This window comes from Streptomyces kanasensis (assembly GCF_043077165.1).
Classification (GTDB): domain Bacteria; phylum Actinomycetota; class Actinomycetes; order Streptomycetales; family Streptomycetaceae; genus Streptomyces; species Streptomyces changanensis.
Window position 1 is genome coordinate 1 of record NZ_JBIBSF010000017.1, and the last position, 56,786, is coordinate 56,786.

48 protein-coding genes (1 of these 48 running past the window's edge) are annotated in these 56,786 nt (G+C 74.0%); 23 read left to right on the forward strand and 25 right to left on the reverse strand.

Annotation, left to right across the window (positions count from 1 at the left end; genetic code table 11):
* Window positions 1-183: 183 nt before the first annotated feature.
* Window positions 184-1,062: a class I SAM-dependent methyltransferase gene (locus tag ACF053_RS28955; protein ID WP_391956705.1), complete on the reverse strand. Its 879-nt coding sequence runs from the start codon at window positions 1,060-1,062 to the stop codon at window positions 184-186.
* Between the two features lie 244 nt (window positions 1,063-1,306).
* Window positions 1,307-2,236 (reverse strand): RNA polymerase sigma factor SigF, encoded by a 930-nt coding sequence (locus ACF053_RS28960; RefSeq protein ID WP_391956706.1) that lies wholly within the window; start codon window positions 2,234-2,236, stop codon window positions 1,307-1,309.
* Window positions 2,237-2,460: 224 nt separating this feature from the next.
* Between ACF053_RS28960 and ACF053_RS28965 the strand changes: the two genes are divergently transcribed.
* From ACF053_RS28965 to ACF053_RS28975, 3 genes are all read left to right on the forward strand, one after another.
* Window positions 2,461-2,826, forward strand: coding sequence for an STAS domain-containing protein (locus ACF053_RS28965; protein ID WP_391956707.1), 366 nt, complete (start codon window positions 2,461-2,463; stop codon window positions 2,824-2,826).
* A gap of 188 nt (window positions 2,827-3,014) precedes the next feature.
* The gene (locus tag ACF053_RS28970) at window positions 3,015-3,539 is read left to right on the forward strand and encodes an ATP-binding protein (protein ID WP_391956708.1); all 525 of its coding nucleotides are present in this window, start codon (window positions 3,015-3,017) and stop codon (window positions 3,537-3,539) included.
* A 278-nt stretch (window positions 3,540-3,817) separates the two neighbouring features.
* A complete protein-coding gene (locus tag ACF053_RS28975; RefSeq protein WP_391956709.1) occupies window positions 3,818-5,317 on the forward strand; it encodes a sugar transferase in 1,500 nt (499 codons plus the stop codon).
* A 37-nt stretch (window positions 5,318-5,354) separates the two neighbouring features.
* Here ACF053_RS28975 and ACF053_RS28980 read toward each other — a convergent pair whose 3' ends face one another.
* Window positions 5,355-6,356 carry a GDP-L-fucose synthase family protein gene (locus ACF053_RS28980; protein ID WP_391956710.1) on the reverse strand — a complete coding sequence of 334 codons (1,002 nt, stop codon included), beginning with the start codon at window positions 6,354-6,356 and terminating at the stop codon, window positions 5,355-5,357.
* 122 nt (window positions 6,357-6,478) lie between these two features.
* On the opposite strand from ACF053_RS28980, the gene gmd reads away from it, so the two are divergent.
* The 3 genes from gmd (at window position 6,479) to ACF053_RS28995 (ending at window position 11,161) form a co-directional block, all read left to right on the forward strand.
* Window positions 6,479-7,492 (forward strand): GDP-mannose 4,6-dehydratase, encoded by a 1,014-nt coding sequence (gene gmd / locus ACF053_RS28985; protein ID WP_391956711.1) that lies wholly within the window; start codon window positions 6,479-6,481, stop codon window positions 7,490-7,492.
* A gap of 152 nt (window positions 7,493-7,644) precedes the next feature.
* Entirely contained in the window at window positions 7,645-10,359 is a 2,715-nt protein-coding gene (locus tag ACF053_RS28990; RefSeq protein ID WP_391956712.1) for a CBM96 family carbohydrate-binding protein, read from the forward strand.
* 70 nt (window positions 10,360-10,429) lie between these two features.
* Window positions 10,430-11,161, forward strand: a complete 732-nt coding sequence (locus ACF053_RS28995) for a hypothetical protein (RefSeq protein WP_391956713.1) — start codon at window positions 10,430-10,432, stop codon at window positions 11,159-11,161.
* Here the strand turns inward: ACF053_RS28995 and ACF053_RS29000 are convergent.
* Together ACF053_RS29000 and ACF053_RS29005 are read right to left on the reverse strand one after the other, a co-directional pair.
* Window positions 11,140-12,282: a glycosyltransferase gene (locus tag ACF053_RS29000; protein WP_391956759.1), complete on the reverse strand. Its 1,143-nt coding sequence runs from the start codon at window positions 12,280-12,282 to the stop codon at window positions 11,140-11,142. The two genes, ACF053_RS28995 and ACF053_RS29000, sit on opposite strands and share 22 nt — an antisense overlap.
* Window positions 12,283-12,293: 11 nt before the next feature.
* Window positions 12,294-12,833: a WcaF family extracellular polysaccharide biosynthesis acetyltransferase gene (locus ACF053_RS29005; RefSeq protein ID WP_058945161.1), complete on the reverse strand. Its 540-nt coding sequence runs from the start codon at window positions 12,831-12,833 to the stop codon at window positions 12,294-12,296.
* 175 nt (window positions 12,834-13,008) lie between these two features.
* On the opposite strand from ACF053_RS29005, the gene ACF053_RS29010 reads away from it, so the two are divergent.
* Window positions 13,009-14,538 (forward strand): hypothetical protein, encoded by a 1,530-nt coding sequence (locus tag ACF053_RS29010; protein ID WP_391956714.1) that lies wholly within the window; start codon window positions 13,009-13,011, stop codon window positions 14,536-14,538.
* Here the strand turns inward: ACF053_RS29010 and ACF053_RS29015 are convergent.
* From ACF053_RS29015 to ACF053_RS29025, 3 genes are read right to left on the reverse strand one after another with little or no spacing between them, the layout of a single operon-like run.
* Window positions 14,505-15,920, reverse strand: coding sequence for a hypothetical protein (locus tag ACF053_RS29015; protein ID WP_391956760.1), 1,416 nt, complete (start codon window positions 15,918-15,920; stop codon window positions 14,505-14,507). The genes ACF053_RS29010 and ACF053_RS29015 overlap by 34 nt on opposite strands.
* 20 nt (window positions 15,921-15,940) lie before the next feature.
* Window positions 15,941-17,701 (reverse strand): lipopolysaccharide biosynthesis protein, encoded by a 1,761-nt coding sequence (locus ACF053_RS29020; RefSeq protein ID WP_391956715.1) that lies wholly within the window; start codon window positions 17,699-17,701, stop codon window positions 15,941-15,943.
* Window positions 17,698-18,984 (reverse strand): glycosyltransferase, encoded by a 1,287-nt coding sequence (locus ACF053_RS29025; protein WP_391956716.1) that lies wholly within the window; start codon window positions 18,982-18,984, stop codon window positions 17,698-17,700. Before ACF053_RS29025 ends, ACF053_RS29020 begins: the two co-directional genes overlap by 4 nt.
* A 130-nt stretch (window positions 18,985-19,114) precedes the next feature.
* On the opposite strand from ACF053_RS29025, the gene ACF053_RS29030 reads away from it, so the two are divergent.
* Window positions 19,115-19,651, forward strand: a complete 537-nt coding sequence (locus ACF053_RS29030; RefSeq protein WP_391956717.1) for an adenylyltransferase/cytidyltransferase family protein — start codon at window positions 19,115-19,117, stop codon at window positions 19,649-19,651.
* On the opposite strand, the gene ACF053_RS29035 is transcribed toward ACF053_RS29030, so the two are convergent.
* From ACF053_RS29035 to ACF053_RS29045, 3 genes are all read right to left on the reverse strand, one after another.
* The gene (locus ACF053_RS29035) at window positions 19,584-20,354 is read right to left on the reverse strand and encodes a CDP-alcohol phosphatidyltransferase family protein (RefSeq protein ID WP_391956761.1); all 771 of its coding nucleotides are present in this window, start codon (window positions 20,352-20,354) and stop codon (window positions 19,584-19,586) included. The two genes, ACF053_RS29030 and ACF053_RS29035, sit on opposite strands and share 68 nt — an antisense overlap.
* Window positions 20,355-20,582: 228 nt before the next feature.
* Complete coding sequence (locus tag ACF053_RS29040; RefSeq protein WP_391956718.1) at window positions 20,583-21,725, reverse strand: LCP family protein; 1,143 nt, start codon at window positions 21,723-21,725, stop codon at window positions 20,583-20,585.
* A 196-nt stretch (window positions 21,726-21,921) separates the two neighbouring features.
* A complete protein-coding gene (locus ACF053_RS29045) occupies window positions 21,922-23,421 on the reverse strand; it encodes a peptide MFS transporter (protein ID WP_391956719.1) in 1,500 nt (499 codons plus the stop codon).
* Between the two features lie 412 nt (window positions 23,422-23,833).
* Between ACF053_RS29045 and ACF053_RS29050 the strand changes: the two genes are divergently transcribed.
* Together ACF053_RS29050 and ACF053_RS29055 are read left to right on the forward strand one after the other, a co-directional pair.
* Window positions 23,834-24,514: a response regulator transcription factor gene (locus ACF053_RS29050; RefSeq protein ID WP_391956720.1), complete on the forward strand. Its 681-nt coding sequence runs from the start codon at window positions 23,834-23,836 to the stop codon at window positions 24,512-24,514.
* A 12-nt stretch (window positions 24,515-24,526) separates the two neighbouring features.
* Window positions 24,527-25,798, forward strand: coding sequence for an ATP-binding protein (locus ACF053_RS29055; protein ID WP_391956721.1), 1,272 nt, complete (start codon window positions 24,527-24,529; stop codon window positions 25,796-25,798).
* Between the two features lie 109 nt (window positions 25,799-25,907).
* On the opposite strand, the gene ACF053_RS29060 is transcribed toward ACF053_RS29055, so the two are convergent.
* Complete coding sequence (locus ACF053_RS29060; protein WP_391956722.1) at window positions 25,908-26,462, reverse strand: GtrA family protein; 555 nt, start codon at window positions 26,460-26,462, stop codon at window positions 25,908-25,910.
* 208 nt (window positions 26,463-26,670) lie between these two features.
* Between ACF053_RS29060 and ACF053_RS29065 the strand changes: the two genes are divergently transcribed.
* From ACF053_RS29065 to ACF053_RS29075, 3 genes are read left to right on the forward strand one after another with little or no spacing between them, the layout of a single operon-like run.
* Complete coding sequence (locus ACF053_RS29065; protein WP_391956723.1) at window positions 26,671-27,810, forward strand: 5-(carboxyamino)imidazole ribonucleotide synthase; 1,140 nt, start codon at window positions 26,671-26,673, stop codon at window positions 27,808-27,810.
* A 28-nt stretch (window positions 27,811-27,838) separates the two neighbouring features.
* The gene (gene purE / locus ACF053_RS29070; protein WP_391956762.1) at window positions 27,839-28,336 is read left to right on the forward strand and encodes a 5-(carboxyamino)imidazole ribonucleotide mutase; all 498 of its coding nucleotides are present in this window, start codon (window positions 27,839-27,841) and stop codon (window positions 28,334-28,336) included.
* Window positions 28,333-29,526, forward strand: coding sequence for a dipeptidase (locus tag ACF053_RS29075; protein WP_391956724.1), 1,194 nt, complete (start codon window positions 28,333-28,335; stop codon window positions 29,524-29,526). Before purE ends, ACF053_RS29075 begins: the two co-directional genes overlap by 4 nt.
* A 315-nt stretch (window positions 29,527-29,841) precedes the next feature.
* Here the strand turns inward: ACF053_RS29075 and ACF053_RS29080 are convergent, their stop codons facing one another.
* The gene (locus ACF053_RS29080) at window positions 29,842-31,185 is read right to left on the reverse strand and encodes a UDP-glucose dehydrogenase family protein (protein ID WP_391956725.1); all 1,344 of its coding nucleotides are present in this window, start codon (window positions 31,183-31,185) and stop codon (window positions 29,842-29,844) included.
* Between the two features lie 197 nt (window positions 31,186-31,382).
* Between ACF053_RS29080 and ACF053_RS29085 the strand changes: the two genes are divergently transcribed.
* Window positions 31,383-32,540: an acyl-CoA dehydrogenase gene (locus ACF053_RS29085; protein WP_058944833.1), complete on the forward strand. Its 1,158-nt coding sequence runs from the start codon at window positions 31,383-31,385 to the stop codon at window positions 32,538-32,540.
* A gap of 246 nt (window positions 32,541-32,786) precedes the next feature.
* On the opposite strand, the gene ACF053_RS29090 is transcribed toward ACF053_RS29085, so the two are convergent.
* A complete protein-coding gene (locus ACF053_RS29090) occupies window positions 32,787-33,932 on the reverse strand; it encodes an SMI1/KNR4 family protein (RefSeq protein WP_391956726.1) in 1,146 nt (381 codons plus the stop codon).
* A gap of 417 nt (window positions 33,933-34,349) precedes the next feature.
* Here ACF053_RS29090 and ACF053_RS29095 point away from each other — a divergent pair, with 417 nt between their 5' ends.
* The gene (locus ACF053_RS29095; RefSeq protein ID WP_391956727.1) at window positions 34,350-34,997 is read left to right on the forward strand and encodes a hypothetical protein; all 648 of its coding nucleotides are present in this window, start codon (window positions 34,350-34,352) and stop codon (window positions 34,995-34,997) included.
* Window positions 34,998-35,046: 49 nt separating this feature from the next.
* On the opposite strand, the gene ACF053_RS29100 is transcribed toward ACF053_RS29095, so the two are convergent.
* From ACF053_RS29100 to ACF053_RS29110, 3 genes are all read right to left on the reverse strand, one after another.
* The gene (locus ACF053_RS29100; RefSeq protein ID WP_391956728.1) at window positions 35,047-35,643 is read right to left on the reverse strand and encodes a Uma2 family endonuclease; all 597 of its coding nucleotides are present in this window, start codon (window positions 35,641-35,643) and stop codon (window positions 35,047-35,049) included.
* A gap of 52 nt (window positions 35,644-35,695) precedes the next feature.
* Entirely contained in the window at window positions 35,696-36,580 is an 885-nt protein-coding gene (locus ACF053_RS29105; protein WP_391956729.1) for a helix-turn-helix domain-containing protein, read from the reverse strand.
* A 278-nt stretch (window positions 36,581-36,858) separates the two neighbouring features.
* A complete protein-coding gene (locus ACF053_RS29110; protein ID WP_391956730.1) occupies window positions 36,859-37,299 on the reverse strand; it encodes an ATP-binding protein in 441 nt (146 codons plus the stop codon).
* Window positions 37,300-37,433: 134 nt separating this feature from the next.
* Here ACF053_RS29110 and ACF053_RS29115 point away from each other — a divergent pair, with 134 nt between their 5' ends.
* The 3 genes from ACF053_RS29115 to ACF053_RS29125 are packed head-to-tail and all read left to right on the forward strand — an operon-like array spanning window position 37,434 to window position 38,627.
* A complete protein-coding gene (locus tag ACF053_RS29115; protein WP_391956731.1) occupies window positions 37,434-38,270 on the forward strand; it encodes a helix-turn-helix domain-containing protein in 837 nt (278 codons plus the stop codon).
* Window positions 38,267-38,449: a DUF397 domain-containing protein gene (locus ACF053_RS29120; protein WP_391956732.1), complete on the forward strand. Its 183-nt coding sequence runs from the start codon at window positions 38,267-38,269 to the stop codon at window positions 38,447-38,449. Before ACF053_RS29115 ends, ACF053_RS29120 begins: the two co-directional genes overlap by 4 nt.
* 1 nt (window position 38,450) lies before the next feature.
* Window positions 38,451-38,627, forward strand: a complete 177-nt coding sequence (locus ACF053_RS29125) for a DUF397 domain-containing protein (RefSeq protein WP_391956733.1) — start codon at window positions 38,451-38,453, stop codon at window positions 38,625-38,627.
* A gap of 63 nt (window positions 38,628-38,690) precedes the next feature.
* On the opposite strand, the gene ACF053_RS29130 is transcribed toward ACF053_RS29125, so the two are convergent.
* Together ACF053_RS29130 and ACF053_RS29135 are read right to left on the reverse strand one after the other, a co-directional pair.
* The gene (locus ACF053_RS29130; RefSeq protein ID WP_391956734.1) at window positions 38,691-40,205 is read right to left on the reverse strand and encodes a hypothetical protein; all 1,515 of its coding nucleotides are present in this window, start codon (window positions 40,203-40,205) and stop codon (window positions 38,691-38,693) included.
* 207 nt (window positions 40,206-40,412) lie between these two features.
* Window positions 40,413-41,423, reverse strand: a complete 1,011-nt coding sequence (locus tag ACF053_RS29135; protein WP_391956735.1) for a glycosyltransferase family 2 protein — start codon at window positions 41,421-41,423, stop codon at window positions 40,413-40,415.
* A gap of 201 nt (window positions 41,424-41,624) precedes the next feature.
* On the opposite strand from ACF053_RS29135, the gene ACF053_RS29140 reads away from it, so the two are divergent.
* Entirely contained in the window at window positions 41,625-43,172 is a 1,548-nt protein-coding gene (locus ACF053_RS29140) for an LCP family protein (protein ID WP_449336545.1), read from the forward strand.
* Between the two features lie 38 nt (window positions 43,173-43,210).
* Here ACF053_RS29140 and ACF053_RS29145 read toward each other — a convergent pair whose 3' ends face one another.
* On the reverse strand, window positions 43,211-43,744 hold the full coding sequence (locus tag ACF053_RS29145; RefSeq protein ID WP_058943326.1) for an acyl-CoA thioesterase: 534 nt from the start codon (window positions 43,742-43,744) through the stop codon (window positions 43,211-43,213).
* 119 nt (window positions 43,745-43,863) lie between these two features.
* Between ACF053_RS29145 and ACF053_RS29150 the strand changes: the two genes are divergently transcribed.
* On the forward strand, window positions 43,864-45,150 hold the full coding sequence (locus ACF053_RS29150; protein ID WP_391956737.1) for an LCP family protein: 1,287 nt from the start codon (window positions 43,864-43,866) through the stop codon (window positions 45,148-45,150).
* 377 nt (window positions 45,151-45,527) lie between these two features.
* Here ACF053_RS29150 and ACF053_RS29155 read toward each other — a convergent pair whose 3' ends face one another.
* The 4 genes from ACF053_RS29155 to ACF053_RS29170 form a co-directional block, all read right to left on the reverse strand.
* Entirely contained in the window at window positions 45,528-47,369 is a 1,842-nt protein-coding gene (locus tag ACF053_RS29155) for an LCP family protein (RefSeq protein WP_391956738.1), read from the reverse strand.
* Window positions 47,370-47,399: 30 nt separating this feature from the next.
* Complete coding sequence (locus ACF053_RS29160; RefSeq protein WP_391956739.1) at window positions 47,400-49,328, reverse strand: LCP family protein; 1,929 nt, start codon at window positions 49,326-49,328, stop codon at window positions 47,400-47,402.
* Between the two features lie 258 nt (window positions 49,329-49,586).
* Window positions 49,587-50,792 (reverse strand): LCP family protein, encoded by a 1,206-nt coding sequence (locus ACF053_RS29165; protein WP_391956740.1) that lies wholly within the window; start codon window positions 50,790-50,792, stop codon window positions 49,587-49,589.
* A gap of 206 nt (window positions 50,793-50,998) precedes the next feature.
* On the reverse strand, window positions 50,999-51,763 hold the full coding sequence (locus tag ACF053_RS29170; RefSeq protein WP_391956741.1) for a TIGR03089 family protein: 765 nt from the start codon (window positions 51,761-51,763) through the stop codon (window positions 50,999-51,001).
* A gap of 128 nt (window positions 51,764-51,891) precedes the next feature.
* Between ACF053_RS29170 and ACF053_RS29175 the strand changes: the two genes are divergently transcribed.
* The 3 genes from ACF053_RS29175 (at window position 51,892) to ACF053_RS29185 (ending at window position 56,417) form a co-directional block, all read left to right on the forward strand.
* Window positions 51,892-53,616 carry an N-acetylmuramoyl-L-alanine amidase gene (locus tag ACF053_RS29175; protein ID WP_391956742.1) on the forward strand — a complete coding sequence of 575 codons (1,725 nt, stop codon included), beginning with the start codon at window positions 51,892-51,894 and terminating at the stop codon, window positions 53,614-53,616.
* A 159-nt stretch (window positions 53,617-53,775) separates the two neighbouring features.
* Window positions 53,776-54,858: a sugar phosphate nucleotidyltransferase gene (locus tag ACF053_RS29180; RefSeq protein ID WP_391956743.1), complete on the forward strand. Its 1,083-nt coding sequence runs from the start codon at window positions 53,776-53,778 to the stop codon at window positions 54,856-54,858.
* 437 nt (window positions 54,859-55,295) lie between these two features.
* Window positions 55,296-56,417: a DNA-3-methyladenine glycosylase family protein gene (locus ACF053_RS29185; protein WP_391956744.1), complete on the forward strand. Its 1,122-nt coding sequence runs from the start codon at window positions 55,296-55,298 to the stop codon at window positions 56,415-56,417.
* A 165-nt stretch (window positions 56,418-56,582) separates the two neighbouring features.
* Here ACF053_RS29185 and ACF053_RS29190 read toward each other — a convergent pair whose 3' ends face one another.
* Window positions 56,583-56,786, reverse strand: partial view of a coenzyme F420-0:L-glutamate ligase gene (locus ACF053_RS29190; protein ID WP_391956745.1) — the 3' portion only. Its footprint extends 1,101 nt past the window's final position; the window shows 204 of its 1,305 coding nt (coding positions 1,102-1,305); the start codon falls outside the window, past its right edge; the stop codon is at window positions 56,583-56,585.

Consider the following 56,786-nt stretch of genomic DNA (forward strand, 5'->3'; position numbering starts at 1 on the left):
CAGCGGCTCGATCCGGTCCCACATGGCATCAGTGATCACTAATCGGACACACACATCCGATCAACTGATCAACCCATCAAAGAGACACGCGCTAGGGGCCACCCCGCCGCCCGGGTCGGCGAGGCACCCCGGTGCCGGGCCGCCCCCTCAGGCCGGGGCGGCCCCTCACGCCGGGGCGGCCCCTCACGCCGGGGCGGCCCCGGCGTGGGCGGGCGGGGCCGGTGGCCGGGTCTCCGGCGGCAGGAGGGCCGTGCGGGCCAGGTGGAGCCGCACGGCGCACGGGACGTTTCCGTCCGGTCCCGCGATCCGCTCCGCCTCCGCGAGGAACGCCGTCCGCAGGGCTTCGACCTCCGGCGGCCGCAGCGGCCCCAGGTCGTAGTAGCCCGACACGGACGCCCACACGGCCGCCACGGGCCCGTCGAGCCGCAGCGGGACGGTCTCCCACACCAGCGGCCCGAAGCCGGCGGCCCGCAGCAGCGCGCCCAGCGCCCCGGCGTCGCGCGTCCTCGGGTCGCCGATCCGCGGGAGGCGCCGCTCGGGCGGGAGCGCGTCGACGGCCGGCCGCAGCAGGCGCAGGAACGTCCCGTACGCGTCGTCGTCGGCGACGGCCCCGCCGCCCACCACGCAGGCCAGCGTCCCGCCGGGCGCGAGGACCCGCGCCACCTCGGCGAGGACCTGCTCGACCTCGCCCATCAGCATCAGCGCCAGGTGCGACAGGCACGCGTCGAACGTCCCGGACGCGAAGGGCAGCCGCTGCGCGCGCCCCCGCACCAGCGCGGCGCCCGCGGGCACCCCCGCCCGGCGCCGCGCCAGGGCGAGCGCCTCGGGCGAGAGGTCCACCCCGGCGAGGGTCGGCACCCCCGCGCGGGCCAGCAGCTCCAGCAGGACGCCGTCCCCGCAGCCCAGGTCCAGGACGGAGCGCGCCCCGGTGGCCCGCTCGCAGAGCAACTCGTAACTGGACAGGCCGTCGGGGGTGCGTCCGCGCCCCATCGTCTCCGCCGTGACGGCGGGCCACCGGGCGTGGAAGGCCCGCAGGAAGTCCTCGGGGTGAGTGGTCGTCATGCCCCCACCCAACCAGCGTCCGGCGCGCCGCGCCCGGCTATCGCACGGGACGCGCGGAGCCCCCGACACCCACCCACCCACACGCCCCCCGCACCCACCCACCCACACGCCCCCCCCGCAGCCGTCCGCCGCGGGATGTCCGCGCCGGGTGGTCCGGCCGGGTCTCCTCACGCCGGCAGGCCGCGAGGGCCCGTCCCCATCGGGGACGGGCCCTCGCGGCCTGCCGGTGCGGTGCGCGGCGGGGTCACTCCTCCAGGGTGAGGCCCTTGCGGAGCTTGCCGAGCGTGCGGGAGAGCAGCCGGGACACGTGCATCTGCGAGATGTTCAGCTCCTCGCCGATCTCCGACTGGGTGAGCCCGCCGACGAAGCGCAGGGACAGGATGCGGCGGTCCCGCGCCGGCAGGGAGGCGATGAGCGGCTTGAGGGACTCGATGTACTCGATGCCCTCCAGGCCGTGGTCCTCGTAGCCGATCCGGTCGGCCAGGGCGCCCTCGCCGTCGTCCTCGTCGGGCTGGGCGTCCAGCGAACTGGCGGTGTAGGCGTTGCTCGCGGCCATGCCCTCGACGACCTCGTCGCTGCTGATGCCGAGCCGGTCGGCCAGCTCGGCCACGGTCGGCGAGCGGTCCAGCTCCTGGGCCAGCTCGTCACCGGCCCTGGCCAGGTCGAGGCGGAGTTCCTGGAGCCGCCGCGGGACGCGGACCGACCAGGAGGTGTCGCGGAAGAAGCGCTTGATCTCACCGACGATGGTCGGCATCGCGAAGGTGGGGAACTCCACCTCCCGCCCGACCTCGAACCGGTCGATCGCCTTGATCAGGCCGACCGTGCCGACCTGGACGATGTCCTCCATCGGCTCGCTGCGGGAGCGGAAGCGGGAGGCGGCGAACTTCACCAGGGCGAGGTTCAGCTCGACCAGGGTGTTGCGGACGTACGCGTACTCGTGGGTGCCCTCTTCGAGGGTCTCGAGCCGCGCGAAGAGCGTCTTGGAGAGCGCTCGCGCGTCCGGGGGCGCCACCTCGTCGAACGGGGGGATCTCGGGGAGGTCCGCGAGCCCGTCGGGGTGCGCCGCGCCCGGGGCGCAGGACGTGGGGGGGAAAAGGATCTCTTGCGGGGATGTTGCCGACGCCGCGTCGTGGGTACGCGTTCCGTCGAGCCGGGGTGACATGGTCTCCTCCATCGTTCTCGGCATAAGGCCGCCGATGCCCATACGTCAGCCTGCGGTGTGCGGCGCCTCCAAAGCCGGCCGTGTCGGTGTTCCCTACTAGCCCTACCGGGTCCGCACGCACCGGTGCAAGTGTCTTTTGTTCCGTATATACCCTTTACGGCAACCTTCGACTACCCGACTGCGCAGATTCGTCGTAGGGTTCTACCGACCCGTAGGCATCGGCGAAGAGGGGCGGAATGGGCCGCGAGACGGTCGGCAGCGCGAATCAGGGCCGACTTCAGGTCGAGGTCCGGACGGAAGGTCCCAGCGAGGTCCTCACGCCGGCCGGTGAACTCGATCACCACACGGCGGACCTCCTGCGGGAGCCCCTGGAGGCGGCCATCGCCCGGGGACGGACCCGCCTGGTGGTCGACTGCTCGGAGCTGGAGTTCTGCGACTCGACGGGGTTGAACGTGCTCCTCGGGGCGCGGTTGAGAGCGGAGGAGGCGGGCGGCGCGGTACACCTCGCCGCGATGCGCCCCGCCGTCGCCCGGGTGTTCGAGATCACGGGCGCGGGCGCCGTCTTCCCCGTCCACGAGTCGCTGGACGACGCCCTGGAGTGAGGGGTGCCGGCGGCCCGCAGGGGCCGGTGAGCGCTCCGATCCGAGGGGTGTCGCCCGCGGACGGCCGGGCAGAAGAACGCAGAAGGCACCCCCGGTGGCCCGTCGAGGGGCCACACTTTTTGTGACGAAGCAAACGAAGCAGACGTCGACGTAATGACGACCTGGTGAATCGGTGAGGTGACGCGCTGATGGGTGCCACCCAGCAGCAACCGCCGAGCGGTCTCGGCCCCGAGCCGGACGGCTCCGGCGCCCCGTCCACGCGCGAGGGGGCACCTTCCGGCGCGTCCGACGAGCGGGGGCCGCACCGCGAGACGCGCCGGCTCGCGCTGGACGGCGCCAGCGGGGTCGTCCCGCTCGCCCGCGACTTCACCCGCCAGGCCTTGTACGACTGGGGCTGGCTCCCGGCCGCCACCGCCGACCGGCGCGCGGCGGCCGAGGACGTCCTGCTGGTCGTGTCGGAACTCGTCACCAACGCCTGCCTCCACGCCGACGGACCGGACGAGTTGAGGGTCTCCCTGCACGCCAAGGCGCTGCGGCTGGAGGTCACCGACCGGGGCAGTGGCCAGCCCGCGCCCCGCACTCCGCACCGGGCCGGCCGGCCCGGCGGGCACGGCATGTTCATCGTGCAGCGGCTGTGCCTCGACTGGGGCGTCCAGCGGCCGCAGGAGGCGTCCGGCAAGACCGTCTGGGCGGAACTGGCCGCGCCCGCGTAGGCCGTTCCGCGCACCCTCGGCGCACTCGGACGCTTAGCGCGCCCCCCGTGCACCCCTGCGCTCCCCGCGTACACCGACCGGCACCGCACCCGGCAATCGCTTTCCGGGTGCCGCTGACCTGTGTCCGGAAACGGTGCGTATACGAAAGCTTACGAAAGAACGTGTTCTGTAGGACGTGCGTGTGCCGTAGTGTGCCCTCGCGTGAAGGAATTGTGTGAACCGCTCACGCCTTCGGAGCGGGGCGCGCGGTTCTCGGGGCCTGGGGGGGCGTACGAATCTTGGGAGACACGGGAACTTACGGGGTCCGCGCGGCACGGCTGACCGGCGTCCGCGCCGCCGTGCCCGGACACCGCCACACCGCCGCGGCCGGCCGCCGCGCCAAACCGCGCTGGTACCTGCCGGCCGTCCTCGGCGTGGACGCCGGGGTCACGGCCGCGTCCGCCGCGCTGGTGCTGTCCCGGACCGGGCAGCCGCACCCGGGGCTGTCGGCCCTCGTCGCCATGGCGACGTGGGTCGCGGTACGGGCCTTACGGCACCGCTACCGGCAGGACGAACTGGGCGAGTCGCGCGGCGCGCTGCCCGTCCTGCACGACTGGTTGATACTCGTCGCCGCGCTGGCGGTGCTCAGCGTCGGCACGGCGCAGACTCCCGAGCCGTACCCCGCGCTCGCCGCGCTGGCACCCGGCCTGGTCTGCACGCTGGTCTGCCGCCGCTGGATCCACCGCCACCTGACCTCCGCCCGGCGCGTCGCGCAGGCCGTCGACCGCGTCCTCGTGGTCGGCGAGCCCGGCGTGCTGGACGCCGCCGTCCAGCGGCTGGCCTCCCGCACCGACCACCCGTACGCCGTCGTCGGCACGGTCGTCATCGGCACCGGTACGGCCGGTGCCGCCGCGGCGCCCACGGGCGCCGGCGACCGCCTCGACCCGGAGCTCGACGGCCGCGGCGCCGGCCACCGCGTCGTCGACGCCGCCCGGCGCCACCACGCCGCACTGGTGCTCCTCGCGCCCGGCGCCCGTCTCACCGGCGACCGGCTGCGCGAACTGTGCTGGGCGCTGCACGACGCCGGGCTCGACGTCGCGCTCACGCCCGGCCTGGTCGAGACCTCGGTCAAGCGGCTCGCCGCCACCTCCGTCGCCGGTCTCACCGTGCTGCGGGTCGAACCTCCGCTCGGCCGCGGCGCGCAGGCCGCCCTGAAGTCCGCCGTCGACCGCTGCGGCGCCGCCCTCGGGCTGCTCCTGCTCGCCCCGGTGCTGCTCCTGCTGGTCGTGTTGATACGGCTCGACTCGCCCGGCCCCGCCCTCTACCGGCAGGTGCGCGTGGGCCGGGACCAGGCGGCGTTCACCATGTGGAAGTTCCGCAGCATGGTCACGGACGCCGACCGGCGCAAGGAGGACCTCGCCGGGCGCAACGAGTGCGACGGGCTGATGTTCAAGATGCGCCGCGACCCCCGGGTGACCCGGGTGGGCCGCTTCCTGCGCCGCACGTCCCTGGACGAGCTGCCCCAGCTCGTCAACGTCCTGAAGGGTGACATGTCCCTGGTAGGACCGCGCCCGCCGCTCCCCGACGAGGTCGCCGCCTACGACGCCACGGCGCTGCGCCGGCTGCGCGTGCGGCCCGGCATGACGGGGTTGTGGCAGGTCAGCGGACGCTCGGACCTCTCTTGGGACGAAACGATTCAGCTTGATCTGCAGTACGTGGACAACTGGTCGTTCAGCAGCGACCTCGATGTGATGAGCCGTACGCTCCGCGCCGTCGTCGACGGCCGCGGAGCGTACTGAGGCACGGATGGCGCGACCAGTGGCGCCGGCACCGGCCCTACCCGCGGTCCGCCGAGCCCTCGCCCGCCCGCCGGGCCAGCCACCACGCGTACGTCGCGGCGATGCCGTCGCGCAGCGGGACGCGGGGCCGCCAGCCGAGCGCGGTGAGCTTCGAGACGTCCAGCAGCTTGCGGGGGGTCCCGTCCGGCTTGCCCTTGTCCCAGGCGATCCGGCCGGTGAACCCCGTCACGTCGGCGACCGTTTCGGCCAGCTCGCGGATCGTGAGGTCCTCGCCGCAGCCGACGTTGACCGGCGCGTCCCCGTCGTACCCGGCGAGCAGCGTCAGACAGGCGTCCGCCAGGTCGTCGACGTGCAGGAACTCGCGGCGCGGGGTGCCCGAGCCCCACAGGGTCACCTCGTCGCGGCCGGCCTCGCGCGCCTCGTGGAACCGGCGGACCAGCGCGGGCAGGACGTGGGAGGTCGCCAGGTCGAAGTTGTCGCCGGGACCGTAGAGGTTGGTCGGCATCGCCGAGATGTACGCGGCGCCGTACTGCCGGCGGTACGACTGGACCTGGCAGATGCCGGCGATCTTCGCGAGCGCGTACGGCTCGTTGGTGGGCTCCAGCGGGCCCGTCAGCAGCGCCTCCTCCCGGATGGGCTGCGGCGCGTGCTTGGGGTAGATGCACGACGAGCCGAGGAACAGCAGCCGCGCCACGCCGGCCGCGTGCGCGCCCGCGATGACGCTGAGCTGGATCCGGAGGTTGTCCTCCAGGAACGGCACCGGCTGGGTGCTGTTCGCCAGGATCCCGCCGACCTTGGCGGCGGCCAGGACGACCGCGTCCGGCCGTACGTCCGCCAGGAACGCCGCGGTGCCCGCGGCGTCGCGCAGGTCGAGCGCCGCACGGTCACGGGTGATCACCTCGTGGCCCTCGGCGGTCAGCCTGCGGACCACCGCGGACCCGACGAGTCCGCGGTGGCCCGCCACGAATATCCGGGCCTGCCGCGGCAGGTACGGCGACGACGGGCTGGGGGGCGGCGGTACCGCCTGCGAGTCGGTCATGAGCCGGATCATGCCAGGAGCGGTGGCGACGCCGCCGCCCCCGGCCGCGCTTTTCGCACACCACGCAACAGAACGCTGCGGACGGGGCCGGCGCGCGGCTCCTCCGGGAGGAGACGCCACGCATGAGCAAGACCGCTTTGATCACGGGGGTCACCGGCCAGGACGGGTCGTACCTGTCCGAGCTGCTGCTGTCGAAGGGGTACACGGTGCATGGTCTCGTGCGCCGTTCGTCCACCTTCAACACCGAGCGGATCGACCACATCTACCAGGGCCCGCAGGAGGCCGGCCGCTCGTTCGTGCTGCACCACGCCGACCTCTCCGACGGGGTGGCGCTGGTGAACCTGCTGCGCGAGATCCGCCCCGACGAGGTGTACAACCTCGGCGCCCAGTCCCACGTGCGCGTCTCCTTCGACGCCCCGCTCTACACCGGGGACGTCACCGGCCTCGGCGCGCTGCGGCTGCTGGAGGCGGTGCGCGCCTCCGGCATCGAGACGCGCGTGTACCAGGCGTCCTCCTCGGAGATGTTCGGCGCGACGCCGCCCCCGCAGAACGAGCGGACGCCCTTCCACCCGCGCAGCCCCTACGGCGTCGCGAAGGTCTTCGGGTACTGGGCGACCGTCAACTACCGCGAGGCGTACGGCATGTACGCGGTGAACGGCATCCTGTTCAACCACGAGTCCCCGCGCCGCGGCGAGACCTTCGTGACCCGCAAGATCACCCGCGCGGTGGCCCGCATCAAGGCCGGCCTCCAGGGCGAGCTCTACCTCGGCAACCTCGACGCCGTCCGCGACTGGGGGTACGCCCCCGAGTACGTCGACGCGATGTGGCGCATGCTCCAGCAGGACGAGCCCACCGACTACGTCGTCGCGACCGGTGTCGCGGCCACCGTCCGCCAGTTCCTGGAGACCGCCTTCGGCCACGCGGGCCTCGACTGGCAGGAGTACGTCCGCTACGACGCCAAGTACGAGCGCCCCAGCGAGGTCGACGCGCTCATCGGCGACGCGAGCAAGGCCGAGGAGCTGCTCGGCTGGAAGCCCGAGGTCAGGGTCGACGACCTGGCCCGGATCATGGTCGACGCCGACGTGCGCCAGGTGCAGGACGAACTGGCCGGGACAACGGTGCGCGTCGACCGCTGAGCCCACCCTCCGGGAATTCTTCCGGAGTTGGCCAGAAATGGCCGAAGAGCCGCTACTCTACGGCTCATTCACTCTTATGGGCGATCGGCAGGACGCCGGGAACCGCGCCGCCGACCGCCCACTGCGTCAAGGCGCTCTGTCTTGGGGGGTACATGAAGAGATCCAGGGGGCTGCACGCTGCCCTCGCCCTGTCCTTGGCGGCCGGTCTGGGGGCGGCCGCCGCCCCGCAGGCCGCCGCGCTCACCGAGCCGGTGGCCTTCACCGCCGACGACCTGCCCACCTGGCAGACCAACGGCATCGTCTGGGCGCTCGCCCAGGCGAACGGGGTGGTCTTCGCCGGCGGCACGTTCTCCGCCGTGCGGCCCCCCGAGGGGGCGGCCGGCGCCGAGCGGCAGGCGCTGAACTTCGTGGCGATGGACGCCGCGACGGGCGCGCCCACCGACTGCAAGCTGTCCTTCACCGTCGCGTCGGGCACCGCCACCGTGCGCGCCCTGGCCGTCTCGCCGGACCAGCGCACCCTGTACGCCGGCGGCTACTTCGGCGCGGTCAACGGCATGCCCGTGTCCAGCGCCGCCGCCATCGACATCGCCACGTGCACCCCGAAGGACGGCTTCAACGCCGCGTTCCCCGCGACGGTCCGCGCCCTCGCGGTCACCGGCGACACCGTGTACGCGGGCGGCGACTTCGGCACGGTCAACGGCGCGACGCGGCAGCGGTTCGCGGCGGTCGACGCGACGACCGGAGCCCTGCGGCCGTTCCGCGCGGACGCCGACGAGCCGGGCCGGGCCGTCGAGATCACCCCCGACGGGCGCCACGCCCTGCTCGGCGGCGACTTCTTCACGGTCAACGGCGCCGACTCGCACGCCCTCGCGGTGGTCGACGCCACGACCGGCGCCAACGCCAGGACGTACCCGGGCTTCATCATGAACAGCTCGGTCGTCAAGGACATCGACACGGACGCGACCGGCTTCTACACCGCCAACGAGGGCACCGGCGGCTTCGACGGCCGCATCGCCCTGGAGCTGAACGGCTTCGACCAGCGCTGGCGCGACACCTGCCTGGGCGCGACGCAGGCGGTCGAGTCGCACAAGGGCGTGCTGTACAGCGCGTCCCACGCGCACGACTGCGGTCTCGTCGGCGAGTTCCCGGACGGGCGCCGGTACCACTTCCTGGCGCAGCCGACGACCTCCGTCGGCAAGCTCGGCTGGTTCCCGGACACCAACGACGGCCTCGGTGAGGGCATCGGCCCGCGCGTGATCACGATCGCCGCCAGGAACGGCGTCGAGTACCTGTGGTCCGGCGGCGAGTTCACCACCGTCAACGGCGCCCCGGCGCAGGGACTGACCCGCTTCGCCTCCACCGGCGACACCGGGAAGCCCACCACGCCCGTCGCGAGCGCGGCGAGCGTGAAGCCCGGTGAGATCCAGGTCCGCTGGCGCACCAGCCTCGACCTGGACGACAGCCGGCTGACGTACCGGGTGTACCGCGACGGCGCGGCCACCCCGATCGCCACCCTCGACGCCGAGTCGCTGCCGTGGCACCGGCCCCAGGCGTCGTTCACCGACACCGGCCTCGCCCCCGGCTCCGCGCACACCTACCGGGTGACCGCGACGGACGGCGCGGGCAACGTCAGCGCGCTCTCCGCCTCCGTCACCGCCACGGCCGCCGTCTCCGCCCAGCCCTACGCGGCCGCGGTCATCGGCGACGGCGCGTCGCTGTACTGGCGCTACGACGACACGACCACGCCGTACACCGCCGACTCGTCCAAGGGCGACATGAGCGGCCTGCAGGCGAACGGGCCCGTCCTCGGCCAGGGCCCGGGCGCCACGGCCGACGGCAGCAAGGCGTACGCCTTCGACGGCACCGACTCCGTGGTCCACAGCGACCGCCGCACCACCGTGGGCGACGCGTACACGATCGAGACCTGGTTCAAGACCACCACCAACCGCGGTGGAAAGCTCATCGGGTTCGGCAACAACAGCACCCGCAACAGCGGTCGGTACGACAAGCACCTCTACATGAACAACTGGGGCCAGCTGTACTTCGGCGCCTACGACGGCACGGCCCGCACCCTGTCGACCCTCTCCTCCTACAACGACGGCAAGTGGCACCACGTCGTCGGCACCCAGGGGCCGGGCGGCATGACCCTGTACGTCGACGGCAAGCGCGTCGGCGGCAACACCCGCTCGGGCCACGAGCGGTACGCCGGGTACTGGCGCATCGGCGGCGACGCCGTCGGCAGCTGGCCGTCCCGCCCGTCGAGCAACTACTTCGCCGGGCAGATCGACGAGACGGCCGTCTACCCGACGGCGCTCACGGGTGAGCAGGTCGCCGCGCACTACCTGCGCGCCGTGCAGCAGGGCGACACGGTCACCACGCTGCAGCCCGTCGCGGACGCCTACGTCAACGAGGCCTCCACCGGTACCAACCACGGTGCCGCCACCTCCCTCGCCGTGCGCGGCAGCGCCGCCTACGAGACGTACCTGCGCTTCGCGCTGCCGGCCCTGCCGGCCGGCAAGCAGCTGACGGGCGCCTCGCTGGAGGTGCGGACCGACTCGTCGGCGAGCGCCGGGTCGACCGACGCGGTGCGGGTCGGCCCCGTCACCGGCGCCTGGTCCGAGACCGACGTCACCTTCGCGACGAAGCCGGCGGTCGGGGCGCAGACGCTGGGCACGCTCACCCCGCCCACCGGGCCGTCCACGGGCGCCTCGGTACAGCTGGACAAGGCCGCCGTCGCGGCCGCCCTGGGCGGTGAGTACAGCATGGCGCTGACCGGGCAGGGCACGGACGCGCTGTGGCTGTGGTCCCGTGAGGCACCCGCCTCCGGGGGCACGCCCAAGCTGGTCCTCACCTTCTCGCCGAAGTAGGACGTGGCGGGGGCGGCGCCGCGCGCGCCGCCCCCGCCACGCGATCCACGGAGCAGGAGCACACTCACACATGCGTACCCACCTCCGCCGCCCGGCCGCGGCCACGCTGCTGCTGGCGGCGGTGCTCACCGCGACGGGCTGCTCCTCCGGCGGGTCCGACCCGGCCGACCGCGCGGGCGCCTCCCCGTCGGCCTCGGCCCCGGCCCTGTCCGACGCCGAACGCGTCGCCCGAGAGCAGGAGGGCGCCACCGCCCCGCCGGCCCAGCGCCCCGGAGCGTCCGCGCCGGCGGGCCCCCGCGCCTCCGCCCCCGCGGCCCCGGTCCGGCCCGACGCCTCGCTCACCCCGGCCACGGGCTCCTTCACCCCGCGGGAGAAGGAGTACCTGAGCGGCCGCGTGCCGCGCTCCGTCGACCCCGCCGCCGTGCTGGACGTCGGCAAGGAGTCCTGCCAGCGCATCGAGCGGACCGCCCGGCACGACAAGGACGCGGCCGTCGCGGCCGTCGTCGCCGGGGACGTCCGTGACGCCCGCGACGCCGTCACCCACCTCTGCCCCGAGCAGCGGCCCGTGCTCGACGCCGCCGAGGGCGGCTACCCGGACGGCACCCACGCCTCCCCGGCCGCCGGCCGCTACCGCACCGCCGCAGCCAGGCCGGGCTGCACCTGGCGGGTCACCGGCGCCGGGGGCCGCGACCTGGCCGCCGGACCGGCGCCCGGCGCCTCCGGGGAGCGGCACACCCTGACGATCCCGGCCGGCGCCGCGGCGTTCACCTCGTCCGGCTGCTACGCCTGGCTGCGCGGCTGACCGACCGCCTGACCGACCGCGCGGACGTACACGTCCAGCAGGTCCTCCACCACGGCGTCCAGGGAGAAGGCCGAGACGGCGAGCGCGTGCGCCGCCGCCGAGGCCTTCTCCGCCGCCTCCGGTTCCAGCAGCTCCAGCACGGCGCCCGCGAGGCCCGAGGCGTCCTCGACGACCCGGCCCGCGCCCGCCTCACCGACCGCCGGGGCCAGTCCGTTCGACACGGTCACCACGGCCGGGGTGCCCACGGAGAGCGACTCCAGCACCGACATCGGGAACGGCTCGTCCACCGACGGCAGCACGTACACGTGCGCCCGGCGCAGCTCCTCCAGCACCTGCGCCGCGCCCAGCGGCCCGACGAGGTCCACCCGGTCCCGCAGCCCCAGGTCGTCGACGAGCCGCTCCACCGCGGCCCGTTCGCCCTCGTCCGGGCCCGCGACGACGAAGCGCGCGTCGGGGTGGCGGCGCAGGATCTCCGGCGCGGCCGCCACGAAGTCGCACGGCCGCTTGCGGGCCTGGAGCCGGGCCGCGTACAGGATCCTCGGCGGCCCCACGGGCGCGGGGCGGGGGCTCTGCGCGGGGACGCCGTTGACCAGCCGCACCGCCGTGCGCAGCGGCGCGCCGAGGACGGCGTCCAGGCCGCGCCGCTCGTGCGCGGTCAGGTGGAGCACCGCGGCGGCGCCGCGCAGCACCCGCCGGACGGCCAGGGCGTCGAGGACCTTGGCGAGCAGCCGGTCGCTGGGGTCGACCATGCCGTGGGTCTGGAGCACCAGGGGCACGCGGGCGCGCAGCGCGGCCAGGGCGACGGGCAGCGTCACCAGGTCGCGGGCGAGGTGGACGTGGACGACGTCCGCGCCGCGCACCAGGCGCCCCGCCTCCGCGAGCAGCGCGGGCGAGGTGATGCCGCTGAAGCCGAGAGGCAGCAGCCGCCGCGCCGGGTGGAGCCGGGCCGGTACGCCCTCCACGTCGGTGGGCGGCGTGGGGCCGAAGCCGTCGGCGAGGGCCAGCAGCCGCGGGTCGTGGCCCCGGGCGCGCAGTCCGTGGGAGAGGTTCAGGGCGACGCGCACCGGACCGCCGAACGCCCCGGTGGGGGAGTGCAGGGTGACGGCGTGCAGGACCCGCAGGGGTGCGGTGCTCACTTCGGCTCCTCGACGGGCCGGCGCGTGCCGTCCGCGGTGTGCAGGGTCAGTTCGGGCAGGTCCTGGTGGAGGACCGCGCCGGCGCCGACGACCGCGTGGCGGCCGACCCGGGTGCCGGCGAGGACGGTGGCGCGGGTGGCGATCCAGGCGCCGTCCTCCACCGTGATGGGCGCGTTGCGGTAGCGGAAGTCGGCCGCGCGGTGGTCGTGGCTGCCCGTGCAGAGCAGGGCCTCCTGGGAGACGCACACGTGCGCGCCGAGGGTGACCGGCTCCAGGTTGAGCAGCCAGGCCCCCTCGCCGATCCAGGTGTGGTCGCCGACGGTCAGCTTCCACGGCCACAGCACGCGCACGCGGTGGCGGATCAGCACGTCCTCGCCGATCGTCGCGCCGAACGCGCGCAGCAGCGCCACCCGCAGCCGGGCCGGACACCACCAGGTCGTGAACACCAGATTGAGCACGGCGAACCACAGGGCCTGCGTCAGCCTGCCCCGGCCCTTGTCGTACCCGGCCAGCGTGAATGCGGACAGGTCGCGCATGGCGCCGGACTCCCCCCTGTGCGCGCTGTGCGGGAAACCGCGACGCGCGGCGAAGGCCGCACGTACGGTGAACGAACGTCAGATTATCGGTTCGTACGCCTACGTCCAGGGTGTGGCTCCGGACCGCTCGTTAGACTGCGCGCGGAACAGGGGCGCGGGCGACGGGGGTACGGGCATGACGGTCTCGACCACGCCCCGCGCGGCGCCCCCGCCGCGCCCCCGCACGGTGCCGCTGCCCCCGCCGTTCGCGCCGCGCACGCTGCTCTCCCGGGCGCTCGCCGTGCCGCTCGTGCTCGGCCTGGCCCTCTTCCTGCCGCTCGTCGTCGTCTCGCAGCCCGGCGACGGCCCGCGGGACGCCGCCTTCTGGCTCCAGGTGGTCCTCACGGTCTACTGCGGCGTGCGGCTCTCCGCGATGGTCCTCACCACCCGGCGCAAGCTGCTCCAGGCGACGTTCTGGATGTTCTGCTACATGGCGATGGGCGTGGCCCCGCTCGCCCAGGCGGTCCTCGGCCGCGTGCCGACGCCGGTCGTCGGCCCCCGCGAGCACCTCGTCCAGGCGGTCGCCCTGGTCCTGCTCGGCTGCTTCGCCTTCGACGTGGGCGCCCTCCTCGCCCGCTACCGCACGCCCTGGCACCGTCGCGGCCGGGGCACGGGGGAGCCGGCCAGGGGCGGGTCGCCCGACGACCGGCCGGTGCTGATCCACCGCCGGCGGCTGCACCTGCTGGTGCTGGCGGCCTTCGCCTGCGGCGGCCTGCTCATCGTCAAGCTCGGCGGCCCCGCCGTCTTCTTCAGCAGCCGCCAGGAGATCATCGCCGGCATCGAGGAGGCGGGCGTCTCCGGCGACGGCGGCCAGGCCGGCCAGGCGTTCCTGCGCGGCTTCGGCACCGTGCCGCCGCTGATCGCCCTGCTCGTCCACACCCGCTGGCTCATCACCTCCCGCCGGGCCCGCCGCACCTGGTCGGTGGTGGCGGTCTTCGGCGCCCTGGTGGTGCTGAACGCGGTGGTGAACAACCCGATCTCCAACCCGCGCTACTGGTTCCTCACCGTGCTGTTCGCGCTGCTGTTCACCGCCTTCCCGACGAGCGCCGCCATGTACCGGGCGTCGCTCTCCCTCGGCGTCGTCGTCGCGCTGCTCGTCTTCCCCTTCGCCGACCGGTTCCGGTACGACGAGAACAACACCCCGCAGATCGAGACGACCTCGTTCCTGGAGCCGCTGGCGCTCAAGGACTACGACCAGGTCGGCATGTTCGCCAACACCATCACCTACGTCGAGTCCGGGCAGGGCCACTCCTACGGCTACCAGGCCGCCGGCTCCCTGCTGTTCGCCGTGCCGCGCTCGATGTGGGCGCAGAAGCCGTCCGACACCGGGGTGACCGTCGGCGAGTGGATGGGCGCCGTCAACACCAACCTGTCGTCGCCGGTCTGGGCCGAACTGTGGATCGACTTCGGACCCGTCGGCATGACGGCCGGCATGGCGGCCCTCGGCTACGCCGCCGCCCGCGTCGACCGGCGGGTGGCGCGCCGCGCCGTGCGGGGATCGCCCCCCGGCAGCCTGCTGCTGATCACGGCGCCGCTGGTGGCGGGGTACTCCTTCATCCTCGTCCGGGGCCCGCTGCTCCAGGCGACCGGCAAGGTGGCGATCGCCGCGCTCTGCCTCGCCCTGATCGCCACCTACCGGCGCGACCGGGGCGCCCGCCTCGGCTGACCCCCGGACGGCCCGGACGGCCCGGACGGGTCCTCCGGCTGCTCCGGCCGACCCGGCGGCTGCGGCCGACCCCCTGCGTCCGGCTGCTCCGGCGTCCCCGGGCTGCCGGGCGCCTCCGGCCGGCCCGGTCCGTCCGCTTGCGCCGGTCCGTCCGGCTGCCCCGGTGCGTGCGCCTCCTGCGGCGCGGCGGCCGCGCGGCGGCGCAGCCGTGCCACCCGGACCCACGCGGCCAGCGCCTTCGCCGCCGAACCGCCCGCCAGGCCCCACGCCGCGCCGACCGCCCCGCCCAGGACGAACCCGGCGTACAGCAGCGCCACCGACAGCAGCGAGAAGACCACCTGCACCGGCAGGGTGTCGCGGGGGCTGAGCACCCGCAGGGTGAGCAGGGCGCTCACCCCGAGCCCCATCAGCGTGTACTGCGCCGCCGACGCCGGCAGCAGCGCGGCGACCGCCGGCCACGTGTCGCCCAGCACCGCCCGGCCCGCACCGTCGGGAAGCAGCCACCACACGCCGCCCCAGACCGCGCCCGTGGCGGCCAGCGCCCCGCCCAGCAGCAGCGTCGCCCGGACCACGGCGCGGTGGCCGCCGAGCCGGTTCAGCAGGGGCGGCCCGAAGCCGTTGGCCGCGCCGAAGAAGACGTTCAGGGGCCCGAAGAGCGCCGAGGCGCCGCGCAGCGCGCCCACCGCCAGCGGGCTGCCGAACAGGCCCAGGCAGAGGACCGCCAGCTGGCTGGAGCCGTTGCCGACGGCGAACTCGACGGCGAACCGCCGCCCCAGGTGGCCCCGGCGGACGTACCGCCGCCAGTCCGGGCGGGCCCCCGCCAGCGGCCGGCGCAGCAGCAGCGCCGCCACCGCCAGCCCCGGCAGGGCGGCGAGCCCCCACGCCAGTACCAGCCGGGACGGCGACGCCCCGGCGGGCTGGAGCGCCAGCACCGCCACCGTCGACACGAGCCGCAGCCCGTCCGCCGCCAGCGCGTGGTGCGGCCGCCCCAGCAGCGAGAAGCAGAAGCGGGCGGCGTCCTGGAGCAGGACGACCGGCAGGACCGCGCCGAGCGCCGCCAGCGCCCGCCCGCCGGGCGGCAGCGCCGCCCCCGTGGCGGCGAGGGCCGCGCCGGTGGCCAGCGCCGCCACGGCCGTGAAGCCCAGCGCCGAGCGGCAGGCCGCCGCCACCGCGCCGGCCCCGCCGCGCACCAGCACCAGCTCCTGCCCGACGTACGCCATGAACAGCCCCAGCGCCACCGTGAACACCAGGTACACCATGGAGAACTCGGCGAACCCGGAGGCCGTCGACAGCCGCGCGGCCAGCACCAGCACGAGGATGTTGGTCAGCCCCGCCGCGCCCTGGTCGAGGACGGAGACGAGGGCCGCCGTACGCCCCCGCAGCGCCCCGCCCGCCGCGTCGCTCACCGGCGGTCGGGGGGTGAGACCGCCCGCAGCGCCATCGTGGTGGCCGGGTCGTCGTGCGCCGCCCCGTCGGCCGCGCCCGTACGCGCGCCACCGCCCGCGCCCCGGCCGCCCGCGCCCCGGCCGTCGGCTTCCGGGCCGGCCGCGTCCCGGTCCGGGCGGTCACCGGCCGCGCCGCGCGACGGCCCGCGGGCCCCCTTGCCCCGCCGGGTGCCGCCGCTCTGCTGGCCGCGGTGCATGACGGTGCCGAGAACCGTGCCGCCCGCGCCGGTGATGAGGTCGCGCAGCCGGGCCAGCTGCGAGCGGTGCACGCCCCGCGGGTCGCACACCACCAGCACGCCGTCGACCCGGTCCACCAGGGCGAGCGCGTCGGCGTACGCGAAGACCGGCGGCGTCAGCACGATCACGGTCACCCCCGGGTCGTCGGCCTCCTCCACCAGCCGCGACATCTCCGGCGACGTCAGCGCCCGCGCCACGTTGCGCACCCGCGCCCCGGGCACCAGCTCGAAGCTGCCGGACTCCCCGGCGTCCACGGTCAGGCGCCGCCCGCCGGGCCAGGCGTCCGTCTCGCCGTCCTGCGTCCACGCCGGGCGGCTCACCTCCCGGGCCCGCAGCTGGTTCTCCAGCGACGGCCGGCGCAGCTCGGCCTCGACGATCAGCACGCGCTTGCCGGTCTCGGCGAACGACGCGGCCAGGTTGACGGCCACCGCCGCCGCCGTGCGGCTGGAACCGCGCGGCGCGGCCACCAGCAGCCGCCGCCGGTCGGCGAACCGCTGGTCGTAGGCGAGCCGGTAGGCGATGGACCGGTACTCCTCGGCGAGCGGCGACTCCTCGCGGTCCTCCGTCAGCAGCGGGTCGGTGTCGCGGGTGCGGGGCAGCGAGCCGAGCACCGGGGCGCGCAGCGCCCGCGCCACGTCGCCCTCCGAACGGGCCGCCGGGTCGAACACCAGCCGCACCCAGGCGATGAGCAGGCCGAGCGCGATGCCCACGGCGCCGCCGAGCCCGAGGGACAGCGCCCACCCGGGGCCGTCGGACGAGGTGGGCGGCGTCGCCGTCCTGATCACCTTGCCGGGCGTCACGTCGAGCGCCTTCAGCTTGCTGATGCGGTTGCTGAGCTCGGTGATGCGGTTGAGGAGGTTCGCCTTGACGGTGTAGTCCGCCTCGGCGTCCGACTCCGCACGCCCCTCCAACTGCTCCGCGAGCTCGTCGTGCTGCTTGGCCACCGGGTCGAGCTGCGCCTGCAACCCCTTGATCATGGTGTCGCGGGTCTGCTCGGTCTGCTCCCGCCGGTCGGCGAGGTACGCCGCGACGAGCGCGTTGGCGCGGCGCGCCGACTCGGCCGGGTCGTCGTCGGTGTAGGAGAAGCGCAGCACCTGCGACTTGGGCGGGTTGGTCACCTGCAGGCCCGAGACGAACCCGGCCGGGTCGCCCTCGTAGCCCAGCTCGTCGGCGGCCCGCCCGGCGGTGCGCCGGCTCGTGGCCGCCTGCCGCTCGGTGTTCATGTCGAGGGTCTTCTCGACGGCGATCGTCGGGTTGAACGGGTCCTCCGTGGGCACCCGCAGCACCACGTCGCTCGTCGCCACGTACGTGTCCGAGGTGCTGTACCCGAGCCAGGCACCGCCGAGCAGCCCCAGGAGCACCCCGCCGGCCATCAGCCGCGGGTAGCGCAGGAGCTGGCGGAACTGGTCGCGCAGCAGGTCCGGTTCGTCGTCCGCCGGCCCCGTGCCCGCGGCCGCGGGGCCGCCGTGGGGGTGTGTCACCTGCCCGCTCCTTCCGCCGCCGCGCCCGTCGCCGCCAGCGCCTCGTCGAGCAGCGCGTCGTACCGCGCCAGCCCCGCCGCCCGGCCCAGGTGGGCCGCCACGTGCCGCGGTCCGGCCGCGCCCCGCTCCGCCGCCGCCACCGGGTCGGCGGCCAGCTCCCGTACGGCGGCCAGCAGGGCCGCCGGGTCCTCGGGCGGCACCAGGACGCCCGCCCCGGAGCGCCGCACCTCCTCGGCGGTGCCGCCGCCGTCGGCGACCGAGGCGATCACCGGCCGGCCGGTGGCGAAGTACGAGGTCAGCTTGGACGGCACGCTCATGTCGAGCACCGAGGCCCGCTGCGTCACGGCCAGCACGTCCGCGGCGGCCAGCACCTCGGGGAAGTCGGCGTCGTCGACGGCGGGCAGGAACCGCAGGTTGGGCACGCCCTCGGCGAGCCGCTCCAGCGAAGCGCGCTGGTTGCCGTCGCCCATCAGCACCACGCGCACCGAGGGGTCGAGGCGGGCCGTGGCGACGAGCACCTCCAGGCCCTGCTTGAGGCCCATGTTGCCGGAGTGCAGGACGACGGTCTCGGCCGGACCCCAGCCGAGCCGCCGGCGGGTCTCCTCGCGCGGTCGTGTGGGGGCCGCCACGTGCGACCAGTTCGGGACGGCGCGCACGCGCTCCGCCGGCACCCCCAGCGCGGTGACCCGCGCCGTGAACGTCTCGTGGATGACGCCGACGAGCGTGGCCCGGCGCAGCACGTACGCCTCGACGCGCGCCGCGGCCGCCGCCGCCCGGTCTCCCCCCTCGATGCCGCTCTGCGCGGCCGCCGCCCCCATCAGGTCCTGCACGACGGGTATGTACGGCACCCGCCAGCGGGCCGCGAGCCGGGCACCCACGACGCCGCCCGCGAGGCTGGGCAGTTGGGCGACGACCGCGTCGGGTCGCGGCATCCGGGGCGGCGCGGCGAGCTGGTGGGCGAGCAGCGACGCCTCGAACAGCGCCCGCCGCGCGGCCGTCTGACGGGCCGGCACGGTGTGCCGGCGGCGGTGCACGGTCACGCCCGCCCGCCGCTCGGTGCGCCGCCACGCCCCCCGGTAGGCCGGGTCGACCGACCAGGACGGGTAGTGCGGCATGCCGGCCAGGACGTGCGTCTCGTGGCCCCGGGCCGCCCAGTGCTCGGCTATCTGCGTCGCGTAGGGGCCTATGCCGGTGTGCTCCGGCGCGTAGTTGGTGGACACCAGCAGCAGACGCCGACGTCGCCGGCCGGTGTCGTCCTGGTCGCTCTGGTCCGCGTCCCGCATCCGGATGGCCCCCTCGTGACGAACGATCGCTCGTGCACCCTAATCGTTCACCTGTCCTGCGCGAAGTGTGCACGGTACTGTCAGCCCGGACGCACGGGGGCGGACCGTTCCAGAGGGGGGCAAGCACGTCATGTCGGAGCGCAGACCGTATCGGGTGGGGTACGCGCCGGGGGCCTACGACCTGTTCCACATAGGCCACTTGAACGTCCTCCGCCACGCCAGGCAGCAGTGCGACTACCTGGTGGCGGGAGTGGTGTCGGACGAGATGGCGGAGCGGGCCAAGGGCCACCGGCCGGTCATCCCGCTCATCGAGCGGCTGGAGATCGTCCGCAACATCAAGTACGTCGACGCGGCGTTCGTCGAGACGGTGCCGGACAAGCTGGAGACCTGGGAGCAGGTCCGGTTCGACGTCCTGTTCAAAGGCGACGACTGGCGCGGCACCGCCCGCGGCGACCGTCTGGAACGGGACTTCGCCACCGTCGGCGTCGACGTCGTGTACTTCCCGTACACCGTCCACACCTCCAGCACCCAACTGCGCCGGGCGCTGGACGCGCTGACGCGGCAGGGGCCGCCGCAGTCCCAGGCGGCGGCCGAGGTCGTCAGCGTGCCGGAGACGGCCGCGGGCCCGGGGCGGGCGGCGCGGCCGGCGGCGCGGCCGGGCGGTTGAGCTCGCGGAACCACTTCGCGAGGAAGAGCGGCAGGTAGAGCACGGCGGCGGCGCCGAGCAGCCCGTACCCCCACAGGAACAGCGGGCCGCCGCCCAGCAGCAGGAACACCAGGCAGAAGACCCCGTGGTCGACCGGGAGGAGCGCCACCGCCCGCAGGGTGGACGGCGCCGGCGCCGGGCCGCCCGGGGCCGGCGCCCGCCGCTTGAGCTGCTCGGTGAGGAGTCCGCCGAAGAACGTCACGGTCGACGCGCTGAGGAAGACGAGCGGCACCAGCAGCAGGACGTCCGCGCCCGTGCCGAAGTGGCCGGGGTGGCGGTGGAAGGCGACGAGGACCGCCGTGTGCAGCACGGTCGTCTTCGCGCAGTCCACGACGTGGTCGAGCCACTCGCCCGCCGGGCTGCCGCCACCGCGCAGCCGCGCCAGCTGGCCGTCGGCGGAGTCGAAGGCGAAGCCCACGGCGAGCGCCAGCCACACCAGCGCGCCCGTCCACCACGTGGGCGGGGCCACCGCCACGGTGGCGATCCCGGCGAAGCTGAACACCGCGCTGACCAGCGTGACCTGATTGGGCGTGAGCCCGGCGAGGTACGAGCCGGCCGCGAGGAACCGGCCCGCGGGCCGGTTGACGAAGCGGGAGTACAGGGACACCCCCTTCGCGGTCTTCTGCGCGCCGCCGAGCCGCCCCAGCGCCTCGCCCCACGACATCCGCGCCGCCATCGCGGCCGCGCTACCGCCCGTCCCCGTCACCATCCCGCCCCCTGTGCCGCTCTCGCCCGCCGAAGCGTTCATGATGACAGCCCCGCCCGGCGCGCGGCGGCGGGTCCGGAGCGCGGGGCGCGAGGGCGGTGGGGAAGGGCCGGGGCGCGACGCGGGGGCCGGCCGGGGCGTGGGGCGCGGGGGTGCGCGGTCCGGGCCCGGGGCCGGGCGGTCGGGTCAGCCCGCGGACGCCGGGGAGCGCCGGGCCGACGCCGGCACGGGGGCGTCCTCCCGCAGGGCCCGCCACACCTCGTCCGCCTGCGGCTGCGCCGGGACCACGCGGTTGGGGTCGGTCCGGTCGTAGGCGACGGGCAGCATCACCGTGTCCATGGACGCCGGGTCGATGCCGCGCATGCTCCGCCCGAACTCGACGAGCGCGGGGAGCGAGGCCAGCTCGGAGTCGGTCGTCAGCGAACCGGTCAGCGACCGGGCGATCCGGAACGACGTGGCCGGGCTGCCGAGCAGGTCCTGCCGCTGCACCTCGCGCAGCAGGGAGGTGAGGAACTGCTGCTGGAGTCCTATGCGGCCCAGGTCGCTGCCGTCGCGGTAGCCGTGGCGGGTGCGGACGAACTTCAGCGACTCGGTGCCGTCCAGCCGGTGCGTGCCCGGCTCCAGGGCGAAGCCGCCCTTGGTGTCGCGGATCGGTTCGCGGACCTCCACGGTCACCCCGCCCAGCTCGTCGACGAGCTCCTTGAAGCCCGCGAAGTCGATCTCCATGAGGTGGTCGATGCGGACGCCCGACATCTTCTCGACGGTCTTCACCACGCAGGCGGGGCCGCCCGTCGTGTACACGGAGTTGAACATGACCCGGGACGCCGGCCCGCTCTCGCCGCCACCCGGGCGGGTGCAGGCAGGGCGGTCCACCAGGGTGTCGCGGGGGATGCTCACCGCGACCGCGTCCGTGCGGTCCGCCGACACGTGCACCACCAGCGCCGTGTCGGAGCGGGCGCCGCCCACGTCGCCGCCGTCGAGCGCGGCGTTGTCACCGGCCCGCGAGTCCGAGCCGAGCACCAGCAGGTTCGTCGCGCCGAGCGCGCCGGGCGCCTTCCGCGGCCGGTCGTCGCCCAGGGCGCGGCCGATGTCGACGCCCGTGAGGGCGCCGTCGAGGCTCGTGTACGCCCACCAGCCGGCCGCGGCCGCGCCGAGCAGGACGACCGCGCACCCCGCGCCCGCGACGCGCCACGCGCGCCGGCGCCGGCCGGGCCGCCCGGCCCGCCGCTCCGGCGCCGCCGGACCGGTGTCCGTCGTGGGGCGGGAGCCCTCCGCCGGGCCGGAGCCCCCGTCGATCGTCCCGTTGCTGTCCGGTGCGGTGTCCGGCATCGCTGGCCCCCCTGGTGCTGTGCTGACGCGCCGGCCCGCCCTCGCGTACGGCCCCCCCGGGCCGACCGGTCGGTGAACTATAAACGTCCCCCCGCGGCACGGGGAGGGCCGTGCGCGGGGGCGCATGCGGAAGGGGCGCCGCACCGGACCGGTGCGGCGCCCCTCGTGGTCGCGAGGACCGGGTGGCGGTCGCCCCCTAGTGCACGCCGCCCATCAGCGGCTGGACCCGCTTGCGGTACATGAAGATCGCGAAGCCGCCGGCCATCGCGATGGCGCCCTGGCTGGCGAACCACCACTCGGTGTCGGTCGGCGCGCCCACCAGCTGGAGGAGCGAGATGACGGACGAGCCGGCGGTCACGGCGAGGAACCAGACGCCCATCATCTGCGACGCGTACTTGGCCGGGGCCAGCTTCGTCGTCAGGGACAGGCCGACGGGGGAGAGGGTCAGCTCGCCGATGGTCTGGATGAGGTAGACCGAGCACAGCCACAGCGGGGTGACCTTGACGCCGCCCGCGGAAGCGGTCTGCGCCAGCATCATCACGAAGAAGGAGCCACCGATCATGAGCAGACCGGTCGCGAACTTGCTGAGCGTGCTCGGCTCCTTGCCGCGGCGCGAGAGCGCCACCCACAGCCAGGCGAAGACCGGCGCGAGCGCCATCACGTACAGCGGGTTCAGCGACTGGAACCAGCTCGACGGGAAGTCGAAGCCGAACAGCGAGCCCTCGGTGTTGTCCTTGGCGAACAGCGTCAGCGTCGAACCGGTCTGGTCGTAGATCGCCCAGAACGCGGCGGCGGCCACGAAGAACCAGACGTACGCCGACATCCGGGTGCGCTCGACCGGCTCCAGGTCGCTGTCACGCCGCACCCGCACCAGGTAGTACGTCGGCAGGGCGAGGCCCAGGATCGTCAGCGGCCACAGCACCCAGTCGATCGTGAACGAGCCGCTCAGGCCGACGAGCCCGTACGCGACGGCGGCGACGGCCAGCCAGATCACGGCCCGCTTGATGATGCCCGCGCGCTCGGTCTCCGACAGCGGGGCCGGCACCTGGTTCGACTCCGGCGCGAGGTTGCGGAAGCCGAGGAAGTAGAAGGCGAGGCCGACGGCCATGCCCACGCCGGCCAGGGCGAAGCCGTAGTGCCAGTCGACCTTCTGGCCGACCCAGCCGATGGTCAGCGGGGCGGCGAAGGCACCGACGTTGATGCCCATGTAGAAGATCGTGAAGCCACCGTCGCGGCGCGGGTCGTTCTTGTCCCGGTAGAGGTGGCCGACCATCGTGGAAATGTTGGCCTTGAGCAGTCCGGAACCGGCGGCGATGAACGCCAGGCCGATGAAGAACGACACCGTCGTGGGCAGGGCCAGCAGGAAGTGGCCGACCATGATGATCGTGCCGGACACCGCGACCGTCTTGCGGGCGCCCCAGACGCGGTCACCGAACCAGCCGCCCGGCAGGGCGAGCAGGTACACCATCGCGTTGTAGACGGAGTAGATCGCGATGGCGGTCGCGTCCTCGAACCCGAGACCGCCTTCGGCCACCTCGGCCGACAGGTACAGCACGAGCAGGGCGCGCATGCCGTAGTAGCTGTACCGCTCCCACATCTCGGTCATGAAGAGGTTGGCCAAGCCGCGGGGGTGGCCGAGGAAGGTCTTCTCGGTGACGGGGCTGCTCGCCGAGTCCTTCGTCAGGCTGGACGCCATGGTCGATCCTTGTTCGTTCGGGACGCTCGTCGCTTCGTGGGCGACCGGCGCCCGCTCCGGGACGGCCGGCACCGGCACGGTCGCAGCCGTGCCGGGATCCACACCCCGTCGCGTGGTCACGCGGCGGAGCCCGGCCGACAGGTCATTCCTACGCCGAGCAGAAAAGAGACCTTTGGGGCGTCAACGAGTGATGCCGCCAAAGGTCCCCGATTGCCTACTACAAGCGTCTCGCCACCATACGCCACGACACTGCGGCATATGGAAGGACTTGAGACATGGATCACAGGCGGCGAAGGAACCGCGCACCCAGTTTCGAAGGTCATTGCCAGGATGCCATCGATGACATCCTGGTACGGACGATCTTGACGTGATCTCTCCACGACCCGCACGCCACGCGGACTACCATCACTCCATGACGCGTGTACTGCTCGCCGAGGACGACGCATCGATCTCGGAGCCGCTGGCCCGCGCGCTGCGGCGCGAGGGGTACGACGTCGAGGTGCGCGAGGACGGACCCAGCGCGCTCGACACCGGACTGAAGGGCGCCGTCGACCTCGTCGTGCTCGACCTGGGCCTGCCCGGCATGGACGGGCTGGAGGTCGCCCGCCGGCTCCGCTCCGAGGGGCACACCGTGCCGATCCTCGTCCTGACGGCCCGCGCCGACGAGGTCGACACGGTCGTCGGCCTCGACGCCGGCGCCGACGACTACGTCACCAAGCCGTTCCGCCTCGCCGAGCTGCTCGCCCGCGTCCGCGCCCTGCTGCGGCGCGGCGCCGCCGAGCCCGCGCCGCAGCCGCCGTCCACGCACGGCGTGCGCATCGACGTCGAGTCGCACCGCGCCTGGATGGGCGACGAGGAGCTCCAGCTCACCGCCAAGGAGTTCGACCTGCTGCGCGTCCTGGTCCGGGACGCCGGCCGGGTCGTCACCCGCGACCAGCTGATGCGCGAGGTCTGGGACACCACCTGGTGGTCGTCCACGAAGACCCTCGACATGCACATCTCGTGGCTGCGCAAGAAGCTCGGTGACGACGCGGCGAACCCCCGGTACATCGCGACCGTCCGCGGCGTCGGCTTCCGCTTCGAGAAGAGCTGAGGCGGACCCCCCGTGCGCCGCCGCCTGATCAGCTCCACGCTCGCCGTGGTCCTGGTCGTCATCTCCGTCTTCGGGGTCTCCCTCGTCATCGTCGAGACCCGCACCATCACCAGCAGCGCCCAGGAGAGCGTCGAGCTGGAGGCGATGCGGCTCGCCGGGATCGTCGACGGCCGCCTCGTCGGCGGCGAGCCCGTCGACCCCGACATCCTCTCCGACCACGGCGGCGCCGACCGGTACGCCCGCATCGAGATCCCCGGCCGCCCGCCCGTCGAGGTCGGCACCCGGCCCGAGGGCGGCGTCATCCGCGGCACCGCGGTGGGGGAGCGCGGCGAACGGGTCGTCGTGGAGGAGTCCCGCTCGTCCGTGACCCGCGAGGTCGGCCGTACGCTCCTGATCATCGGCGCGGTCGCGCTGCTCGCGGTCGTCGCCGCCGTCCTGCTCGCGGTACGGCAGGCCAACCGGCTGGCGTCGCCCCTCACCGACCTCGCCGAGACCGCCGAGCGGCTCGGCTCGGGAGACCCCCGGCCACGGCACCGGCGGTACGGGGTGCCCGAGCTGGACCGGGTCGCCGACGTCCTCGACGCCTCAGCCGAGCGCATCGCCCGGATGCTCACCGCCGAGCGCAGGCTCGCCGCCGACGCCTCCCACCAGCTGCGCACCCCGCTGACCGCGCTGTCGATGCGGCTGGAGGAGATCTCCGACACCGACGACCTGGAGACGGTCCGCGAGGAGGCGACGATCGCCCTCGCCCAGGTGGAGCGGCTCACCGACGTCGTCCAGCGCCTCCTCACCAACGCGCGCGACCCGCGCACGGGCTCCGCGGTCGGCTTCGACCTCGACGAGGTGGTCAAGCAGCAGATCGAGGAGTGGCGGCCCGCCTACCGCAGCGCCGGCCGGGCGATCGTCCGCTCCGGCCGCACCGGCATGCGCGCCGTCGGCACCCCCGGCGCCGTCGCCCAGGTCCTGGCCGCGCTGATCGAGAACTCGCTCATGCACGGCGGCGGCACGGTCGCCCTGCGCACCCGCGTCACCGGCAACCAGGCCGTCGTCGAGGTCACCGACGAGGGCCCCGGGGTCCCCGCCGACCTCGGTGCGCGGATCTTCGAGCGGACCATCAGCGGCCGCAACTCCACCGGCATCGGCCTGGCCGTCGCCCGCGACCTGGCCGAGGCGGACGGCGGGCGGCTGGAGCTCGTACAGCTCAAGCCCGCCGTGTTCGCCCTGTTCCTGAGCCGCGAGTCGCCGCGCCGCGACGACGAGAGCCCGCAGCGCCCGATCCGTTAGGGGCGACCGTCGGGGGGCGCCCCACCGGTCGTCCGGGTCGCGGCGCCCCGGTCGGGGGACGCGCGGGATCACCGTCCCGGTCGGGGGGCTCGCGGGGCCACCGCCCCGGTCAGGGGACGCGCGGGCCCACCGGGGCCGGGGACTCCTCGGGCCGCCGCTGCTCCAGGATCGCCGGGCCCGCCGTGGCGGCCCCGGCCTCCCCGTCCTCCGCCCCGGCCGTGCCCCCGGCGCCCGGGATCGTCCGGAACACCCACGTGCGGTACGACCAGAACCGGAAGAGCGTCCCGATGCCGATCCCGAGGAACTTGAAGAAGTTGTTCTGCAGCGGACTGTCCCAGCCGAAACCGTAGGTCGCGGCGTAGAGGATTCCGTTCTCGATCACCATTCCGGCGGCGCTGAACGCGAAGAACAACGACGCCTCACGCGTGCGCCGCGTCTTGTCCCGGTCCCGATAGGTGAAGTGGCGGAAACCGACGTAGTTGCACGCGATGGCGATCACCGTGGCCAGCAGGCTGGCCCGGACGACGGGCAGGTCGGTGGTCTGGCGCAGCACGTTGAAGGCGGCCATGTTCACCAGCAGCCCGATACCGCCGACGAGACCGAATTTCGCTATCTCACGGACGAGCTGTTCCAGCCGCACCCGCAGGGCGCTCTGTTCACTCATAATGATCTTTCAATCCCGTCCGCCGGTCGCATGCGTCAACCCGGTCATGCTAACCATCACCCACCCGGCGACGCGCGGACGCCGGATGCCGCGCCGCCGCCCGTGCCGCCCACCGCGCCGCACGCCCTGCTGCCGCCCGTGCCGCCCCCGCCGCCCGCCGTGCTGCCCGCCGTGCCGGGTCCGCGTGGCCGGCGGATACCCTAGGAGGGTGACGTTCCCGGTAGTCGGCATGGTCGGCGGCGGTCAGCTCGCCCGTATGACCCACGAGGCGGGCATCCCCCTCGGCATCAGATTCAGGCTTCTCAGTGACACCCCCCAGGACTCAGCGGCGCAGGTCGTGAGCGACGTCGTCATCGGCGACTACCGCGACCTCGACACGCTGCGCGCCTTCGCGCGCGGGTGCGACGTGATCACCTTCGACCACGAGCACGTACCCACCGAGCACCTCAGGGCCCTGGAGGCGGACGGCATCCCCGTCCGTCCGGGGCCCGACGCTTTGGTGCACGCCCAGGACAAGGGCGTGATGCGCGCGAAGCTCGACGCGATCGGCGCGCCCTGCCCGCGCCACCGCATCGTCGCGGACCCGGCCGACGCCGCGGCGTTCGCGGCGGAGGGCGACGGCTTCCCGATCATCCTCAAGACGGTGCGCGGCGGGTACGACGGCAAGGGCGTGTGGTTCGTCCGCTCGGAGGACGAGGCGCGCGACCCCTTCCTCGCCGGCGTGCCGGTCCTCGCCGAGGAGAAGGTCGACTTCGTCCGCGAGCTCGCGGCGAACGTCGTCCGTTCCCCGCACGGCCAGGCCGTGGCGTACCCCGTCGTGGAGTCCCGGCAGGTCGACGGCGTGTGCGACACGGTGATCGCGCCCGCCCCGGAGCTGTCGGCCGAGCTGGCCGGCCAGGCCCAGGAGCTGGCGCTGCGCATCGCGCGGGAGCTGGACGTCGTCGGCCACCTCGCCGTCGAGCTGTTCGAGACCCGCGACGGCCGCATCCTGGTCAACGAGCTCGCCATGCGCCCGCACAACTCCGGCCACTGGACCCAGGACGGCGCGGTCACGTCCCAGTTCGCCAACCACCTGCGGGCCGTCCTCGACCTGCCCCTCGGCGACCCGCGCCCCCGCGCGCGGTGGACGGTCATGGCGAACGTCCTCGGCGGCGACTACCCGGACATGTACCAGGCGTACCTGCACTGCATGGCCAGGGACCCGCAGCTGAAGATCCACATGTACGGCAAGGACGTGAAGCCCGGCCGCAAGGTCGGCCACGTCAACACCTACGGCGACGACCTGGACGACGTGCTGGAGCGCGCCGCCCACGCCGCCGGATACCTGCGAGGGACGATCGTTGAGTAACGCACCCGGGCCGCTGGTGGGCATCGTCATGGGCTCGGACTCCGACTGGCCCGTCATGGAGGCCGCCGCCCAGGCGCTCGACGAGTTCGAGATCCCGTACGAGGTCGACGTCGTCTCCGCCCACCGCATGCCGCGCGAGATGGTCGCCTACGGCGAGCGGGCCGCCGACCGCGGTCTGAAGGCGGTCATCGCGGGGGCCGGCGGCGCCGCGCACCTGCCGGGCATGCTCGCCTCCGTCACGCCGCTGCCGGTGATCGGCGTGCCCGTGCCGCTGAAGTACCTCGACGGCATGGACTCGCTCCTGTCGATCGTGCAGATGCCGGCCGGCGTCCCCGTCGCCACGGTCTCCGTGGCCGGCGCGCGCAACGCCGGTCTGCTGGCGGTGCGGATGCTCGCCGCGCACGACGCGGACCTGCTGGCCCGGATGAAGGACTTCCAGCAGGAGCTGAACGACCAGGCGACGGAGAAGGGCAAGCGGCTGCGGGCGAAGGTCGAGGGCTCCACGTCCTTCGGCTTCGCCCGGTGAGCGCCGCCCGCCTCCTCGGCGAGGCCCTCGACCTCCTCGCCGAGCACCCCGTCGTCGACGGCCACAACGACCTGCCGTGGGCGCTGCGCGAGAAGGCCGGCTACGACCTGGACCTCCTCGACGTCGCCGCCGACCAGCGCGGCCGGCTCCACACCGACCTGCCGCGGCTGCGCGCGGGCCGGGTGGGCGCCCAGTTCTGGTCGGTGTACGTGCGCAGCGACATGGCCGGCGACGACGCGGTCAGCGCCACGTTGGAGCAGATCGACTGCGTCGACCGGCTGCTGGCCCGCCACCCGGCGGAGCTGGCTCCCGCGCTGACCGCGGACGACGTGGAGGCGGCCCGCGCCCAGGGCCGCATCGCGTCGCTGAAGGGTGCCGAGGGCGGGCACTCCATCAACAACTCCCTCGCCACCCTGCGCGCCCTGTACGCGCTCGGCGTGCGGTACATGACGCTCACGCACAACGACAACATCGCGTGGGCCGACTCGGCGACCGACGTGCCGGCCGTCGGCGGGCTGTCCCCGTTCGGCCGCGAGGTCGTGCGGGAGATGAACCGGCTGGGCATGCTCGTCGACCTCTCGCACGTCGCCGCGACGACGATGCGCGACGCGCTGGACACCACCGAGGCGCCGGTCGTCTTCTCGCACTCGTCGGCCCGCGCGGTCTGCGACCACCCGCGCAACGTCCCCGACGACGTGCTGGAGCGGCTGCCCGGCAACGGCGGCGTCGCCATGGCGACGTTCGTGCCGAAGTTCATCCTGCCCGCCGCGGTGGAGTGGACGGCCCGCGCCGACGAGAACCTGCGCGCGCACGGCTTCCACCACCTGGACACCACCCCGGAGGCGATGCGGCTGCACGCGGCGTTCGAGGAGGCGCACCCGCGCCCCGTCGCGACGGTCGCGACGGTCGCCGACCACCTCGACCACATGCGGGACGTCGCCGGCGTCGACCACGTCGGCATCGGTGGCGACTACGACGGCACGGCCTTCACCCCGGCCGGTCTCGACGACGTGTCGGGGTACCCGAACCTCGTCGCCGAGCTCCTCGCCCGCCGCTGGTCCCGCGCCGACGTGGCCAAGGTGACCTGGGGCAACGCCGTGCGGGTCCTGCGCGACGCGGAGGCGGTCGCCCGTGACGCCGCGTCCCGTCGGGGGCCCTCCACGGCGACCCTGGCCGACCTGGACGGCTGACCGGCCCGTACGGAACACGGAAGGCGTAGGGACGCGACGCGGCCCCCGGCGGCGTGCCGGGGGCCGCGTCATGTGGCCGCGCCGCCGCGCCGGGGCGGGCTGTGGCGGGTGGGGCGGGCCGTGACGTGCGGCGGCGCGCCGCCGTGCCGGGGGCCGGACGGAGGGCGGGGAGGGGCCGCGGCGGGTCACCTCCTCGGGGTCGGCGGCCTCGGGTACCGGAGAAGTGACCCGGGTGACGCCGCCGACCCCTGCGGGGGCAACCCACCACGACCCCTCCGCGGGCCGTCGGCCGGGTGACCGGGGGGGGGGGGGGCTTCAGGCCCGCGGGCGGCCCATCGCGCGGAACGTCCAGCCCGCGGCGCGCCAGCGGGCGGCGTCCAGGGCGTTGCGGCCGTCCAGGATGATCCGGGCGTTCACGACCGCGCCCAGCTCCTCCGGGTCGACCTCGCGGAACTCGCTCCACTCGGTGAGGTGCAGCACCACGTCCGCGCCGCGCACGGCCTCCAGGACGCTCTCGGCGTAGGCGAGGGTCGGGAAGACGCGGCGGGCGTTGTCCATGCCCTTCGGGTCGTACACGGTGACCTGGCCGCCCTGGAGGTGGATCTGCCCGGCGACGTTGAGGGCGGGGGAGTCGCGCACGTCGTCCGAGTCGGGCTTGAACGCGGCGCCGAGCACCGCGACCCGCTTGCCCAGGAACGTTCCGTCCCCGAGCGCCTCGCGCGCCATGCCGACCATCTGCCCGCGCCGCCGCATGTTGATGGAGTCGATCTCCCGCAGGAAGGTGAGCGCCTGGTCGGCGCCGAGCTCGCCCGCGCGCGCCATGAAGGCGCGGATGTCCTTGGGCAGGCAGCCGCCGCCGAAGCCGATGCCGGCGCGCAGGAACTTGGCGCCGATCCGCTCGTCGTGACCGATGGCCTCCGCCAGCTTGGCGACGTCGCCGCCGGCGGCCTCGCAGACCTCCGCCATCGCGTTGATGAAGGAGATCTTCGTCGCGAGGAAGGAGTTCGCGGCGGTCTTCACCAGCTCGGCCGTGGGGAAGTCGGTGACGACGAACGGCGAGCCCTCGCCGACCGGCACCGCGTACACCTCGCGCAGCAGCTTCTCGGCACGGCCGCTCTCGACGCCGACGACGATCCGGTCCGGGTGCAGGGTGTCCCGCACGGCGAAGCCCTCGCGAAGGAACTCCGGGTTCCAGGCCAGCTCCACGTCCGCGCCGGCGGGCGCCCGCTCGGCGAGGAGCCGGGAGAGCCGCTCGGCGCTGCCGACCGGCACGGTCGACTTGCCGACGACGAGGGCGGGCTTCCTCAGGTGCGGGGCGAGCGCGCCGAACGCCGCGTCGACGTAGCTCATGTCGCAGCCGTACTCGCCCTGCTTCTGCGGGGTGTTCACGCAGACGAAGTGGACGTCGCCGAAGTCGCCGACCTCCTCCCAGGAGGTGGTGAAGCGCAGCCGCCCGGTGGAGCCCTCCATGCCCACGACGTGCCGCCGCAGCAGCTCCTCCAGCCCCGGCTCGTACATGGGGACCCGGCCCGAGGCCAGCATCTCGATCTTCTCGGGGACGACGTCGAGCCCGAGGACGTCGAAGCCGAGTTCCGCCATGGCCGCTGCGTGGGTGGCGCCGAGGTAGCCGGTGCCGATCACCGTGATCTTCAGGGCCATGTGTGCTGCTCCAGTGCTGTACGGGCCGGGAATGCGTGCCTGAGCATAGTCGGGCGCCGCCCGGGGCATGGTTCCGGCGGTCCTGCCGCTGTCGGCAAGCTCACGTGATCCTCACATATGCCGAGCCCGTGGCGGACTACTAAAATTGGGGTTACTTAACGGTAGTTAGCACCGCAGCCCAGGGGAGTGACGCAGACATGGCGGGAACGCCTGACTTCGACCTGTACCGCCCGTCCGAAGAGCACGACATGCTCCGGGACACCGTCCGCTCGCTCGCCGAGGCGAAGATCGCGCCGCACGCCGCCGCCGTCGACGAGGAGGCCCGCTTCCCGCAGGAGGCGCTGGACGCGCTCGTCGCCTCCGACCTGCAGGCCGTGCACGTCCCCGAGACGTACGGCGGCGCCGGCGCCGACGCCCTCGCGACCGTGATCGTCATCGAGGAGGTCGCCCGCGTCTGCGCGTCGTCCTCGCTGATCCCGGCGGTGAACAAGCTCGGCTCCCTTCCGGTGATCCTCTCCGGCTCCGAGGAGCTGAAGAAGAAGTACCTGGGCCCGCTCGCCAAGGGCGACGCGATGTTCTCCTACTGCCTCTCCGAGCCGGACGCCGGTTCCGACGCCGCCGGGATGAAGACCCGCGCGGTGCGCGACGGTGACTTCTGGGTCCTCAACGGCGTCAAGCGCTGGATCACCAACGCGGGCGTCTCCGAGTACTACACGGTCATGGCCGTCACCGACCCGACCAAGCGCTCCAAGGGCATCAGCGCCTTCGTCGTCGAGAAGGGCGACGAGGGCGTCTCCTTCGGCGCCCCGGAGAAGAAGCTCGGCATCAAGGGCTCCCCGACGCGCGAGGTCTACCTCGACAACGTCCGCATCCCCGCCGACCGCATGATCGGCGAGGAGGGCACCGGCTTCGCCACCGCGATGAAGACCCTGGACCACACCCGCATCACCATCGCGGCCCAGGCCCTCGGCATCGCCCAGGGCGCCCTGGACTACGCCAAGGGCTACGTCCAGGAGCGCAAGCAGTTCGGCAAGCCGATCGCCGACTTCCAGGGCGTGCAGTTCATGCTCGCCGACATGGCGATGAAGATCTCCGCGGCCCGCGCCCTCACGTACCAGGCGGCCGCGGCCTCCGAGCGCGTCGACGCCGACCTGACCTACCTGGGCGCGGCGGCGAAGTGCTTCGCCTCGGACATCGCCATGGAGGTCACCACGGACGCCGTCCAGCTGCTCGGCGGCTACGGCTACACCCGTGACTACCCGGTCGAGCGCATGATGCGCGACGCCAAGATCACCCAGATCTACGAGGGCACGAACCAGGTCCAGCGCATCGTCATGGCCCGCAACCTGCCGTAGCGGGGTCTTCGCAGGCCGCGGCGCCGTCGGGTGGCTGCTCCCGGAGCTGTGATCGGTTCCCGGTCCGTTCCGCCAGCCACGTTCCCGGGCGCCATGCCGGGGAAGTCGTTTCCCCGGCCGTGTGGAACCCCCCGCGCCTCGAAGGCGCGGGGGGTTCTCTGTCTCCCAGCCCGCTCGGTCGGGCGGTGTAGGGCGTGGGACGCGGCGTGACCTGGTCGGGAGTGAGCCCTTCCACGGCCCCTGGGGTCAGTCCTGATCTTGGGTGTACTGAGCCGCGTACCAGCTGGAGTCGATGGCGGGGTTGCGCAGCGCCCCCCAAAATCGGTCGTCAGGTACCGGTGGCAGTGGCGGATTGCCCAAGTCCGCATGCAGATCCGCACGCCAGTCGAGAGTGAAGTGGCTCCGGGTCTCCGCGCTCTCGCACACGGATCTGTAGGGGGATCCCCAGAGCCCGAGGGCTATCTTCTCCGCGGCCCACCTGCGAGTGACGTCTCGGCCGGTGTCGGCCTGTGCGAGCACCGCGCGGAGTCGCAAGGCGAGCGGGCCGGTTTGGTCCGGCCGCGGTAGGGCCACACCACGTTCCCACGCGTCCAGGGCTGCCCTGACCTCCGGGTAGTCGTTCAGCCCCGTTTCGACCGCCAGTCTGCGCAGTTGCTTCCGCGCGGCCTCAACCACCCGCTCATACGGCAGGACTGCGATCAGTGCCCCGAGTTCCTCGTGTCCGTCCAGGTGGCTCACGTGGAGGAGGTCGGTGGGACGGTGGGACAGGTCCAGCTCTGGCAACTGCTCATCCGGTGCAGGAAGGGGCTCGTCGCCACTGTGCTGCGGCCTGGCAGGCAGAGGCGCCTCCCAGAACAGTCGGCCGTTGAAGGTGACGACACCAGCCTCCTGGCCGCGCTCAAGCGTGTCGGCCAGTTCGGCCAGGTACCCACCCAGCGAGTCGGCCTGCCCGAATCTGGTGCCGGTCTCGTCGAAGAACCGTCCGATCGCACCGAAGGAGTCGCGCTCAGTGCGGCAATCCATCAGAAGACCGTCCGACGTCACGTCGTAAGAACCGAACTTCACGTAGTCGTGAAGCCAGTAGCCCTCGGTCTCCCCGTCGAGGCCCTGGTCGATACCGCGCATGAACCCGGTGTCCCCGAGGATTCCGCTCACTCCGAGCAGCCGGTCGCCCGTACTGAACCGGAAGGCCTCAGGTCCCTCCAGCGCCCCGTCGTGCCGGTGGAGTGAAGCGACCAGGTCCGGAGGAAAGGTGACCCCCAGTTCCTGTTGCGCTGCTGCGATCTCCTCGTCTCCTGCGGGCGGCCGAAGCGTGGCGAAAGTGCGGGGCGCGTGCTCGCGTAGCCACGCGTCGATGCGAGTCCATGAGTCCTGGACCTGGCCTGATGTCATAAGGCCGACCATAGGGCCAGCGGCTGACAACAGCTTGATCGTCGCTCACCGGCCTTGCCGCCGGGTTGGCGTTCAGGCCGGCAAGCTCGAGTGGACCCTGCAGCCGCCCACTCGACACAGAAGCGCTCAGTCGCATCCACCCGATCGGTGGCCAACTCGAAGAGGCCCACTGGCTCGGACAGGGCGATGCACGCTGTGAGGCGCCCGGATGCCCGAGGGCAGCCAGGGCCAGCGCGTCGCGATGGCGCGAGACCTCCCGTCCCACCGTGGCACCCCCGCGACCGCACAACACGGCCCCCGGCGATCCACCGGGGGCCGTTGCGGTTACGCTGCGCTGCCGCACAAGCGGCACGGCACAGCCCAGCACGGCACGGCACAGCCCAGCACGGCACAGCACAGCACCAGGTGGGAGTCTCCATGAGTGTGGATCGCCAGATCTCCGCACTGCTCAAGCAGATAGCGACCCAGGACGTCGTCGTCGTCACCGACGAGTTCTCCCGCGCCGGACGGGCCGCCACGCTCGCGCACGTCGTCGAGCACTACGGCTTCGAGTACGGCGAGACCCGGCGCGAGGGCCACAACAGCCAGACCCTCGCCGTCCACCTCTACCGCGACTCCGCGCCCGAGGCCCGCGCCCGTGAGGCGGCGACCATCGCCGCGCACCCGCAGGCCGGCATGGGCGGTACGGTGCCCGGCCTCCTGCCCGGGACGCTCAAGCCGACCGCCGAGGCGGCGGAGGCGGTCGCCCTGATGAAGGACCGCATCGGCTTCGACGTCATGACGCAGATGGCCGGGGCGCGCAAGATGGGATTCGCCTGGTTCTGCGTGGCGGGCCTGGTGGTGACGCTGCTCATCTGCCAGATGTACGTCGGCGCCGTCGCGGGCGGCGCCGCCCTGGCCGGGCTCCTGGTGGGCGGTGTGAAGATCGGCGAGATCCGTCGGCAGCGCATCGCCCAGCGCCTCCGGGCGGCCGGGTTCACTCCGGTACGGGACGAGACGGGGCGGCAGCGGTTCCTGCGCCCGGGCCAGCAGCTCCCGGGCCACGCGAACCCGTTCGCCGGCTGACGGGCGGGGCGGTCAGGGAGATCAGGGAGGCCGGCGCGGTGGGCGCCGGTCACGCGTCGGCGTACCGGGGGAGGTCCGTGGTCGGGATGGTCCACTCGCCGATGGTGACGTCCTCGCCGTACAGGAATTCCTTGCGCGTGGCGTAGCGCGGGCCCGACGGGGTCGGGTGGATGTCGGACAGGACGGCCCCGGAACCCGTGCGCGGATCGAAGATCACGTAGACGGGGATGCCGAGCAGCGCGTAGTCCCGCACCTTGCCGACCCAGTCGTTGTCGGGGTTGGAGCGGGACACGACTTCGATGGCGGCGATGACCGCACGCGGATCGATGGAGCCCTCGACAGCCAGGTCCGCCCACGGGATCACCGTCACGTCCGGGTGGCGCATGATGCCCTCGGGCTCGTGCTCGACGTCAGGCGTGCCGGTGTGGGCCAGCAGTTCATCCGGCATGACACGCTCCAGGCGGCGGCTGACGCGCGCAGCGGTCACCTCGTGGGGCCCTCCTGGCGACATCATGTCGTGGACGATTCCCTCCTTGGTGATCTCGAACTTGCCGGGAAGGGTGTCGTCCATCGAGGACACGAAATCCCGCATCGTCCGGTACAGGTAGTGCGTCTCCCGCTGCGCGTCGTCCGGGGCGATGCTCATGGCGTGCGCTCCTCGTCGTCGGTGCCCGGGGGCAAGGATCGTCACGTTCATGCTAGGCGGCCTCCGGGAGATCGGATCGGCAGTCGCGGCAGCGCCCCGGCTCCGGTGCCCGGAAGGCGCGGTCGCAGGTGTCGCAGGTCTGGAACGGGTCTCTCGCGGCCATCGTCGCGGCTGCCGGTAGTGGGGGCGGCAGGAGCACGGTGAGCCGGTGGGCGAGGAGGCCGGCGGGCTGTTTCAGCCGGCCGGGCAGGGCGGCTGTCAGCACGTGGCGTACGGCGTCGGGGTGCGCGTCGCGCTCCAGCCAGGCGGCCACGGCGGGGGCCAGGCGCCGGACGTCGTGCTCGCCCAGTAGCAGGCGGGGTTCGTCGCGGCGCAGCCCGGCGAGAAGGTCGCTGGCCGCCCGGTGTCGCTCCGGGTCGGGGGTCTGCGGCTGGGGGAGCGGCGGGCGGGGGCGCTCCGGGGCCCGCTGCGGTACGGGCGCGGGCGCGGGCTCCGGTGGTGGCGCGGGGGGCGGTGGAGGCGCTGCCGGAGCGTGGGCCGGGGCCGGGGCGGCCGGGGTCGGGGCCGGGGCGGGGGCCGGGTGGTCGTACGCCACCGTGCGGGTGACCAGCTCGCCGCCGGGGAGGCGGACCCGGGTGCGCTCCAGGTAGCGGTGCTCCTCCAGCTCCCGCAGCGCGGCGGCGATCCGGGTCTCGCTCTCCGGGAACCGGTCGGCCAGCACCTTGATGCCGACCTTCGCCCCGTCGGGCAGCGACTGGATGTGCACGGCGAGCCCGATCGCCGTCAGGGACAGCTCGCGGTGCTGGGCGAGATGGTTGCCCACGACCGTGAAGCGGTCGGTGTGGCGTGCCCGTACGTGGCGGACACCGGAACCGGTGACGCGTCCGGGAAGGCGGGACGGGGCGCGCGAGGGCGCGCTAATCTGCTGGGTATCCATCGGGAAGGTACTGCTTCCTTGATGGTCAGGCCCTCGATCGGGATTGCCGTCCCGGCCGGGGGCCGACGTCTGTCTGTGGTTGTCGCCGCGAGCATATGCCCGCCAACCCGCCGGAAATCCAGCCCCATTGGGCAAGGTCACCCGGGAGAGTGACCGGCGGCGGTGGGGTGGGGTGGGTGGTTTTCCCGTTCCTCACAGACGTTCTTTGATCTTTTGCATCGTGCGCCACCGCGTCGCGGAACACCGGGTCGTGGAGGCCCGCGACCCGGTGCGACCGGTCACGGTACGAGGTCGAGCTCGGCCCAGACGGTCTTGCGGGGCACGGGTCCGGCCGTGACGCCCCACCGGTCGGCGAGTGCCTCGACGATCAACAGGCCGCGCCCCCGCTCGGAGTCGGGAGCGGGTGGCGTGACGGCGCCGGGACCCGGTGGCAGCCGGTCCCCGCGCGTGTCGGTGACCGCGATCCGCAGGCACGTGCCCCCGCCCTCGACCGCGAGGTCCAGGCGGAAGTCCCTGCCCGGGACGCGGCCGTGGGCCCGTGCGTTCGCCGCCAGTTCGGCGACGATCTGCGCGGCCGACTCCGACGGGATTCCCCAGTGCGCCAGTTGGGCCGAGGTCAGCAGGCGGGCGAGTCGTGCGCCACGGCGGGTGGGGGAGAGCAGCACGGTGAACTGCCGGGCGCGGGCGGAAGGTTCGGTTCGGGTGATTTCCAGGTTCACGTGACTCAGCGTGGCCGTCTCGCGCTTACGCTGACCAGAGCGACGCGTGTACGGACAGTGACTGTCCAGTCGGTGTGCGGCCCTGTCCATGCGGTACGGCGTCGCCCTCGGACGCGGGCGGAGGCGGGTGTCGTATGACGGACGAACCGGAGCAGGACGTCGACCTGGAGGACGACTCGGGCGCGGTGATCGCGGCGGTCGGTCGGCAGGTCAGGCTCTGGCGCGAGGCCGCGAAGATGCGCGCGGCGGACCTCGGCGCGGCCATCGGGTACGGCGAGAACCAGGTCTACAAGGTGGAGGCCGGCAAGCGCATCCCGAGGCCGGAGTTCCTGGACAGGGCGGACGAGGTCCTGGGCGCGGGCGGCAAGCTGGCGGCGATGAAGAAGGACGTGGCGGAGGCCCGGTACCCGAAGAAGGTCCGCGACCTGGCCAAGCTGGAGGCCGACGCGGTCGAGATGGGGGCGTACGCCAGTGTCACGATCCACGGCCTGTTGCAGACGGAGGAATACGCCCGCGCGTTGTGCGGAGAACGCCGGCCCGCTTTCTCCGAGGAAGAAGTGGAGCGGCGGGTAGCCGCGCGCATGGCCCGGCAGTCGGTATTCGAGCGGCAACCGGCCCCGCTCCTCACCTTCGTTCTGGAGGAGGCGACTCTGAGGCGGCCGACCGGGGGCAGAATGGTGTTGCACCGCCAGCTCGAACGCCTGTTGCAACTAAGCTCGTTGCGGCACGTGGAGATTCAGGTCATGCCGACGGAAACCGAGGAGCACGCGGGCCTCGACGGCTCGCACCGGGTGCTTAAGCTGAGTGACGGTACGGCTGTGGGCTACAACGAAGTTCAGCTCACCAGCCGACTGATCAGCGATCCCAAGGAGGTCCAGATCCTTGAGATGCGGTACGGCCTGATCAGGTCCCAGGCCCTCACGCCTCGGCTGTCACGGGCCTTCGTCGAGAAACTGCTGGGAGAGACATGAAGACTGAGCTGACCTGGGTCAAGAGCAGTTATAGCGGGGCCGACGGCCCCGACTGCGTCGAGGTCGCGGCCGCGGAGGACACCGTCCACGTCCGCGACTCCAAGAGCGTGCCCGGCCCGCAGCTCGGCTTCGCGCCCGACGCCTGGGCGGCCTTCGTGACGTACGCGTCCGGGAGCTGACGTGGAGCCGGCCTGGGTCAAGAGCAGCTACAGCACCAATGACGGCCCTCAATGCGTCGAGGTCGCCGCCGCGCCCGACACCGTCCACGTCCGCGACTCCAAGAACGTGCCCGGCCCGCGGCTCGGCTTCACGCCCGACGCCTGGGCGGACTTCCTGGCGTACGCGTCCCGGAGCTGAGCGCCGGGAGCGGATCAGGCCGGCTGGGGCGCCGGAGGTGCGTGGGTGGGGGCGCGGCGTCGGTCAGCGGGGCGACGTGGTCCGTAGGTAGACCGTGATCCGTCTGCCGCGGACCTGTTCGTCGGCCACTGCGGTGAAGTGCTGCTCCAGCACCGCGGTCTTCGTCCTGTCCCGCTCGGCCGACACCGGTCTCGCCACCTCGGGGGCGTCCGTCACGAGGAGTATGCGTTCCTGGGTGAGCATCGCCGTGCGTATGCGCTCCGGGGCCGCCTCCACCCCCTTCAGCGTCCCGGACTCCTCCGGGGTCTCCGCCAGGGCTATGTCGCGCAGTCCGGCGAAGGCGTCGGGGGAGACGGATTTGGTGTCCCGGCGCGCTGACGGGATGAAGAGCACCGCGTTCCCGGCCTCGGCCAGCCGCCGTACCTCCGACGCCACCGCCAGGACGTCGTCCACCCGGCTTGCCGGGGAGCGTTTGGCCAGGGACTGCGGCAGGAGTGCCGCCGTCGCCGCGACGACCGCCACCGGCACGACCCAGGTCGACAGCCGTGGGGACCGGGACGTGACCGCTCGTACCGCCGAACCCAGCAGTGTGCCGATCAGCAGCGCCAGGCCGAGCAGGCTGAAGAGGACGTACCGGTCGAGGAACAGCGGCTGGATCAGGGAAAGGCCGATGAGGCCGACGTGCGGAACCACCAGCAGCGGTAGCCCGACGGCCGCCACCGACAGCCGGCCCGTACGGGGCCGGTCCACCAGGGCGCCGACCCCGCCGACGGCCAGGAGGACCGCAGGGCCGATAAGCATGTGCCAGGTCAGGGGCGGGATCCACGACACCTGCGCCGACTGGCTTCGGCTGAAGAGGATCAGGGGCAGGACGCAGACGGTGGCCGCTGCGGAGGCCGCCGCCCAGCGGATCCACACCGCGCGCCCGGCACGGGTCCAGAGGAGCGTCGCGGCGTGTGCCGGCAGGATCATGAGCGAGAGCCAGTTCAACAGGCCGCACAGCAGGACGATGCCGCCGTAGGCCACCCACCGGACCCGCCGGACGCGCCCTTGCAGCGCGGTCACGAGGAGCAGCGTGGACACCCCGGCCCCTGCGGCGACCAGCGCGTAGGGGCGGCCTTCCTGGAGGTGGAACTGCACGGCCGGGAGCAGCGCCAGGGCCATCCCGCCGCCGAGGCCCGCCCATCCGCCCGCCAGGCGACGGCCGATGACCGCCACACAGGCGGCCGCCACCGCCGTGGCCAGCACCGAGGGCAGCCGCAGGGTCGTGGTGCCGGGCCCGAACGCCGTGAAGAGCGTGTGCATCAGCAGGTAGTAGCACCCGTGGACGACGTCGACGTTCCCCAGCATGTGCCAGATGTCGGTCGTGCAGCGCTTGGCCACCTGCCAGGTCGCGGCCTCGTCCCGCCACACGCTGCCCTGCCGCGACAGCCCCCACAGGCCGAGGGCCACCGTCCACAGCGCGGGGACCGCCCAGACGAGGGCCCCGCGGGCCGGGGCGCCGAGCGGGCGGTCCCGGGGTGCGTCCCCGGCCGGCGGCAGGCGGTGCGACGGAGGTGCTGCGCTGTCGACGGACATCAGGACGGCTCCCGGGGGGCGCGGTGCGTGGGACGCCAGGGAGACGGGCGGGCGCTCGCTGACACGATCTTCGACGAGGACCGTACCGGTGGTGTTCGGACGCGTGGGCGATTTCCGGACGTCATCGCTCACGCGTACGGCGGCGCATGTGCGACGGCCCCCGGCGCGTGTGCGCCGGGGGCCGTCTGACGTGTGGCGTCGGGTGGCTCAGGCCGCCGTGCGGACCGCCGGGCGGCGGCTCGCGATGACCTTGCGGGCCAGCGAGCGCGGGCTCGTCAGGAAGCCGTACCCCCACGACATGTGCATCGTCGCCAGCGCGACCGGGATCCGCACGCGCGCCTTCAGCGGCAGGCCCTTGCCGGCCGGGATCGAGCCGGCGGTGATCGCGGCGAGGTAGCCGCCGGGGACGACGAAGCCGAACGCCGTGAGCGTCGCGCCGACCACCACGCCCGCGGCGATGGCGCAGACCGCGGCCGGCGGGGCCAGGTAGCGCAGGTTGATGGAGCCCTGGTGGTAGCGGGCCACGACGTGGCGCCAGCGCCCGTAGTCCTTGTACTGCTTCGCCAGCGCGCGCACGCTCGGCCGCGGCCGGTACCGCACCCGCAGCTCCGGGGAGAACCAGATCAGCCCGCCCGCCTCGCGGATGCGGAAGTTCAGCTCCCAGTCCTGCGCGCGGATGAACTCCTCGTTGTACCCGCCCTGCTGCTCCAGCGCCTCGCGCCGGAACACCCCGAGGTACACCGTCTCGGCCGGGCCCGCCTCGCCGCCGGTGTGGAACGCGGCGTTGCCCACGCCGATCCGGGAGGTCATCGCGGCCGCGACGGCGTCCTCCCAGGCGTTCTCGCCCTCGGCGTGCATGATGCCGCCGACGTTCTGCGCGCCGGTCTCCTCCAGCAGCCGCACGGCCGTCGCGATGTAGTCCGGCGAGAGCATGCCGTGCCCGTCGACGCGCACCACGACCGGGTGGCGCGACGCCTTGATCGCGGCGTTGAGCGCGGCGGGGGTGCGGCCCGTCGGGTTGGGCACGGTGTGCACGCGGGGGTCCTCGCGGACCAGCTCGGCGGCGATCTCGTCGGTGCGGTCGGTGGACGGGCCGAGCGCGATCACCACCTCCATCTCGCCCTCGTACTCCTGTTCGAGGATGTGGCGGACCGCGTCGCGCAGGTGCCGCTCCTCGTTGAGGACCGGCATGATCACGGAGACCGGGGGCAGGGACATGGCTCCTCGGGAGGTGCGAAGGTTCGTCCCCGGGCGGACGGCGGCCTCGGGGAGCCGGGTGCGGGCCCCGGCGGGTATCGCCCGCCACGTTACCGCGAACGGGGGACCCCGGTGCGCGCCGCCCGGGTCGGACGGCAGGTCGCTGATCGTATGGGCCTACTGTGCTCACGGTCCGCCCCAGTGCCCGCGGAGGTGTCCCCCGTGCCCGTGCCGCCCCGCCGTCCCGACCGCCCGGAGCCCCGGCCGCCCGCCCGAGGGGCGGGGCGGCGGGCCCCGGCGGCACGGCGGCAGGCTCCGGCGACCCGCGGGCAGGTCCCGGTGGTACGGGCGCGGCAGGCCCCGCGGCGGCAGCGGTCCCGCTGGGGGGCGCGCGTGGCGACGACCCTGTCGGTCCTGGTCCTCGGCGCCGGCGGCATCGGGCACGCCGTCGTCACCAGCTTCGACACCGGCATCGGCCGGGTGGACGCCTTCAAGGACATGAAGAACCGGCCCCGCGCGGGCAACGGCACCAACATCCTGCTCGTCGGCACCGACGGCCGCGACCGGATCACGATGGCCGAGAAGGTCCGCTACCGGCTCGGCGGCGCCCCCTGCCGCTGCACCGACACGATCATGCTGGTGCACGTCTCGGAGGACCGGAAGCGGGCCAGCCTGGTGTCGCTGCCCCGCGACTCGTACGCCGAGCTCCCCGAGCACACCGACGCCACGACCGGCAAGCGGCACGGCCGGCACCCCGTCAAGCTGAACGCCGCCTACGCGGAGGGCGGCCCCAACCTCACCGTGCGCACCGTCGAGCGGATGACCGGCGTCAAGATCGACCACTACCTGGAGGTCGACTTCACCAGCTTCATGCGCACCGTCGACGCCATGGGCGGCGTGCAGATCTGCACCGCCCGCCCCATGCACGACCCCTACACCGGCCTCGCCCTGCCCGCCGGCACCCACACCCTCGACGGCGGGAGGGCCCTCCAGTACGTCCGCTCCCGCCACGTCGACGGGGCGTCGGACCTGGGGCGGATGCAGCGCCAGCAGCGGTTCGTCGCCGCGCTCATCGACCGGGCGACGAGCAACGGCGAGCTGCTCCACCCGGTGCGCTTCCGCAAGGTCCTCGACGCCATGGCCGGCTCCGTCCGCGCGGACCGCGGCTTCGGCACCGAGGAGATGCTGACGCTGGCCAAGGCGATGCGCGGCTTCACCACGGCGTCGTCCGAGTTCACGTCCGTCCCGGTCGGCGCCGTCGGCGTACGCGTCAAGGGCATCGGCTCGACGGTGAAGTGGGACGCGGCGGGGGCCAAGCGGGTCTTCGACGCGATCCGCGCGGACCGGCCGCTCGCCACCCGCCCGGCCAAGACGGCCCCGCGCCGCAAGCCCGTCGAGGTCGCGCCCCGCGCGGTGCGCGTCCAGGTCTACAACGGCACCCGGGTGCACGGGCTCGGCGCACGCGTGGACGCCGCGCTGCGGGCCACCGGCTTCCGGACGACCGGCACGCCGTTCAACGCCGACCGGCGCGACACGGCCCGCACCGTCGTCGCGTACGACCCGCTCTGGGACCGCTCCGCGATGTCGCTGGCGGCGGCGCTCCCCGGGTGCGAGCTGCGCGCGGTGGCCGGGCAGGGGCCCGTGCTGAAGGTCACGGCCGGCGAGGACTACCGGGCCGTCCAGCCGGTCCGCGCCGAGACGCCCGCCCCGGAACGGCGCACCGGCGGTGTGCCGGCGGCCGTCACGGGCGACCAGGTGGTCTGTCCCTGATCCGGCCCGCCGCCGGCGCGCGTCCCGACGCGCTCCGCTCAGTCGTCGAAGCCCTCGGCGGCCCGCCGCTCCCGCAGCTCCTTGATCGCCCGCCGGCGGGCCAGCCGGTGCGTACGGCGGATCTGCGCCTCCTGGTAGCGCCGCTCGTCCCGCTCCGTCTCGGGGATGACCGGCGGCACGGTCCGCGGCTTGCCGTCCGCGTCCACGGCGGCGAACACCAGGTACGCCGAGCCGACCTGCGTGGCCGGCGTCGACTCGTTCCAGCGCTCCGCCAGCACCCGGACGCCGACCTCCATGGAGGACCGGCCGGTCCAGTTGACCTGTGCCTTCACATGGACGAGGTCACCGACGCGCACGGGCTCCAGGAAGACCATCTCGTCCATGGACGCGGTCACCGCGGGCCCCCCGGAGTGGCGTCCGGCGACGGCTCCCGCCGCGTCGTCCACCAACTTCATGATCACACCGCCGTGTACCGTGCCGAGCAGGTTGGTGTCGCTGCCGGTCATGATGTGGCTGAGCGTGGTGCGGGACGCCGAGGTCGGCTTGCCCTCGAGCATGGACTGGTCTGTCATGCCCTCCACCATATGCCCGGAGTCGGACTCGTCCGCATTGCATCAGCTTGGCTACAGCGCCGCCCCGATTTCCTACCCGCCCTGTAAGGGCCGCCGGGCCGCGCGGCACACTGTTCGGCATGAATGACTGGCCTGAAGGACGGTCCCACGACCGCAACGCGCGCTACGGCCGCGGCAGCGCTGACGCCCAGCCCGAGGGCGCCCGCGTCATGCCGCACGTGCGGCCCGGATCCGTCCCGCCGCAGCAGCGACCGGGCTACGACGACGCGCCCCGCAACGCTCCCGGCTTCGACAGCGGCTACAACACGGGCCAGGTCTACGGCATGCCGCGCGGCGCCCAGGGCGCCGGCCCCGGCGCGGGGCCCGGCGGCGGCGGGCGGGGCCCCGGCGCCCCGTACGCACCGCCCCCCGGCGGCGCGCGCCCCGCGCCGAACTGGGGCCGCCGCGTCAAGGTCGGGGCGATCACCGTCGCCGTGGTCGTCCTGGCCACGACGATCGGCACGTACTTCTGGGCCGACGGGCGCATGCGCCGCGAGGTCGACCTCTCCAAGGTCATCGAGCGCCCGCAGGAGGGCGACTGCACGACGTACCTGATCGTGGGCTCCGACAGCCGCGAGGGCATGACCGCCGAGGACAAGAAGCGGCTGCACACCGGCTCCGCCGACGGCAAGCGCACGGACTCCATGATGATCCTCGCCGCGTGCGGCAGCGGGAACACCATGATCTCCCTGCCCCGCGACTCGGACGTGGAGATCCCCACGTTCGTCGGCTCGCAGTCCGGCAAGACCTTCAAGGGCAGCGGCCGCCGCGTGAAGCTGAACGCCGCGTACGCGGAGGACGGCCCCGAGCTGCTCGTCCGCACCGTCGAGCACAACACCGGGCTGCGCATCGACCACTACGCGGAGATCGGCTTCGCCGGCTTCGCCAACATCGTCGACGCGCTCGGCGGGGTCGAGATCACCATCGACAAGGGCTTCAAGGACAAGAAGTCCGGCGCCGACTTCCAGGCGGGCAAGCAGACCCTCGACGGTGAGCAGGCCCTCGCCTTCGTCCGCACGCGGTACGCCTTCGCCGAGTCGGACCTCGCGCGCACGAAGAACCAGCAGAAGTTCCTCGCCGCCCTGGCCGGCCAGGCCGCCACGCCCGGCACGGTCCTCAACCCGTTCGCGTTCTACCCGACGCTGGGCGCCGGACTGGACACGCTGATCGTCGACAAGGACATGTCGCTGTTCGACCTGGCGGAGATGTTCTTCGCGATGAAGGGCGTCAACGGCGGCGACGGCACGTCGATGAACATGCCCGTCTCCGGCAGCCGCGGCGGCAACCTCGTCTGGGACAAGGCGAAGGTCCGTGAACTGGTCCGCCAGATCCAGAACGACGAGAAGGTCACGGTCACCGGGAACTGACCCCGCCTCCGCCGCCGGCGCACCCGCCGGGCGGTCAGTGGCCCACCCCGCCGCCGGCGGGGTGGGCCACTGGGCGTTCGGGCGCGGCCGGTCGGGGTGCCGTGTGTGCGGGCCGTCCGCTGTCCGGCTCCTCCCTCGCCGGGCGGCCGGGTCCACCGCTCCCCGCCGGCCGGCGGGGAGCGGGGTGCTCCGGCGGGCGTCGGGCCGGCGGGCGGGCTTCGGCGGGCGTCGCTGACTGCCTCCGCCGGGGCGGCCGGGCCAGCCGACCTGCCTCCGCCGGCGGCCCGGCCAGCCGCGGCGTGCCGTCCGGCGGTGGGGTGGGCGGCGATCGGGCGGGGCCGCACGCGGGTGTCCGGCCCGCGTGCGAGGTGCCCGGGCTACCAGCGGTACGGCTGGTAGACCTCCATGCACGCCTTCGTGTCCGCGCCGTTGGAGTTCTCGGCGTCGTCCGGGAGGTCGCCGGCCTTCGGGCCCTGCTGCTTCGGGAACACCTCACCCTCGCGCCAGTCGGCGCCGATCGTGAGCGTCGGCCCGGCCACCCCGTCGGCGGCCCGTACCGCGGTGGCCGGGAGGCCGATCGCCTTCGCCACGGACAGCGCGTCCGCCTTGCCCTGCGCGCCCGACGCCTTCGGGTACTCCAGGCGGGTCTGCGGCGCGGAGGCCGCGGCCTGGGAGGCGTCGGCCCGCGTGAAGCCCTTGCCGCGCAGGGTCTCGGCGACCGCGCCCGCGCGGCCCTTCACCGGGTACTTCCCGTCCGCGCCGGTGCCGTTGAGGACCGTGACGGCCAGGGACGCCGGCGCGGCCGCCGCCGGGCCGGCCTCCTTCGGCGGCGCCGACGGCTTCGCGTCCGCCGCCGTGCCGTTGTCGTCGAACGGGACGTCCTCGCGGAGCATCTTCCAGATCCGCTCCGCGGAGTTCGGCTCCGGCAGCAGGTGGGCGCGGTTCGCGTGGTCCTCGACCGTGGGCAGCGTCGTCATGGTGATGCGGTTGGTGGGGACGTGCTTCAACTCCATGGCGAGGTCGAAGAGGCTCGGCACCGAGTCCAGCTCGTCGGAGACCTGGATCGCCTTCGTGGCGGCTTCCGCGAGGTCCTTGATGCGGCCGGTGTCGGTGAAGGCGTTCTGGTCCTTCAGCTGGCGGAGCATCGCGTTCATGTACATGTGCTGCGCCTTGGCGCGGCCCTGGTCGTTGAAGAAGGCGTGCCGGGTGCGCAGCCACTGGAGCGCCTGCTCGCCCTTGACGTACGTCGTGCCCTGCTTGAGCCGCAGGCCGGAGCCGCCGGGGACCTGCGCGGTGGGCCGGTCGTGGACGTTCTGCCGGACGCACACGGGGACGCCGCCGACCGCGTCCGCCATCCGTACGACGCCCGCGAAGTCGACCATCATCCAGTGGTCGATGTAGACGCCGGTCAGCTTCTCCCAGGTGGTGAGGGTGCAACCGGGGCCGCCGCGCTGGAGCGACTCGGTGATGATGCGGTTGGTGGCGGGGAACTTCTCGCCGGTGTCGTCGTCCTGGCAGGCCGGTATGTCGACGCGGGTGTCGCGCGGGATGCTCACGACGGCGGCGCTCTTGCGGTCCCTCGCGACGTGCAGCAGCATCTGCACGTCGCCGCGCGGCTTGTCGCCGACGGTGTCCTTGGCGCCGCCGAGGGCGAGGTTCTCCTTGGAGTTACGTCCGTCGGCGCCGATGAGCAGGATGTTCAGCGGGGTGTTGCCGAAGGCGTCGGGTGCGGCCTTCTCCACGCCGCTGTCGCCTCCGCTGCGGCCTCCGCTGCGGATGTTGCCGTTCAGGTGCTCGATGTAGAGGTAACCGGCGCCGGCGGTGCCGAGTATCAGCAGCGACAGGACCGAGGCGACCCAGCGGAGCACGCGCCGCTTGCCGGGGCGGGCGCTGCGGCGCGGCCGGCGGCCGGCCCGGCGCCGACCGGACCCCGCGCCGCGCGAGCCGGGCCGGCCCCCCTGCCCGGGCCCGCCGGCGGCGCCGTCGCCGTCCGGGCCGTCGGGGGCCGCGCGCCGGGCGCCCCTGCGCCCGGCGCGGGCACCGGCGCCCGCGTCCGCTCCCGTACCGCCGCCGGTACCGACCGCTTCGCCGTCGTCGTTCCGGTCCGCCGCCGGGCCGGCACCGTCTGCGGTGTCGTCGCCCCGGCCGCGCTCACGGGCGTTCCGGGCGTGCGGGACGCTCTCCCGCGTCCCCTCCCCACGCACGCTGCTGTGTCCCACCCAATGTCTCCCCTGGTGATCAGGTCCGCGTCACTTCGCGCACACCTGCTTGTCCGCCACTACCTTCTGCACACCCTCCGGCGCCTTCGCCGGACCGGTGAGGGGGACGCCCGCTCCCCTGAAGTCCTCGCCGAGGGTGAGCGTCATCGGCTCGCGCTCCCCGGCGTCGGACGTCCCCTGCTTGAGTGCCGTCGCCGGCAGCCCCATCAGGTCCGCGAGCTTGCGGGCCTGGTCGGCCTGGTTCGGCGCGTACTCCAGCGTCGTCTTCGCGATGTCCGACGGCGCGTTGGCCTTGTTGGTCGACTTCAGCACGCCGGCGTCGTTCTGCAGCCAGTTGATCGTCGACTGGGCGCCGCCGCGGATGCCGCTGCCGTTGTACACGTCGACGCGGACCGCGGACGCCTCCGCGCGGGGCCCCTTGAGGAGGGCGGCCTGCGCGGCCTTCTCGGCGTTCTTCGCGTCCTTCTCCTTCTGCTCGACCTCGGTGAGCGAGACGTCGTTGCGGATGATGGAGAAGAGCGGCTCGGCCTTGGCCTGGTCGAGGACGACGGTCGCCTTGATCTGCTCGGCCGGGTTGTCGAGGACCGGGAGCGTGGCGAAGGTGATGTTCTTCGGGTCGACCTTGGCGACCTCCAGGCCCAGTTCCTGGAGCTTCTTGACGCTCCCTATGCCGGAGTCGACGGTGAGCGCCTTCGTCGCCGCGTCGGCGAGGTCCAGCAGCTTCGACGGGCTGGTGAGGGTGTCGCTCGACTTCATCTTGCGGAACATCGAGCCCATGAACTGCTGCTGCGTCTGGATGCGGCTCAGGTCGCTCTTGTTGCCGAACGCCTGCCGGGTGCGGACGAAGGCGAGGGCCTGCTCGCCCTCGATGGTGCTCGTGCCCGCCGGCAGCTCCAGCCCCGACTTCTTGTCCTTCACCGGCTGCTCGACGCACACGTCGACCCCGCCGACCGCCGTCGACAGCGTCTTCACGGCGTTGAAGTCGACCATCATGAAGTGGTCGACGGGGACGCCGGTGAGCTCGTGGACGGTGGCCATGGTGCAGCCCGGGTCGCGGTCCAGCTGGCCGAGGCTGGTGTTGAACCGCACCCCGCTCTGCGCCGGGATCTTCTTCTTCGTGCCGTCCGGCAGCGTGGCCTCGCAGCTCGGGATGTCGGTGATCAGGTCGCGGGGGATGGACAGCGCCGTGGCGTTCGTCCGGTCCTTGGAGACGTGCAGCAGGATCGTCGTGTCTGCGTGGCCGGGGCTGTTCTTGTCGCCGTAGCCGGAGTTGCCGTCACCGGTCCGCTTGTCCGTGCCGATGACCAGGATGTTGATGGCCTGGTCCTTCTTGAAGCCGGAGCCGCCGCCGGCGCCCGCGACGTCGATGGTGCTGAGGTTGCCGTCGAGCCGCTCGTACAGGTAGTACGCGGCGGCGCCGGTGGCGACCAGGGCGAAGGCGGTGACCCCGCCGGTCCACACGAGGGCCTTCTTGGTGCGGGTGTTGCGCGCCTTGGCCTTCCCCCGGCGCCGGCCGGCCGCCGCCGGGGCCGCCGCGCGGCGGCCGCCGCCCTGTCCGGACGGTTCGGCGGTGCGGCGCCTGCGCTGGCCGGGTACCTCCGCGGCGCGGCGGCGGGAACCGGTCGACGCCTCGGCCCCCGACGCCGACTCCGCGGCCTTGCCCGAGCCCCTGCCCGTGGCCTTGCCCGCGCCCCGGCCGGTACCCGCGGCCTTGCCCGCGCCCTTGTCCGGGGTGGACGGCGCGGACGACGCCGGGGATTCCGGCGACGAGGACGACGTACGGGCGGAACGGCCCCCCTGGGCGGGCGGTCTGGCCGCGGTGGTGGCGCGGGGCGCGGAGGCGGGCGACTGCCCAGTGGAATGGTCCAGTCGCAGTTCGTAGTTACCGGTCTGCGGGTTCAGTACCCACTGGTCGGCGGGGTCGATGTCCTCCGCCCCTCCACGGCTGTGCGCGTCCACGGTTGCTTGAATCCTCCGTCGGTGCCACGCGAGGCGCCTCCCCCGCCAGGCGCTCGGTCTCTCGATCCACGGTGCGCGTCCCACGGGGTCGCCCGCACCGGATCGCGTCACACTATCCGCCCAGTTCAGCGTGGGGCGACGTCCGTGACAAATTCCACGCCCCTTACAACCGGGCATTCCGCCCAAAGTTCATGCACCGCCACCTCTGGCACGTCCCTTCCTCTCACCGTCCCCCTCCACCCCGACGACCCCGCCCGCTCACGGGCACGCGCTCGCCGCGGCGTTCGTGCCGGTGTACGTCGGCGCCGGCGACGGGCTGCCCCGGCCGTCCGGCGTCGCCCCTGGTGAGGGGCTCGTTTCCGGGGTGGGGTCCGTACCGCGCGGCGGCGTGGTGGCGCCGCCGTCCCGCTCCTCCGGGGGCCGTACGACGACGGGGGCGTCCGCGCGCAGCCGCTTGAAGAGCCGCCCGGCGTCCGGCTGTACGAGTTCGTCCCGGTTCCGGTCGGCGTGGTACGGCTTGCGCGGCACTGTGAGGAACTGCACCTTCTCCGTCGGTACGCTGCGCAGTCTTCGCGCCAGGTCGTACAGGTCCTTGAGGGAGTCGAGCCCCGGGTCGGTCGTGAGGGACTTCGTGGCCGCGTCCAGGACCGGGTAGAGCCGCGCCGGGTTGAGCAGGACGCCGTTGCTCTGCACCTTGGTGACCAGCGCGCCGAGGAACTGCTGCTGGCGGTCCATGCGTTCGGTGTCGCTGCCCCCGCCCAGCGACTTGCGGGCCCGCACGTAGCCGAGGGCCTGCTCCCCGTCGAGCGTCTGCGCCCCGGCGGCCAGCCTCACGTGGGCGTCCGGGTCGTCGATGGGCTCGCGGACGCAGACGCGCACGCCGCCGACCGCGTCGACCATGTCCTTGAAGCCCTGGAAGTCGATCACCATGTGGTGGTCGACGCGGATCCCGGTCAGCTGCTCCAGGGTGCGCACGGTGCAGGCCGTCCCGCCGACCTGGAAGGCGGTGTTGAACTGGGCGACCCGCGGTGCGGTCCGCTTCCCGCCGGCGGTGCGGCAGTCGGGGACCTCCACCATCAGGTCGCGCGGGATCGACACGGCCGTCACGCCGTGCCCGCGCGCCGACAGGTGCAGCAGGATCGTGGTGTCGGACCGCTGGGTGCCCTGGTCCTGCCCGTACTCGGCGTTGCCGTCCCCGGCGCGCGTGTCGGAGCCGATGAGCAGGATGTTCCTGCCGCCGCGCGGGACGGGCGCCGGGCGGTCCCGCTCGTACCGCTTGAGCTCGGTGACCGCCCTGTCGTCGGTGGTGATGTTGCCGTCGAGCTTGCGGTACAGCCACCAGCCGGTACCCGCCGCGACGAGGACGACGACGGAGGAGCCGAGCGCCGCCCAGCGCAGCCACGACGGCCGGTTGCCGGCCGAGGTGTCCGGGTCGTCCGGGGGAGTGCCGGCGGTGTCCGTCACGTCGTCTGTCCGTCCTTCGGGGCGTCGGCGGCCTCCGGGGCCGCCGTCGCATGGTGAGACGGTCGAGCCCCGCGCGGGGTTGCGCGCACGGGGGTGCGCTCCGCCGATGATGTACCGGACGGGACCCGGGAACCCGGCGGACTCGGCACGCGGTCCGCCGGACGGGTGGCCGGGGCGCGGGCCCGCGCCCCGGCCGTCGGGCGCCGTCAGGCCCGGTCGGTGACGCGCTCGGTGGCGGTGCGCCGGTCCAGCTCCTCGGGGGAGAGCCGGTCGAGGTGACGGCACAGGACGACGGACCCGCCCGCCGCCAGCGGTGCGTACAGCCCGGCCGACACGCCGTCCCAGTCCTGCCACGGCAGCCCCGACAGCAGTCGCGAGCCGGGCGCGAGTCCGCGCCGTGCCGCGTCCCGGCGCGCCCGCGCGACGAGGTCGGCGCCGGTCAGCTCGGTGTGGCCGCCGGCGGCGTCGCGCACGGCGAGGGCCGGCGCGTCGGGGTCGACGGGGGCGTACGGGGCGAAGCGGTCGCCCTGGCTCGGGACCTCGACGGCGTAGTCGTCGTAGCCGGCGGGCGGCGCGGGGAAGCGGCGCCCCAGCGGGGCGAGCGACAGGGCGAGGCGGCCGCCGGCGCAGGCCAGGCCCTCGTCGAGGCGGTCGGGTCCGGCCACGACGTGGTCGGCGGAGGCCGGGTCGCCGTCCAGGTCGGCCACCACGCCGACCGAGGCGCAGGCGAGCAGCCAGACGGCGGTCTGCCAGTGCGCGGGCAGCAGCAGCGCGACCCGCTCGCCGGGCTCGGCGGAGAGCCCGTCCTGGAGCAGGTTCGCCGTCTTGGCCACCCAGTTGGCGAAGGTGGCCACCGAGAGTTCGACGCGCTCACCGGTGGCGTCGTCGTAGTACGTGACCAGGGGGCGGGCCGGGTCCGCGGCGAGCGCGGATCGCAGCAGGTCGGCAGGGGTGCGGTCGCTGGCGTTCACCCGCGCAAGACTACGCGGGCGGGGTGCTCGCGGAAGGGCCGAGCGGGTGACGCGGTCCTCCGTACGGACCGATGGGCCGTCAGGGAAATCGGGAAGCGCAAGTCAGGGCAAATGTCCAGTATCTGGCTATGCGTTCCATTCGTATTCCCTTGATCGGCGTAGCGGTCGCGGTCACCACCGCCTCCTCGCCCGCCCTCGCGATGCCCCTCTCCCCGGCCCACGCGGCCACCGCGGCCCCGACCGCCTCCACCGCCCCGCCCTCCCTGAAGGCGGCGGACGACACGCCCGACCCGGGCGCCACCCGGTCCTTGCCGCTCGTCCCGCTGCCCGGCGACGAGCGCAGTACGGCCCCCGGCGGAGGCGCCGCCCGGGGCCTGCCCCGCCAGGAGGTCGACCCGTTCTCGATGGTCGGCGTGGTGTGGGACGACCCCGAGGCCGAACTGCACGGCACCGTCCAGGTGCGTACCCGCGCCACCGGGACCGGCGCGTGGTCGCCGTGGCAGGACCTGGAGACCCACCAGGGCGACCACGGTGCCGACCCCGGTTCGGCGGAGGCCCGCTCCACCGCGGTCCGCGGCGGCACGGCGCCGCTGTGGGTGGGCGACTCGGACGGCGTCGAGGTACGGGTCCTGCCCGAGCCGGCCGAGGACCGCGCGGGACGGCCGCCCGCCCTGCCGGGCGGCCTGCGCGCCGAGCTCGTGGACCCGGGCGGCGACCCGGCACCGGAGCCGGGCACGGACGACCCGACCGCCCAGGACGCGCCGGACCCCGCCGGCGACGTGAACACCGGCCAGGGCGCGACCGCCGACACGGATCCGGCCACCGGGCCGGCGACGGACGCCGGTCCGGGCACTGCGACGGACCCGGCCGCGGACCCCGCGACCGGCACCGGCGCGGACCAGAGCGCCGACCCGGCCTCGGACACGGACACCGGAGCCGACGCGGGCGCGGACGCCGACGCCGACGCCGACGCGGACACGGCCACGGACATGGACACGGACCAGGGTGCCGAAGAGGTCACCGACGGACCCGCCGACGAGCCCGTCGACCCGCCCACCGAGGTGGAGGAGAGCGCGGACCACTCCATCGACCCCGACGCCGTCGCCCCCGTCTCGGGCGCCGCGCTCTCCCCGGAGGAGACCGCCGCCTCGGCGGCCAACTCCGAGCTCGGCGCCTCTCTCGGCGCCGTCGAACTGCCCGAGACGACCGAGGCGGAGTGGGAGGCCGCCGGCCCCGCCGCCGCGTACGCCGCCCCGCGGCCGGGCATCGTCACGCGGAAGGGCTGGGGCGCCGACGAGAAGCTCCGCGAACCGTCCTTCCTCTACACCAAGTCGGTCCAGGTGGCCTTCGTCCACCACAGCGCCACCGGCAACAACTACACCTGCGCCCAGGCCCCCTCCGTCCTGCGGGGCATCTACCGCTACCACGTCAAGAGCATGGGGTGGCGCGACCTCGGCTACAACTTCGCCGTCGACAAGTGCGGCAAGATCTACGAAGGCCGGGCCGGCGGCGTGGCGAAGGCCGTCCAGGGCGCCCACACCCTCGGCTTCAACACCAACAGCACCGGCATCGCGGTCCTCGGCTCGTACGGCGGCACGACCCCGCCGGCCAAGGCCGTCACGGGCGTCGCGAAGCTGACGGCCTGGAAGCTCGGCCTCTACGGCAAGGACCCCAAGGGCAAGAGCACCCTGGTGTCGGGCGGCGGGAACCGGTACGCCAAGGGCACGAAGGTCAAGCTCAACACCATCTCGGGCCACCGGGACGGCTACTCCACCGAGTGCCCGGGCGCGAAGCTGTACGGCAAGCTCGGCACGATCCGCACCGCGGCGGCCACGTACCAGGGGAGGTCCTGACCCGAAGGCCGTGTCGAACCGTCTGTCCAGGTCTGCCTAGGATCTGCCTACACTGCCTGGTCGTGCCGATCATTTGAGCGATCCGATCTCCGACGAGGTCAGCCCGCCGGATCGGGCCACCACCCCAACGACCGGCCCAGCAGGAAGCAGAGACGACAGGTGACAGAAGCGATCCTCCTGGTCGGCGGCAAGGGAACCAGGCTGCGACCGATGACGGTGAACACGCCGAAGCCGATGGTGCCCGCGGCGGGTGTGCCCTTCCTCACGCACCAGCTCGCCCGGGCCCGCGCGGCCGGCGTCGAGCACATCGTCCTGGCGACCTCGTACCTGGCCGAGGTGTTCGAGCCGTACTTCGGCGACGGATCGTCCCTCGGCCTCCACCTGGAGTACGTCACCGAGGTGGAGCCCCTGGGCACCGGCGGCGCGATACGCAACGTCGCCGAGCGGCTGACGTCGGGGCCGGACGAGCCGGTCCTCATCTTCAACGGGGACATCCTCACCGGCCTCGACATCCGCGCCCTGGTCCACACCCACGAGACGTCCGGCGCCGACGTCTCGCTGCACCTGACCCGGGTCGAGGACCCGCGGGCGTTCGGGCTCGTGCCCACCGACCCCACCGGGCGGGTCACGGCGTTCCTGGAGAAGCCGCAGACGCCGGAGGAGATCGTCACCGACCAGATCAACGCCGGCGCCTACGTCTTCCGCCGGTCGGTCATCGACTCCATCCCGACCGGCCGGCCGGTCTCCGTGGAACGCGAGACGTTCCCCGGCCTCCTGGCCGACGGCGCCCACCTCCAGGGCATGGTCGACTCCACGTACTGGCTGGACCTCGGCACCCCGCAGGCGTTCGTCCGCGGCTCCGCCGACCTCGTCCTCGGCCGCGCCCCGTCCCCGGCCGTGCCGGGCCGCTGCGGGGACCGGCTCGTCGTGGACGGCGCCGAGGTCGCCGCCGACGCCAAGCTCACGGGCGGCACCGTCGTCTGCGCGGGCGCCGTCGTCGGCGAGGGCGCGCGGATCGACGGCAGCGCCGTCATGGCGGGCGCCGTCGTGGAGCCCGGCGCGGTCGTCACGGACTCGCTCGTCGGGGAGGGCGCCCGGATCGGCGCCCGGACCGTGCTGCACGGCGCGGTGATCGGCGACGGCGCCCACGTCGGCGCGGACAACGAGCTGCGCGACGGCGTACGCGTCTGGTGCGGCGCCCACCTGCCCGCCGGCGCGGTGCGCTTCTCCTCCGACCAGTAGGCCCCCGCGCGGCCGGCCGGGCGGCCCGGTGGGTCTCCCCGCCGACGTGTCGGCGTGTGGGGCCGGTGCGTGGGCCCCTCGGCTGCCGCCGGGTGGCCCTGGGCGCGGTGGGTCTGCTCTCCGGGGCGTGGGCGTGGGCGTGGGCGTGTGGCGCGGCGCCCGCCTGCCCGCCGGCGCGGTGCGCTTCTCCTCCGGCCAGTAGGCCCCCGCCGACGCGTCGGCGTGTGGGCCCGTCGGCGTGTGGGCCCGCCGGTGCGTGGGCCCCTCGGCTGCCGCCGGCGGGGTGGCCCGGGGCGCGGTGGGCGCCTCCTCACGGCCGGTGGGCGGGGGCGGGGACAGTCGAGCGGTGCGGGCTTACCCTGTTCGGGACCCCGCACCCGACGACTCCCGGACTTCCGGACCCCCCGGACCTCCGCGTCCCCACCGCAGGAGCCCCCGTGGCCGGCCGCTACGCCCCCCGCCCCCCGCGCACGACCGTGCGCGGCGGCGCCACCGGCGTACCCGGACACCGTGGACCCCGCCCCGCCGCCGGCCCGCAGCCCGCGTCAGGCGGGCCGTCCGCGTCCGCCGGGACGCCCGGCGAGGGACGGGGAGGAGCCTCCGGAGGCCGGCGGCCCGTCGTGCCCCCGCAGGCGGGCGGGCAGCACAGCCCCCGCCACCGCGTGTGGTCCCCGCCCTGGCCGCTGGACCTCGGTCTCACCCTCGGCCCGCTGCGCCGCGGCCCGGCCGACCCCACGTACCGGGCGACGCCCGACGGCGCGTTCTGGCGCACCTGCCGGACGCCGGAGGGCCCCGGCACGCTGCGCGTCACCGCACGCGGCGGCACGGTCGAGGCGGACGCGTGGGGCGCCGGCGCGGACTGGCTCCTGGACCGGCTGCCGGTCCTGCTCGGCTCCCTGGACGAGCCGGACGCGTTCACGCCCCGCCACCGGCTGCTCGCCGTGACCCGGCGACGCCGCCCCGGGCTGCGGCTGCTCCGCACCGGGCTGGTCCTGGAGTCGCTCATCCCCTCGATCCTGGAGCAGAAGGTCACGACCGACGAGGCGTACCGGGCGTGGCGGCTGCTGGTTCGCGCGTACGGCGAGCCCGCGCCGGGCGCCCCCGCCGAGCTGCGCCTGGCCGTGGTGCCCGAGCCGCGGACGTGGGCGCTCGTCCCGTCGTGGGAGTGGCACCGCGCGGGCGTCGACGGCAAGCGCTCCGCCACCGTGCTGCGCGCCGTACGGGTGGCGCGCCGCCTGGAGGAGGCGGCCGGCATGGAGCCCGAGGCGGCCCGGCGCAGGTTGGAGCTGGTCCCGGGCATCGGCCCGTGGACGTCAGCGGAGACCGTCCAGCGCAGCAACGGCGCCCCGGACGCGGTGTCGACCGGCGACTACCACCTGCCGGGCATCATCGGCCACGCCCTGGCCGACCGCCGGGACGCCGACGACGCGCAGATGCTGGAGCTGCTGGAGCCGTACGCCGGCCAGCGCCACCGGGCCGCCCGGCTGGTCCTGCTCAGCGGCCGGACCCCGCCCCGCCGCGCCCCGCGCATGACCCCGCGCGACATCGCCCCGCTCTGACCGCCACGGGCCCCACCGAGCGCCACCCACCGCGGCACGCCCCGCACCACGACACCCGGGCCCGGCACCTGCGGCCGCACCACGCGGCCGGGACGGCCGGGACCAGGCGACAGGCGACAGCGGCCGGGACCAGGCGGCACCCCGGCACCCGGGCCGCGCACCACCTCACCGCACCGTGAGGAACGCCTCCGGATCGCGGGCCGGGCGGGGGCGCGGGGGCTCCGCCGGGCGGCCGACGGCGACGGCGCCCATCGGGTCCCACTCCTCCGGCAGGTCCAGCACGCGCCGTACGACGTCGCGGCAGAACATCGTGGACGACACCCACGCCGAGCCGAGCCGCTCGCCCGCCAGCGCGACCAGCAGGTTCTG

What these genes read in the sequence shown, in the direction of transcription:
- ACF053_RS28955 (WP_391956705.1), bottom strand. Translation starts at nt 1,062, where the DNA reads ATGACGACCACTCACCCCGAGGACTTCCTGCGGGCCTTCCACGCCCGG.
- ACF053_RS28960 (WP_391956706.1), bottom strand. Translation starts at nt 2,236, where the DNA reads ATGGAGGAGACCATGTCACCCCGGCTCGACGGAACGCGTACCCACGAC.
- ACF053_RS28965 (WP_391956707.1), top strand. Translation starts at nt 2,461, where the DNA reads ATGGGCCGCGAGACGGTCGGCAGCGCGAATCAGGGCCGACTTCAGGTC.
- ACF053_RS28970 (WP_391956708.1), top strand. Translation starts at nt 3,015, where the DNA reads ATGGGTGCCACCCAGCAGCAACCGCCGAGCGGTCTCGGCCCCGAGCCG.
- ACF053_RS28980 (WP_391956710.1), bottom strand. Translation starts at nt 6,356, where the DNA reads ATGACCGACTCGCAGGCGGTACCGCCGCCCCCCAGCCCGTCGTCGCCG.
- gmd (WP_391956711.1), top strand. Translation starts at nt 6,479, where the DNA reads ATGAGCAAGACCGCTTTGATCACGGGGGTCACCGGCCAGGACGGGTCG.
- ACF053_RS28990 (WP_391956712.1), top strand. Translation starts at nt 7,645, where the DNA reads ATGAAGAGATCCAGGGGGCTGCACGCTGCCCTCGCCCTGTCCTTGGCG.
- ACF053_RS28995 (WP_391956713.1), top strand. Translation starts at nt 10,430, where the DNA reads ATGCGTACCCACCTCCGCCGCCCGGCCGCGGCCACGCTGCTGCTGGCG.
- ACF053_RS29005 (WP_058945161.1), bottom strand. Translation starts at nt 12,833, where the DNA reads ATGCGCGACCTGTCCGCATTCACGCTGGCCGGGTACGACAAGGGCCGG.
- ACF053_RS29010 (WP_391956714.1), top strand. Translation starts at nt 13,009, where the DNA reads ATGACGGTCTCGACCACGCCCCGCGCGGCGCCCCCGCCGCGCCCCCGC.
- ACF053_RS29025 (WP_391956716.1), bottom strand. Translation starts at nt 18,984, where the DNA reads ATGCGGGACGCGGACCAGAGCGACCAGGACGACACCGGCCGGCGACGT.
- ACF053_RS29030 (WP_391956717.1), top strand. Translation starts at nt 19,115, where the DNA reads ATGTCGGAGCGCAGACCGTATCGGGTGGGGTACGCGCCGGGGGCCTAC.
- ACF053_RS29035 (WP_391956761.1), bottom strand. Translation starts at nt 20,354, where the DNA reads ATGTCGTGGGGCGAGGCGCTGGGGCGGCTCGGCGGCGCGCAGAAGACC.
- ACF053_RS29040 (WP_391956718.1), bottom strand. Translation starts at nt 21,725, where the DNA reads ATGCCGGACACCGCACCGGACAGCAACGGGACGATCGACGGGGGCTCC.
- ACF053_RS29045 (WP_391956719.1), bottom strand. Translation starts at nt 23,421, where the DNA reads ATGGCGTCCAGCCTGACGAAGGACTCGGCGAGCAGCCCCGTCACCGAG.
- ACF053_RS29050 (WP_391956720.1), top strand. Translation starts at nt 23,834, where the DNA reads ATGACGCGTGTACTGCTCGCCGAGGACGACGCATCGATCTCGGAGCCG.
- ACF053_RS29060 (WP_391956722.1), bottom strand. Translation starts at nt 26,462, where the DNA reads ATGAGTGAACAGAGCGCCCTGCGGGTGCGGCTGGAACAGCTCGTCCGT.
- purE (WP_391956762.1), top strand. Translation starts at nt 27,839, where the DNA reads ATGGGCTCGGACTCCGACTGGCCCGTCATGGAGGCCGCCGCCCAGGCG.
- ACF053_RS29080 (WP_391956725.1), bottom strand. Translation starts at nt 31,185, where the DNA reads ATGGCCCTGAAGATCACGGTGATCGGCACCGGCTACCTCGGCGCCACC.
- ACF053_RS29085 (WP_058944833.1), top strand. Translation starts at nt 31,383, where the DNA reads ATGGCGGGAACGCCTGACTTCGACCTGTACCGCCCGTCCGAAGAGCAC.
- ACF053_RS29090 (WP_391956726.1), bottom strand. Translation starts at nt 33,932, where the DNA reads ATGACATCAGGCCAGGTCCAGGACTCATGGACTCGCATCGACGCGTGG.
- ACF053_RS29095 (WP_391956727.1), top strand. Translation starts at nt 34,350, where the DNA reads ATGAGTGTGGATCGCCAGATCTCCGCACTGCTCAAGCAGATAGCGACC.
- ACF053_RS29100 (WP_391956728.1), bottom strand. Translation starts at nt 35,643, where the DNA reads ATGAGCATCGCCCCGGACGACGCGCAGCGGGAGACGCACTACCTGTAC.
- ACF053_RS29105 (WP_391956729.1), bottom strand. Translation starts at nt 36,580, where the DNA reads ATGGATACCCAGCAGATTAGCGCGCCCTCGCGCGCCCCGTCCCGCCTT.
- ACF053_RS29115 (WP_391956731.1), top strand. Translation starts at nt 37,434, where the DNA reads ATGACGGACGAACCGGAGCAGGACGTCGACCTGGAGGACGACTCGGGC.
- ACF053_RS29120 (WP_391956732.1), top strand. Translation starts at nt 38,267, where the DNA reads ATGAAGACTGAGCTGACCTGGGTCAAGAGCAGTTATAGCGGGGCCGAC.
- ACF053_RS29130 (WP_391956734.1), bottom strand. Translation starts at nt 40,205, where the DNA reads ATGTCCGTCGACAGCGCAGCACCTCCGTCGCACCGCCTGCCGCCGGCC.
- ACF053_RS29135 (WP_391956735.1), bottom strand. Translation starts at nt 41,423, where the DNA reads ATGTCCCTGCCCCCGGTCTCCGTGATCATGCCGGTCCTCAACGAGGAG.
- ACF053_RS29145 (WP_058943326.1), bottom strand. Translation starts at nt 43,744, where the DNA reads ATGACAGACCAGTCCATGCTCGAGGGCAAGCCGACCTCGGCGTCCCGC.
- ACF053_RS29150 (WP_391956737.1), top strand. Translation starts at nt 43,864, where the DNA reads ATGAATGACTGGCCTGAAGGACGGTCCCACGACCGCAACGCGCGCTAC.
- ACF053_RS29175 (WP_391956742.1), top strand. Translation starts at nt 51,892, where the DNA reads ATGCGTTCCATTCGTATTCCCTTGATCGGCGTAGCGGTCGCGGTCACC.